Below are 55772 nucleotides of genomic sequence, written 5' to 3' on the forward strand. Positions count from 1 at the left end.
ACCACGCCGAAGCGAGAAAGCTTTGGCGTGGAGTCGCTTCAATGGCTGCAAAGAGGCGCGGATCATCAATACCGCGCGCGCGCATGCGCAAGACGAAGGATGCAAATCCTTCCCGGTCCGAAAGCCTTGGCCGCTCAGACGTTGCCTGCCTCATGCTTCCCCCCGATTCAAGCTTCAAGACCAAGCGCAGTGCTCAGTTCTGCACGAACCTTATGCGCGGTCAGATCAAGGTGCAACGGCGTGACCGATATGCAATCGGAACGGACTGCCGCCAGATCGCTGTCGTCGGCGACAGGTGCCTTGCCGCGACCGAAACGCAGCCAGAAATAGGGAAAACCGCGACCGTCGCGGCGCTCGTCCAGACGCGCGTCGTGGCTAAGTCTTCCTTGCGCCGTCACGCGGGTGCCCTGCACTTCATCCGCACCGCAATTGGGGAAATTGAGGTTCAGCAAGACGCCTTCCGGCCAACCGGCTGCAACCAGCTTGCGGATCAGGTCCGGCGCATGGGCTTCAGCCGTTTCCCACGGAACGATCCGGCGGTCGCCTTCATAGTCATATTCCTGCGACAGAGCGATGGAGCGGATGCCGAGCAGCGTGCCCTCCATCGCACCGGCCACAGTGCCGGAATAGGTCACATCGTCGGCGATATTCGCACCGGAATTGACGCCGGAAAGGATGAGATCAGGCGCGCCCGGCAGAACGTGACGGACACCCATAATGACACAATCGGTCGGCGTGCCGCGCAACGCGAAATGCGTTTCGTCGATCTGGCGCAGACGCAGCGGCTCCGACAGGGTCAGCGAATGCGCCAGACCGCTCTGGTCGGTTTCTGGTGCAACAACCCAGACATCATCCGAGAGCTGTCGTGCGATTCGCTCCAGAACTGCGAGGCCTTCAGCGTGGATACCATCATCGTTCGTCAGCAAAATTCGCACGTCTTCACTCCTGCTCTAATTATTGAGATCCTGAATCACGCAGCCTTTTCAATGCGCGTGAGGCCGCCCATGTATGGCTGCAATGCTTCAGGAATATGAATGCTGCCATCTTCCTGCTGGTAATTTTCCATGACGGCGATGAGCGCACGACCGACAGCAACGCCAGACCCGTTGAGGGTGTGAACGAAACGCGTGGACTTCTCGCCTTCCGGGCGATAGCGGGAGTTCATGCGGCGGCCCTGAAAATCACCGCAGACCGAGCAGCTGGAAATTTCACGGTAGGTGTTCTGACCCGGCAGCCAGACCTCGATATCGTAGGTCTTCTGCGCGCCGAAGCCCATATCGCCGGTGCAGAGCACGACAGTGCGAAATGGCAGTTCCAGACGCTTCAGCACTTCTTCGGCGCAAGCCGTCATGCGCTCATGTTCGGCAATCGAGCTTTCTGCATCGGTGATCGACACCATTTCCACTTTCAGGAACTGGTGCTGGCGCAGCATGCCGCGCGTATCGCGCCCGGCGGAACCGGCTTCCGAACGGAAGCAGGGCGTCAGCGCGGTGTAACGCTGCGGCAGAGTCTTCACATCGACGATTTCGTCGGCGACCAGATTGGTCAGCGGCACTTCCGCCGTCGGGATCAGCCAGCGGCCATCCGTGGTGCGGAACAGGTCTTCCGAGAATTTCGGCAGTTGGCCAGTGCCATAAACAGCCTCGTCGCGCACCATCAGCGGCGGCATGGTTTCGGTATAGCCATGCTGGGTGGTGTGCAGGTCGAGCATGAACTGACCGAGCGCACGTTCCAGACGCGCCAGACCACCTTTCAGGATCGTGAAACGCGCACCGGCGATTTTCGCTGCGCGCTCGAAATCCATCATGCCGAGCGCTTCGCCCAGTTCATAATGTTCCTTCGGCTGGAAGGAGAAATTGCGCTGATTGCCGACGCGGCGAATCTCGACATTGTCGGCTTCGTCCTTGCCGAGCGGCACATCGCCAAGCGGAATATTCGGGATCGTCGAAAGCGCGTCGTTCAATTCCTTGACCAGACGGCGCTCTTCTTCCTCAGCCTCAGCAAGAAAATTCTTGAGTTCGCTGACTTCCGCTTTCAGCCTGTCGGCAGTGGCGGCATCTTTTTCAGCCATCGCCTTGCCGATTTCCTTGGAAGCGGCATTGCGGCGTTCCTGCGCGGCCTGAACCTTGCCGACATTTTCGCGGCGCTTTTCGTCGAGCGCGATCAGTTGGGACGAGAGCGGCCCTGCCCCGCGCTTTGCAAGCGCCTTGTCGAGGTCTTCTGGGTTTTCGCGAATCCATTTGATGTCGAGCATGGGAAAAGCCGTTTCGTGAAATTGAACAAGGGCGGGCCGCAAAAAGCTGCGGCCAGCGGAAATCGTAGTCTACGATCAAGAGGAAGAAGCGTCGTTTTCAGCTTCTTTTGCGTTCTCTGCTTCGTCGCGCTTCTTCTCGATCATACGAGCCACGATAATGGAAATCTCGTAGAGAAGGATCGTCGGCAAGGCAAGACCGATCTGGCTCGCCGGATCGGGCGGCGTCAGAACGGCGGCCACGATGAAGGCGATCACAATCGCATATTTACGCTTGTCCTTCAGGCCAGCCGAAGTCACGAGGCCAACACGCGCCATGAGGCTCGTGATGACCGGCAACTGGAAAACCAGACCGAAAGCGAAAATGAGCGTCATGATGAGGCTCAGATATTCCGAGACCTTTGGCAGAAGCGAAATCTGCACTTCTCCTGCGCCGCCCGTCTGCTGCATGGCGAGGAAGAACCACATAACCATCGGGGTGAAGAAGAAATAGACCAGCGCTCCGCCGAGCAGGAACAGAATCGGCGATGCGATGAGGAAGGGCAAGAAAGCCATGCGCTCATGCTTATAGAGCCCCGGCGCGACAAACTTGTAAATCTGCGCCGCGATAATCGGGAAAGCAAGCACGATACCGCCGAACATCGCCACCTTCACCTGCGTGAAGAAGAACTCCTGCGGCGCGGTATAGATCAGCTCCGCCTTGGAACGGTCCATGCCTGCCCAGTCAATGGCCCATTGATAAGGCACGACAAGCAGATTGAAGAGGTGCTTTGCAAATGCAAAGCAGACTGCGAATGCCACGAAAAATGCCAGGATTGCCCATATGAGGCGGCGGCGCAGTTCGATCAGGTGTTCAAGCAAAGGCGCGGCACTCTGCTCGATTTCATCCTCGTCACGGGTCACGCTTTGGTTCCTGTCTTCTTGGTGGTCTTTTTGGCAGGAGCAACCGCCTTGTCAGCGGCTGGTTTGGTTGCGTCCGCCGCCTTCTTCGGCGTGGATTTCGCCGCAGTCGCTTTGGCGGCAATGGGCTTCGCAGCCGCTGGCTTTGCCGTTGCGGCCTTGGCCTTTGCCACCTTCGGTGCCGCTGGCTCAGCTTTTGCCGCCGTTTTGCGTGGCGCTCGCGGTGCCTTTACAGGCTTTTCCGGGGCAGTTTCAGTCTGAACGGGCGCAGGTGCAGGAACAGGTGTCCCGCTCAAATCGACCGGCGTGGTCACTTCCGCAACCTTTTCAGGCGTTGCTGGCGACATGGAGGTCGAGGATTTGATGCTCGATTTCAGGTCTTCGCCTGCACTTCGAATCGGATCGAAAACCTGCGTCAGCTTGGAGCGAGGATCGAGCTTGCGCGTTTCGTCGATGATATTCTTGACGTCTTCCAGTTCCGCCTCTTTCAAGGCTTCATTGAACTGGTTGCGAAACTCGTTGGCTGTCGCGCGCATGCGCGCAGTCGCCTTACCGAAGGCTCTAAGCATCTTCGGCAAATCCTTGGGGCCAACGACAACGATCATGACGATCGCAATGACCAGCAATTCAGACCAACCGACATCGAGCATTTTATACCCCGCGCAGCGCGCGCGTGTCCCGTCTTTCGGCGGAAAACCGCACTATTACAGATGGCAAACATGCTGCGTAACCATCCTGATACGCAGCATTCTTGATCCGATAGATCAGGACTTGGTGGTTTTCTTGACGTCACTGACGGTTTCTTCCGCCTTGGCGTCGATGGTGCGACCATCGTCCCGGGCGTCCTTGGCGGCGTCTTCGTCGTTCATGCCCTGCTTGAAATTCTTGATGCCCTTGGCAACATCACCCATCAGCTCGGGAATCTTGCCGCGGCCAAAAAGAAGCAACACAACCGCCAGAACGATCAGCCAGTGCCAGATGGAAAAGCTACCCATTTCATTCCTCTCATCGCTGCTTAAACGCAGCCTGTTCCTGCAATGTCGATAGTGATTTAAGCGCTTTCAAGCAATCTTTCAAACGGAAGTATAGCTGTGAAGGCCAATGTAACGATTTTATTCGTCGCATGTGTCCTCTTTATGTGCAGCAAATTGTGGATCATAGAAAAGTCGCACACCGACTTAATCTTTTGGAGCCAGCAGGCCCAGGTCTTCGAGATCGATATCCTCGAGCGGCTCTTCTTCGTCGGTCAGTTCATCCGGGTCGATATTCGGCACCGGAACGGCAAAGCTTGAAGGCATGCGGGCGGACAGAAGCCCTGCCCCGCGCAGTTCTTCCAGCCCCGGAAGATCGCGGATTTCCGGCAGTCCGAAATGGTCGAGAAACGATTCCGTCGTGCCGTATGTCACCGGGCGGCCCGGCGTGCGGCGGCGTCCGCGCAGCTTGATCCAGCCCGTCTCCATCAGCACGTCCAGCGTGCCTTTGGACGTTTCGACGCCGCGAATATCTTCCAGTTCAGCGCGGGTGACCGGCTGGTGATAGGCAATGATCGCCAGCACTTCCATGGCAGCGCGGGACAGCTTGCGCTGCTGCACCGCCTCGCGGCTCATCAGGAAGGCCAGATCCGGCGCGGTGCGGAATGCCCAGGCCGAACCGACCTGTACAAGATGCACGCCGCGCGACTCATAGACCTTCTGGAGATGCTGCAAAATCGGCGCAAGCTCGGCCTTCGGTGGCAGGCGTTCCTGTAGCGCGCGCTCCGATACCGGCTCGGCAGAAGCAAAAATGATCGCTTCGACGATGCGGGCCAGATCGGCTAACCCACTTGCCGGAAGCTCAGCTTCCTCAAATTCATCATCCATTTCGAATTCCGCCAGCTGGCGTTCCGCCTCAGACATCCTCGTCCTCGTCAAATTCGCTTAAACCGGGCTTGGCCCGCATATAAATAGGCTCGAATGGCGCATTCTGGCGAACTTCGAGCTTGCCTTCACGCACCAGTTCCAGACTGGCGGCAAAGGAGCTTGCCAGCGCCGACGCCCTCTCCTGCGGCGACAGCGCATAGTCGATCAGAAAACGGTCGAGCGAAATCCAGTCTCCAATATCCCCACCCATCAGGCGTACCAGCGCCACCCGCGCCTCCTTCAGAGACCAGACAGCGCGTTTGGTGATCTGTACATTCGTTACAGCTTGCCGCTGGCGCTGAGAGGCATAGGCCGTCAGAAGATCGTAGAGCGTTGCGGAAAACTGGCTGGCGCGGTCGACCATCACCACTTCCGGCATGCCGCGCGGAAAAACATCACGTCCCAGACGGTTGCGATTGACCAGAGCGGCTGCGGCATCGCGCATTGCCTCCAGCCTTTTCAGGCGGAATTGCAAAAATGCAGCAAGCTCCTCGCCGGTCTCGCCATCGTCACCCTGCTGCTTGGGAATAAGCAGCTTGGATTTCAGATAAGCGAGCCACGCCGCCATCACGAGATAGTCGGCGGCGAGCTCCAGTCGGAACGCCCGGGCCTGCTCCACGAATTCGAGATATTGCTCAGCCAGCGCCAAAACGGAAATACGCGCCAGATCGACACGCTGGTTGCGCGCCAGATGCAGCAAAAGATCAAGCGGACCTTCAAAGCCCTGCACGTCGATCAGCAAGGACGGTTCACTTTCCGCTCGTTCGGCATCGCTTTGCCACAGCGAATCCATCGGCACGAGCATGCCGTCTTTTCCGTCCGTGTTGGTTCCCGATGCCGCCAAGCCGCTCGCCTCTCAATGCGCAGTCGCCACTCATGCTGCCCGGACAAGCCGGGCAATGCATTTGCGCAGTTTACCAAGTTTTAACGATTACGCTATCGCTTCGAACATGCCGTTGAATTCGGCGCGCAGTTCGTCCTCATCCGAAAGGTCTGGATCGCCCGCATAGACTTCGGCCAGGTCCGCGCGACGCTTCGATTTTCCTTCGAGCACCGGCACGCGGGCGGCAACCTGCACCAGTTCTTCCATCACGCCTGCGCAATAAAGCACGATATCGCAGCCCGCACCGATGATGCCGTCGGCAATGTCGCCCAGTCCACCCGAAAGCGCCTTCATCGAAATATCGTCGCTCATGATCAGACCGTCGAACTGAATCACTTCACGAATGATCGTGTTGATCACAGTCGGCGACAAAGTGGAAGGACGCTTTGGGTCCAGCGTATCGAACACGACATGCGCGGTCATGGCCATCGGCAGATCATTGAGCGCCTTGAACGGCACGAAATCATGCGCCAGCAATTCGCTCAGCGGCGCGGTCACACGAGCCAGTTCCTTATGCGTATCCGCGAAGGCGCGGCCATGGCCCGGCATGTGTTTCATGACCGGCAACACACCGCCCGCCAGCAAGCCCTCGGCAGCGGCGCGGCCCATCTCGGCCACCGCATGCGGGTTCTTGGAATAAGCGCGCGCGCCAATCACATCATGCGCGCCTTCGACGGGCACATCGAGAACCGGAAGGCAGTCGGAGGTGACACCAACCTTCAGAAGATCGAAGGCATGCAAACGTGCATGCAGCCATGCGGCGCGCAGGCCTGCTTCGCGGTCGCGCGCAAAGATCGCGCCAATCTCTCCGGCGGACGGATAATTCGGCACAAGCGGCGGACGCAGACGCTGCACGCGCCCGCCTTCCTGATCGATGAAAATCGGCGTCTGATCACGCCCCGTCACATCGCGCATATGCGCGGTGAGTTCAGCAACCTGTTCGAGACTTTCGACATTGCGGGCAAACAGGATAAAGCCCCAGGGCCTTTCGTCGCGGAAAAAGGCAACCTCATCCGGCGTAAGCTTTGTCCCCGAAACACCGGCAATCCATGCCTTGCACTGTTTCATGCGAATATCCCTCGTCTTTTCCGCTGATTGGCAATTCGTTCTAACTAAAATTCCGTGCGCTTGAAAGTGCACATGAAAAGGGCGGCTCATGCCGCCCTGTTCCTGTCTGTTGTTATGGCTCAGCGGGTTACGAGACAGCTGCCACCAGCCGATTTCAAGCGACCGCACAACGCGTTGGCATCATCACGCGAACCGGCCTGAACGCGGACACGGTAGTAGGTCCCCTTGCCCGGAATGTCGGCGCGCTTGATATCCACGCCGCGCCCGCCGATCACATTGGCGTATTTCTGCGCCATGTTGGCATAGGATTTCTGCGCCAGTTCAGCGGAAGGCTGCGATGCGATCTGGATGAAATACCCGCCTGCCCCAGCAGCGCCACCGGCAGCCGATGCAACCTGCTGATTGGCAGCGGGAGCAGCAGCGGCAGGCGCTGCGGCCTGCGTGCGCTGCGGAACGTTGCCGACTATGTTGACAGGCTGTTCAGCCGGACGCGACGGGACAACCGGCGCACGTGCCGGGAGGCGCGGCGTTTCCGCAGCTGGCGCCTGAGCAACCGGGGCCGGCGCAGCAGGCTGCTGGGCTTGCGGCGCAGGCGCCGAAGGTTCCGGCACGGAATTGCCCGAAGCGATTGCCGCGATTTCATCGCCACCAGCCGGAGCGGATGGCTGTGCCGGAGGCTGCGGGGCGTTGTTGGCCGTCTGCGGTGCCGCCGGTTCCGGCTGCACGATGCTGCCATCCGGGCGAACGATCATGGTTTCAACTTCGCGCGGCTGGATCAAAGGCGCGTTTTCCGGGGTGTTCTGCCCATTTGGTGCGCCAGCATTGGCCTGACCGTTTTCAGCCGACGAATCCGGCGTATCGGTCATGGCTTCATTGTCGTCCGTGCCCGAAATATCGACGGGCTCTTCACCCGAAGTGATCAGCGACTTTTGTTCCGGATTATTCGGCAAGGTGCCTGCAACGCGATCATAGACCGCTTTGTCCTGATTCGGGACCGTCGCACCGCCGGGGTTTTCCGGCTGCATCTTGATTGGCTGGTTGTCGGCATGGATGACGACCGGTTCCTGCGAACCGCCGCCCATGAAGTGATATCCAATACCACCGAGCAATACGACAGCACCGGCGACGCTTGCCAGAATCAAGCCGCGACGACCGCGTACCGGACGATTGCGATAGGCTTCCGACGCCTTGCCAAGATCGTCTTCGGGCTGCATGGCGGCACGCGCGCCATAGTCGCCGCCTTCAACGGTCTGCGCGCCCTGGGCTGCCCAATGATTGTAGAAGTCATCCTCGCTGCCAGCCTGCTCGCCTGCGTTATATTGGCCAGTCTGGCGCGGCTGCGAACGGCCATAGGAGGTTGCAGCAGCGGCAACGGCTGCACCAAGGCCCGCTGTGGCAACACCGGCATTCGGCAGATAGCTGGATGCGCTTTCGCGGAAGATATCTTCGAAGGCCTTGTCGGCTTCGCTCTGCGCGTCGGTAGGCGTGTTCAACTCATCGACGCCAACCGTATTGAAGACCTCGGCAAATTCAGCTTCGAGATCACCAAGACCGGCAGCGCTTTCCTCCTCACCGTAATTGACTTCCGGCAGATCGAGAGAATGGGTCTGTTCAACCTTATTCTCGGCAACGCTCAGCGTTTCCACGTCCGGTGCGGGTGCACTGGCAGCCTGCTGTGCAGTTGCGAAATGCGGCATCGATGTCGTCGGGCGATAATCCTCATCCGAAAGCACCGCATGGGCATAGGCAGGCGCAGCTGCACTGTTGTCATCGTGCAGATCGAGATCGTCTTCGTTGAAGAAATCGTCGCCGCCAAGCAATTCCTCGTCGGTCGCCTTGAGGACTTCCGATTCGGAGTAATCACCCGAAGGCTCAAAACCAAAGTCGTCTTCGCTCAGGCTCAGCTCATCGAGATCCGACAGATCATCATCGGTGCCTTCCGCAGCGGTCGTTGCGGATAATGCTGCGGCATCGAAGGAGAAATCATCGTCGAAGGAAAAATCGTCGTCCCGCGCCGCGACTTCGTTCGAAGCCTGCTCCGCACCAGCGAAGGCGCTTGAAGTGGCGTAAGACGATTCCTGCTGAACGGGTTGCGTCGATGCCGTCGGCATCTGCGCGACAACGCCCGAAGCAAAATTGCCACGGGTGTAATAGGGATAGCCGGATGGTTCCGTGCGGGCGACCGCGTCTTGAACTGGCGCAACGGCTGCTACCGGCTGATGCGGTTCGTCGGATGACTGTTCGTCCAGATGCAGTTCATCCAGCACCAGATCGTCGAATTCAGGCTCCGCCTCTTCCTCCGCCGCAAGGTCATGGCCCGACGCGGGCGTGTATGACACGGCTTGTTCCGGTTCGTAGGCAGCGGCCTGCGGAGCATAGGATACCGGCTCAGGGTGATAACCATAGGCGCTGTCATTTGCGGATGCTGGCTGCGGCTCGTCACCGAACAGCAGATTTTCCAGCTCGTCCTCGAGCGACATGGACTGATGCGCAGGCTCAGCGCCATAAGACGGCGCAGCAGGCTCCACGGTCTGCCAGTCACGGCTTTGCGCGGCCTGGGTCAGATAGGATTCCTCGTGCGGCTCGATAGCTGGCTGATAGATCGTCGGATCATATGCGCCGTGATCGGCGGCAGGGCTATCCGGCGATTCGCGGTGATCATAGGCCGAGCTTTGCGCTGAATAACGGTCGTCATACGAATCACGCGCGCTCGAATAATCGGCATAATCGAACTGCTGAACGGGTTCGGTGCGTTCGGCGTCTTCGAAGTCGTCAAGCTCAGGCGCAGGAACGGACGCTCCACTCTCCAGATGCAGGTCGAGTTCTTCTTCCAGGGCAGAAGCAAGGTCTTCTTCGTGCACCAGCGGTTCAGCGCCGCGATAATACTGCGCGCTGTAGCGCTGATCCTGAGCAACTTCCGGCTCAGGCTCAACAGGCTGGTTGTGACTTGCCGGCTGCGCGTAATCGTCAAAATCACCGAGAAGCTCGCGTTCGAGATCAAGCGCCGGATCAAAGTCCGGCTCGGGCCGATCATGAGATTGACGCTCATTCCAAGCGGAATGGTCACCTTGAGGCGCGCCAAAGTCCACGATTCGCGACAGTTCCATCAGCGGATCGTCTTCGTGCAGCGGACGCTCGCCGTAACTACGGGGATTTGCACTGCTGTCCGTCATGGTGTGTTCCTAACTCAAACCCTGGACGCCGCAAGACGTCACCTTACATTGCTTATTAGCGAGGCAATGTGGGCAAAAGTTGACGGTAGTTTCCTGCACCGAAAGACCAGAACGGGATAAACCAACACCTTCGGTTCATCCCGGTCTTTTCTTGTTAGACTTGATCTACCGCATTCGAGAGCTTCGTTTGACTTAACGAGCTCCCGTCAATCGATCAATTCTAGCGCATTTCCGTCGGAGCATCAGCTCCGATGATCGTCAATCCAGACGTCAGAACATCGGAAACAACCTGTACCAGCCCTAGCCTGGCTAGTGACAAGTCTGGATCGTTAACCTTAATAAAACGTAAGTCCGGGTTCTCTGTGCCCTTATTCCATTGCGAATGGAACGCGCTGGCAAGGTCAAACAGGTAAAAAGCAAGACGATGCGGCTCCTGATGGATCGCCGCTGCTTCGATCAAGCGCGGATATTCTGCAAGCTTGCGGATGAGTGCAATTTCGCTCTCGTCAGTCAGCTTGTCGAAATGTGCGGACATGGCCACGCGGTCCAGATCGGCAAGACCGAGCTGGTCGGCAGCCTGCCGGAAAACCGAGTGCGAACGCGCCGATGCGTACTGCACATAGAACACCGGATTGTCCTTGGACTGTTCCGTGACCTTGGCGAAATCGAAATCGAGCGGCGCATCGTTCTTCCGGTAAAGCATCATGAAACGCACCGGATCGCGGCCCACTTCGTCCACGACATCGCGCAAGGTGATGAATTCGCCCGAACGCTTGGACATGCGCACCGGCTCACCATTGCGATAGAGTTTCACCAGCTGGCAGAGCAGCACGGTGAGCTTGGCCTTACCGTCGGACACGGCACGCGCAACGGCTTCAAGACGCTTCACATAGCCGCCATGATCGGCGCCCAGCACGTAAATCATCTCGTTGAAGCCGCGGTCGTACTTGTCTTTGAAATAAGCAACGTCAGCGGCAAAATAGGTGAATGTGCCGTCAGACTTCATCAGCGGACGATCGATATCATCACCCACTTCGGTCGAGCGGAACAAAGTCTGTTCGCGATCTTCCCAATCTTCCGGCAGCTGGCCCTTCGGGGGCGGAATCTTGCCTTTGTAGACATGGCCCTTCAGCGTCAGATCGTTGATCGCATTGCGAATCGCACGGGCATGATCGGCATGCAGCTGGCGTTCGGAATAGAACACATCGTGATGGACGTTCAACGCTTCGAGATCGGCGCGGATCATCGCCATCATGGCATTGATGGTGGTTTCCTTGACGATAGCCATCGCATCCGCTTCCGGCATTTCCAGAAGCTTCGTGCCATATTCCCGGGCCAAAGACTGTCCCACAGGCACGAGATAATCGCCTGGATAGAGGCCAGCCGGTATTTCACCGATGATTTCGCCCAGCGCTTCGCGATAACGCAGCATGACGGAGCTTGCGAGCACGTCGATCTGCGAGCCCGCATCGTTGATGTAATATTCCTTGACGACGTCGTAGCCCGCAAATTTCAGCAGATTGGCCAGCACGTCGCCCACAACGGCGCCGCGGCAGTGGCCGACATGCATCGGGCCGGTCGGATTGGCCGAAACATATTCGACATTGACCTTGTTGCCCGCGCCAAGCTTGGAACGACCGAAATCCGTGCCTTCATTGAGCATCGCGGCAAGCTCGCGCTGCCAGTAGCTGGCCTTCAGTCGCAGATTGATAAAGCCCGGACCGGCAACATCGACCGTTTCGACGTCCTCATCGCTCTTCAAGGCTTCGGCGATACGCACCGCAAGTTCGCGCGGATTCTGACCGACAGCCTTGGAAAGAACCATGGCCGCATTGGTCGCGATATCGCCATGGGTCGCATCGCGCGGGGGCTCTACGCCAACGCGCGAAAGATCGAGATCACCACCATCTTTCGGTTTCAGATCAATATCTTGCAACGTCTTTTTGATACGTGCGTCGAAATCTGCGAAGATATTCATGGTCTGTCCTGTCAGCCCGTCGTCTGGCTTTGCAACTTGCGTATTCCAGAGTGGGCTCGTTCCATTAGGTCGTTGTGTTGCAGGGGGCTTCTCAGCCTTGCCAACACTTCGTTTGGCCCCGATTAAGCTAAATCGGGGGTATGGTCAAACAATCGTCGGTGTTCGCGCACTGCAAAATTGTCAGTCATCCCCGCCAGATAGTCGGCAACCCTGCGCGCACGCGACGGAATATCCAGCGTTTCACAGCCCGATTGCCACTCGGGCGGCATGATCGACGGATCAGCAAAACAGGCATCGAACAGGTCCTGCACGATTTTGTCCGCTGCCTGCCGGCGCACCACTACGCTGTTATGGAAATAGAGGTTCTTGAACAGAAACCGCTTCAGCACCTTTTCCTCGTCGCGCATCGTGGGCGAAAATGCCACCAGCGACTGCGACTGGTCATGGATATCGGCAATGCTTTGCGGCCGAGCCTCGGCCAGACGGCGCTGGGCTTCGGCGATAACATCCTCGACCATGATGGTGATCTGCCTGCGGACGAGTTCATGGCCGGTGCGCACCGCATCGAGATTGGGATAGCGTCCGCGCACCACATCGAGCAGCCGCTTTGTCAGGGGTACTTCATCCAGCGCGTCTAGCGTCAACAGGCCCGCGCGCAGGCCGTCATCGATATCATGGGCGTTATAGGCAATGTCATCGGCAATCGCCGCGCATTGCGCCTCCAGACTGGCAAAGCGCCCCAGTTCAAGATCGTAGCGTTCGTTGAAGTCCAGAATAGGCTGCGGCACCGGATCGTCCGAATGGACCGCATACGGCCCGACCAGCGGACCATTGTGCTTCACCAGACCTTCCAGCGTCTCCCAGGACAGATTGAGACCGTCGAAATCCGCATAACGATGCTCAAGCTTGGTGACGATCCGCAGAGACTGGGCATTGTGATCGAAGCCGCCATAATCCTTCATGCGCTCGTTGAGCGCGTCCTCGCCGGTATGACCAAAAGGCGTGTGACCGAAATCATGTACGAGTGCTACGGCTTCGGCGAGGTCTTCATCCAGCCGCAGTGCACGGGCCAGCGCGCGCGCAATCTGCGCCACTTCAATCGTATGCGTCAGCCGCGTGCGGTAATGGTCGCCTTCATGCGCGATGAAAACCTGCGTCTTGTGCTTCAGGCGACGGAAGGCAGTGGAATGAATGATACGATCGCGATCACGCTGAAACGGGGTGCGCGTCGGGCTTTCCGGTTCCGGCACCAGCCGTCCACGGCTTAAGGCCGGATCGCAGGCATAGGGCGCTCGCTCACGATAACCGAAGCCTATTCCTTCCAGCGACATTGCGATGCATCCTTCACTGTAATATGATTACACCAAACATTGACTTCTATCGGTAGCGTTCATAGCTATCAGAAGAATATGAAGGCAAGTCTGCGATAACGGGCAGCAGGGAAAATCCCGCTCTGGCCCAGCAACTGCAAACGGATGAAACCGATGACAGGCATTACCGTTTCCGATTCCGCCGCAAAGCGGATCGCTAAAATTCTCAATTCCGAACCGGACAAGACCGCGCTGCGCGTTTCGGTCGAAGGTGGCGGCTGCTCTGGTTTTTCCTACAAATACGATCTGGTCGATGAACAGACCGAAGACGACATCGTCATCGAAAAGCTCGGGGCGAAAGTTCTGATCGATTCGATCTCGGTTCCCTACATGGACGGCTCGGAAATCGATTTCGTTGACGATCTGATGGGACAATCGTTCCAGATCCGCAATCCGAATGCGACCGCTTCTTGCGGCTGCGGCACTAGCTTCGCGATTTAAGCGAAACGAAACGCACGGCATTGAAATAGACCGGCTGCCTCATGGCAGCCGGTTTTGTTTTGTCAGACTTTCACCGAAGCGACCGTCGCATCGATATGGTCCACCAGCGCGTCCGGCAAGCCAAGACGCCCGGCCAGCATATCGAGATAACCGCGCTCCGCCCGGCTATCCGGATCGACGGCCAGACGTGAGGCGGTGTAAAGCTCGACCTTCTGCTCTTCCGTCTGCGCGGCGGCGACTAGCGCGTCGAGATCGACCGGATCCGCCAGTTCTTTCTGGAAGAAAGCTTCCGCCTCGTCATCGAGACCAGAAATCTGAAGTTTCTCCATGATGCGCGCACGTTCCGCATCGTCTATATGGCCGTCCGCCTTGGCTGCGGCGATCATCGCCTGGATCAGCGTCAGGGCAAAACTGTTGCTCATGGCCGGTGACTGCGGGTGAAACGGCGAATCGGCAGGCGGAGGCGGAAGAAGCTCCTGCTCCCTTGCAACGGGTTGCTCCGCCGTTTGCGGCGACTGGCCGGACTTGTAATTCTTATAAGCCAGATAGCCGAGACCGGCGATGGCCGCGATCCCGCCAACGGTGGCGACATTACCGGCCAGCTTGCGGCCTGTCTTGGTGCCAAGAATTGCGGCAGCGATAGCGCCGGTGGCAAGCGGGTTTTTCTTCGCGAGATCACCGACCTGCCCGGCTCTGTCCTTCACGCTCCCCGACATGCCTGGTATCTGCGATCCCAAAAACTGATCGAGAAGTTTCTTGGCGTCGAACATTGTCATCTCCTGTCTGGCTCCAATGAGTCCGAGATAGGAACGCAAGGACGGCAATACAAATGCACAGATCGTTGAAATATACGCCAAGCTGCAATTTCTGTGATGAGGCCAGCGCCCTGCTTGCCCTCACCCGCCCAAGCGCCTAATCATTGAGCCATGAAGATCGCTACGTGGAACATCAACGGCGTCAAGGCCCGCATCGAGAACCTTCAGCACTGGTTGAAGGAGTCTTCGCCGGATATCGCCTGCTTGCAGGAAATCAAGTCGGTGGACGAGCAGTTCCCCCGTCTGGAGATCGAAGCGCTTGGTTACCACGTCGAGACCCATGGCCAGAAAGGCTTCAATGGCGTCGCACTTCTCTCCAAGAAGTCACCCGATGAGGTCAATCGCGGCCTGCCGGGCGATGACAGCGACGAACAGGCGCGCTTCATCGAGGGCGTCTATTCGACCGGTAAGGGCGTCATCCGCGTCGTCTCGCTTTATCTGCCGAACGGCAACCCGATCGATACCGAGAAATTTCCCTATAAGCTTTCCTGGATGCAGCGTCTGGAAGCCTGGGCGAAAGATCGTCTGGCGCTTGAAGAACCGCTTGTGCTGGCTGGCGACTATAACGTCATTCCCGAACCACAGGACGCGAGGAATCCGCAGGCATGGCTTGGCGATGCACTGTTTCAGCCGCAATCGCGGCAGGCGTTCCGCAAGCTTGAAAACCTCGGTTTCACCGACGCTATTCGCGCGGCGACCGACGATGACGGTATCTATTCATTCTGGGATTATCAGGCAGGCGCCTGGCAGAAAAACAACGGCATTCGCATCGATCATCTGATGCTGTCGCCGGAAGCGGCCAATCGTTTCGTATCGACCGATATTGAAAAGCACGTACGTGCCTGGGAAAAGCCGTCTGACCACGTACCGGTAACGGTCACGCTGTCGGTTTAAGACGAAAGAAGCTTAGAACGAACCCTTGGTCGTCATATCGCTAGCAAGAGCGACTGCGTTCCGGCGATCTGCTTCACCGACAATCGAGAAAGCCTGTTCCTGCATTTCGCGGATCCAGGTGCAATCCTCGGCAGCGCAACGCTCTGAGGCAGCCGTCATGAAAGCCAGCCCGCGCACGGTCTTGCCAGCCTGAAACAGCATGTTTCCGAGCATGGCCTGCGCGCTGGCATTGCCCTTGTTCGCAGCCAGCTGGAACCAGCGCGCGGCCTGAACCGAATTGCGCTCTCCGCCCTCACCGGACAGGAGCATCTTGCCAAGCTCAAACTGTGCAGCGGAATCACCGAAGTTCGACGCGGCCTGCACATAAAGATCGCGGGCGACACTCAGATCGGCGCGCACCGGCGTACCCGGGATGCCGCGCTTCACATATCCAGCGAGCGCGACAAGCGCATCAGCCACATAGGAATCATTCTCGGAACCGGGTTCGGAACCTTCACGCACGATCTTCTCAAAAATCTTGTAGGCTTCGTAGTCATTTTCGGCCACGCCGTCGCCATCGGCATACATGCGGGCCAGTTTCCACTTCGCGCCCTGATGCCCGCGCTCGGCGGCATAACGCAGTGCCTTGATGGCTTCGTCCTTGTGACCGTTCTTATAGGCGGAGAAGCCGAACTTGAAGAGTTCAAACGGGCTGCGCGACTTTTCGGAATCGTCGTTCAGATCAAAAGCAAAGGCACTGTTGCAGGCAATGGCCAAACCGAAAGCCATGGCAATAACAGGATATGAAAAACTGCGACTACGCATCACAACGCCGGTCTTTCACAATAGTTGGCACAAATCGTGGAGAAAGAATTCATTGAGGGCAGAATAGCCAAGCTTTTCGTCAAGACTGCGACCCGATCTTGGCCGAAAAAAGCCTTGCCATCATTGGAAGGAATCGGAGCGGCATCGGCACGGTTTCCCCTGCCTGCAATCGGTGTGCTCTGCAACAACGCGCTCTTGCTCATTCCTGCCTAATCCTACGGGAGCCTTCGCTCCTATTTGTTTGACGGCTTCTGCCTTTCCTTGACGGATGATGTCCCTTTGTGGCGGGAAATAGGCAAAAATGACCGTAGTTCTTTGTAGCCTAAAGTAACGGTAAAGACTGTTGCCGTTTGACAACAAGCTCACTGTTGTTGCTCATCGAAACGCACTCCCCATCGAACAAAGCGGTGGCGATTGTTTCCGTCTGGCGGACGCATAGAATAGAACAGCTATGACACAACCGATTGGAACCAGCCGGATCACATGCGCAATTACCGACGCCCCTATAGGCGCCCGCAGAGGCGATTTACCTCCGGCACTCGCCGAAGCGGAATAGGAGGATTTCGCAGCATCATACTGACTTTATTGTTCTTTTCCGCGATTATCGTTGGTATTTCATACCTGCCGGATGAAAAGCGTCCGACCGAAACGCGCGACGGCCCCGTCTATGTGATAGATGGGGATACGGTGATCATAAACAAGGTGCATATTCGCCTGAAGGGTATTGATGCGCCGGAGATGGCGCAGACCTGCGAGCGAAACGGTATTCATTACGATTGCGGCACGGAGGCTCGCAATTTCTTGCGGGCAAGAATCGGAAGGACGCCGATTCGGTGCGAGACCGAAGGCTTCGACCGCTATGGCCGCGATCTGGCGCGTTGTTACCTCGGCGAAACCGATCTGAATAGCTGGATGGTCCAACAGGGTTGGGCGATTGCCTATGGCGATTATGAGCGCGAGGAAGCGGACGCCCGCCGCAACAGCCGTGGCATGTGGGCAGGGCGTTTCGAAAAACCCTCTTCATGGCGGAAGGAAAATCCGCGCGAGGATGAGGATGCGCAGACGGGGAGTGAGACCTCATCGCTTGACCGTAATAGTATCGGCGCTTTTGTTCACTATATTAAGGAGCGTATCGCCACCTTCATCGACCGTTTCCAATGACGACATCCCGAAATCCGGAGCGAAGCTTCGTGGAAGACCTGAACGCGCTCGGCCAATCGATCAAAGCCTGCCGCATCTGCCGCGATGAGCCGCTGTTTCAGCCACCGCTGCCGCATGAGCCCAATCCTGTCTGCATTGTCTCCAATACTGCGCGTGTTGCCATATGCGGACAGGCGCCGGGTATCCGCGTGCATAATACGTCCCTGCCCTTTAACGATCCTTCCGGCGACCGCCTGCGACAATGGCTTGGAACGACCCGCGAGGAGTTTTACGATCCTGCCCGGTTTGCCATCGTTCCCATGGGCTTCTGCTTTCCCGGCTATGACAAGCATGGCGGCGACCTGCCCCCGCGCCGCGAATGTCGTATGACATGGCATGACCGGGTCTTTGCTTCCATGCCGCAATTGGAGTTCGTTCTCGTGGTGGGGCAATATGCGCTGACCTACCACCTGCCCGACTATCGCGGACGCAATCTGACCGAAACGGTGAAGAACTGGCGGCACTTCATTGAAACGCCCAACAAGGCAGGACGGATCGTGCTTCCGCTGCCTCATCCTTCCTGGCGAAACAGCGGCTGGCTGAAACGCAATCCATGGTTCGATCAAGAGGTTGTGCCTATTGTTCAGGCAAAAATCCGAAGCCTCATCAACGACGATAAATAAATTTTACTGGATCGGTTCTCATAAGAATATTTTTCCTGTAACTTCTGCCGATAGCACATCATAAGGTATGACGTTTCGCACACTCGTAAAGTTCGGGAAACGATTTCTAAAACCGGGAACGGAAACGCATGGACAGGCTCGACAGAAAAATACTGCGCTTATTGCAGGAAGACGCAACATTGGCAGTGGCAGACGTTGCCAAGAAGGTTGGCCTTTCCACAACGCCTTGCTGGCGTCGTATCCAGAAGCTTGAAGAAGACGGTGTCATCAAGCGCCGTGTGGCGATCCTCGACCCGATCCGCGTCAATGCGCGTGTGACGGTCTTCGTATCGGTGCGCACCAGCTCGCACAGTCATGAATGGTTGAAGCGCTTCTCGGAAGTGGTGCAGGAATTCCCAGAGGTTATCGAATTCTACCGCATGAGCGGTGATGTCGATTATCTTCTGCGCGTCGCAGTGCCGGATATTGCGGCCTATGACGCCTTCTACAAGCGACTGATCAGCAAGATCGAAATTCGCGACGTGTCGTCATCCTTTGCGAGGGAGCAGATCAAGTACACGACTGAACTGCCACTCGACTACATGGTGCTGGACAAGGAAAATAATTGACCTCCCAGACTTTGAAATGAAAAAGCCCGCCAATCGGCGGGCTTTTTTTGTGCGGGCGGCTAGTCAGTGCTTTACGGAAGCCACACCCGCCTGCTCGAAAGTGGCCATACCGCTGTGGCATTGTGCAGCCGCCTTGACGATGCTGGCTGCAAGAGCAGCGCCCGTTCCTTCACCCAAACGCATGCCGAGGTCGAGAAGTGGCTCCTTGCCAAGCTTTGCCAACAGCAGGCGATGGCCCGGTTCAGCCGACACGTGGCCGAACAGGCAATGATCGATCGCTTCCGGGTTTGCCGCATAAAGTATCGCAGCAGCCGACGACGCCACGAAACCGTCGATGATCACCGGGATTTTTTCCATGCGGGCGGCGAGAATGGCGCCTGCCATGGCTGCAATTTCCCGTCCGCCGAGGCGGCGCAGCACTTCGAGCGGGTCTTTCAGATGCGCCTGATGCAAGGCAACCGCCTGACGAACGGCTGCAAGCTTGCGCTGCAACAGATCGCCCGTAGAACCTGTGCCCGGACCCACCCAGTCTTCCGCTGTGCCACCGAACAGAGCGAGCGCGATAGCCGCAGCAATAGTCGTGTTGCCGATGCCCATTTCACCGATGCAGAGAAGATCGGTGCCGCCGGCAATCGCTTCCATGCCAAAAGCCATGGTCGCCGCACAGGTGCGCTCATCCATGGCCGGTTCTTCGGTAATGTCTGCCGTCGGATGCTCCAGCGCCAGATCGAAAACCTTCAGTCCAAGATCATTGGCGATGCAGATCTGGTTGATCGCAGCACCGCCCGCCGCAAAGTTCTCAACCATCTGCGCCGTGACGCTGGACGGAAACGGCGTGATGTTCTTGGCCGTGACGCCGTGATTGCCTGCAAAGACCGCGACCAGCGGGCGGTTGATTTGCGGCGTGCGCTTGCCGGTCCAGGCGGCAAGCCAAGCCGCGATGTCTTCAAGACGCCCCAGCGAACCGGCAGGCTTGGTCAGAGTTACCTCACGCTCACGCACTGCCCGTTCAGCACCTAGATCGGGACCGGGCAGATTGCGGATCAGTTCGCGAAAATCGTCAAAGGGAAGGCCGCTGGCGCTCATATCGTTCAGTCCAATCGATCATGGGAGATGCAAATCTGTTTGGCACGTCCTATAAGCACTCACAGAATTTTTCAAATCACCTCTTCGAGCCGATGGGCCTTGAGGCGAAATATCGCGAGCCCTAGAATAATCCTATGGGCGATAAAGTGTTGCGGAGCAGTCATTTGCGGCGAAATGATTTCATAGGCGATACAATCCGGTCGCTCGGCTTTCTGAGCCGCCTTCCGCTTCCGCAAAGCTGGTTCGAAAACACGGACGATTCGCTATTGCGCAATGCGCGTGCATTCCCGATTGCCGGTGCTTTGCTGGGCCTGCTTGCAGGCATCGCGCTGATGGTCGCCAATTCGCTCCATCTGCCCGCCCTCGCCTGCGGATTTATTGCCGTTGGTGCGCTGGCAGCCATGACCGGCGCGCTGCATGAAGACGGGCTTGGTGATACCGCCGATGGCTTCTTCGGTGGAGCAACGCCGGACCGTCGCCTCGATATCATGAAAGATTCCCGTATCGGAACCTTCGCCGCACTCACGCTTGTCGCCTGGGTCGGCATCAAGGCTTCGCTTCTGGCCGCAATTATGGAGCGCGCGGGCCCCGGCTATGCACTGCTCGCGCTAGCCGCCAGTGAAGCGGCAAGCCGTTCTGCCATGCTCGCCTTCTGGCATAGCCTGCCATCGGCCCGGCCCGGCGGACTTGCCGACAGCGTTGGTGCGCCGAGCTGGGAAACAGTGGTTTGCGGCGCGGCACTCGGTTTCGTTATCATGGCACTGGGGCTGCTACCGTCGGGCGGCGTCCTCTCTGTGATTAACGCGCTTGTTCTGGTGACGCTGCTGCTTGTCGGCTTCGCCCGGCTTTGCATGTCGAAAATCGGCGGCCAGACCGGCGACACTTTGGGCGCGGCGCAACAAATCGCTTCCCTTGCCGTGTTGATCGGGCTTGTCATGGCCCTGTAATGCAACCACATTTCACTCATGAACACGGCGACGATCAAATCCCCCTGCATATTGATATGCACGATGGACGCTGAAACCGGCTTTTGTCTCGGTTGTGCGCGCACGCTGGATGAAATCACGCGCTGGTCACGCATGACCGCCGAAGAGCAGATTACGGTATTGTCGCTCCTGCCCGACCGGCATGAAATTCTGATTGAAAAGAAAGTAGGCTGATGGGGCGCTTTTTCTGGCTTGTTATTGCCGCCGTCGCAATCGTCGCTTTGTTGCTGATGTCCAACAATGACAGCGGCACCACGATGGGGCTCGACAATGATGTCTTCGCCCGTGCAGCCTATCTGGGCATATGGGGCGTGGTGCTCGCCGCCGGTCTGCTCGGCTCCGGCATCAAGCTTTCGGATTTCGCGCGTAATATGGCCGTCTGGGCGGTAGTCATTCTCGGTCTCGTTGCGGGCTATCAGTATCGCTACGACCTTCAGGATGCTGCAAGCCGCATTACCGCTGGCCTTATTCCCGGCAGCCCAATTTCTGGGAGAAACGCTGAAGGCGCTGTGACCGTCACACTCGCCAAAGCCGCCAACGGCCATTTCGAAGTGAATGGCCGCGTCAACGGCGCGCGCGTACATTTTCTGGTCGATACAGGCGCTTCTTCGGTCGTTCTGTCACAGGAAGACGCCGAACGCGCTGGTCTCGATACAGCGTCGCTGAATTATAATGTGCCCGTGAGGACAGCCAATGGCACCGCTTCCGCCGCCAGTATTACCATCGCCAACCTGCAGATCGGTGACATCGAGCGCCAGAATATTCGCGCCATGGTCACCAAGGAAGGCCTGATGACCGGCAGTCTGCTTGGCATGAATTTTCTGCAAACACTGGGGGGCTTTACGGTACGCGGCGACCAGCTGATCCTGATTGATTAAGCCGCTTCGGCGCTGGCTTCTGTTACAGTGGCATAGGCTTCACGCAGCACGTCGCTGGTAGCACCCGGCTTGGTTGCGTCGGTGGATAGCATCTGACGCCAGCGGCGCGCGCCCGGCAGACCGCTGAACAGACCAACCATATGGCGGCTCACATGTGAAAGCCTGCCGCCCGATGCAATATGCCGGTCGGTATATTCGCACATCGCCTCGATAATATCCGCCATATCAATCGCGACGGGTTCATCGCCAAACAGGCGAGCATCCACTTCCGCCAGCAAAGCCGGATTGTGATAGGCGGCGCGCCCGAGCATCACCCCATCCATCTGTTCCAGATGGCTTTTCGCTTCATCCAGCGCGGTAATACCGCCATTGATCCCGATGAAAACATCGCCAAGACGCTGCTTCAGCCGATAGACACGGTCGTAATCGAGCGGCGGGATTTCGCGGTTTTCCTTCGGCGACAATCCTTTCAGCCATGCCTTGCGTGCATGCACCCACAGGGCGTCTGCTCCGGCGGCAAGCGCCAGATCAGCGAGCGCATCCAGCGCCACTTCCGGGTCCTGATCGTCGACGCCGATACGGCACTTGACCGTGACTGGCACAGAAACAGCTGCCTTCATCGCCTCGACACAGCGCGCCACGATTTCGGGCGTCTGCATCAGGCAGGCACCAAATGTACCCGACTGGACGCGATCCGATGGGCAGCCGACATTGAGGTCGATCTCATCATAACCAAAGCCAATCCCGATTTTCGCCGCTTCCGCAAGCTTGGCTGGATCGGAACCGCCAAGCTGCAAGGCAATCGGATGTTCCGCAGCATGAAATCCGAGCAAACGGTCGCGCGGTCCATGGATCGCAGCATCCGCCACAACCATTTCCGTGTAAAGCAAAGCACGCTTTGAAAAGAGCCTGTGAAGATACCGGCAATGTCTATCTGACCAATCGATCATCGGCGCAACGGCGAAGCGATAGTCCGGATAGTTGCGATTTTTCGATGTTACATCAGTCATTTAGACATAAATCCTGAGAAAGAGATTCAACGGGTATTTTCAGATCATGAGATCCGAGTGTTGGCAATCTGGCATTAGAATGGCGCAAAAAGCCACACTTGCGCGAAATGTTCAAGTTTTGCGGTCTGGGCTTCTCTAAGCTTCAATATAGGAGTTCGTCTCTATATTTCATTGGTTTCAGCACCGAGCAGCGCCTTTACAGGCGAACAGACTGTGACTTTGGTCGCATTTGCGCATTATGATTACATCCCGAACCATCCCCTCCGATTCTTTTCTCATTCATTCAAGGAAATCCGGCGTGACCTCCCTTTCCCCCTTCGGCAAATCCTTCGATGCCTTCCTGTTCGACATGGACGGCACGATCCTCAGCTCCATTGCGGCGACCGAGCGTGTCTGGGGAGAATGGGCCAAGCGTCACGGGATCGATCCGGTTACATTTTTGCCGACAATTCACGGCGTGCGCGCGGTCGATACGGTTCGTCGCCTCGATATTGGCCTCGACCCTGATCAGGAAGCGGCCATCCTGCTGGAAGCTGAGATGGCCGATCTGGACGGTATCGTTCCAATCGATGGCGTCTGCGATTTTCTGAAGGCCCTACCGGAAGATCGCTGGGCGATTGTAACATCCGCACCGCTCGAACTGGCCCGCCGCCGCATCAAGGCGGCTGGATTGCCCCTGCCGAAGACCATTGTTTCGGCGGAAGATGTTGAACGCGGCAAGCCGAGCCCGGAATGCTTCCAGCTTGGCGCGAAGAAACTCGGCTTTGATGCGCATCGCTGTCTGGTATTCGAAGATGCGCCGGCGGGCATCGTCGCCGGAGAATCGGCTGGTGCTTGCGTGGTTGTCGTCACGGCAACGCACCCACATTCGCCGGAAACCTCGCATCGAAGCATCAACAGCTATCGCGAGCTGGCGCTGAGCGTGACCGACGACGGCAAACTAAGCCTTACCGTCGGTGAGACTATTTCGGTCGGGTAAGCGCGACGAAATTCTGGTTCTGACGAGCCGAAAATGGTGGAGTTCGAGAACCGGAGCGGAGTGTACTTAAAGTACATGAGCACCGGAAGCGCAGAACAACGCCATTTTCGGCTCGTCAGAGCCGGATTTAAATGACCCGCCGCCCCTCGCGCCAAACGGTCCTGATAATCGGTACATGGTCGGCCACCTGTACGCGCACCAGATCGGCGCGCTTGCCTGCGGCAATTTCGCCGCGATCGTCAAAGCCCACAGCCTGCGCGGGGTTCTTCGAAACCAGAAGAACAGCTTGCGGCAGGGATATGCCGTCCAGCACATCGGCCAGAAAGAATGCCGACTGCATCATGCTCGCCGGGATATAGTCCGACGAAATGATGTCGAGGTGCCCGGCTTCGACCAGCTCACGCGCCGAAACATTGCCCGAATGCGAGCCGCCGCGGACCACATTCGGCGCGCCCATCAGCACCGACATGCCAGATTCTTTTGAAGCTTTCGCCGCCGCGTGGGTGGTCGGGAACTCGGCAACGCGAATGCCCTGTTCGCGCGCTTCGGCAACGTGATCGAGCGTCGCGTCATCATGGCTTGCGAGGATCACGCCGCGTTCGTGGCACAAATCGGCAATCGCCTTGCGCGTCTTGGCGGAATATTGCTGCGACTGGCCGATGCGGCGCTCACAATAAATCCGGAATTCCTCTTCCGACAGCTTGTTCTTGCCCAGGAAGTAAGCCTTGTAGGCGTCCAGATTGGTGAACTGCCGCTGTCCCGGCGCATGATCCATCAGTGAAACCAGCTTCACCAGCGGATGGCTGCCGAAACGTTCAAAGGCCGGAAGACAATCGGGTGCGGAAACTTCGCAGCGCATATGCAGGAAATGGTCGGCACGCAGCCGGCCCGCCCTACGCCCTTCCGCTATTGCCGTGGAAAGCTTCAGCATATCATCAATGCCGGTCTGCGCATCATCGTCCAGACCGATGCGCAAGGCATCGAAAACAGTGGTGATACCAGAAGCGGCGATTTGCGCATCATGCGCCTGCACGGCGGCAATCGGGTTCCAGCGCACTTTGGGACGCGGCGCATAATGCCCTTCCAGATGGTCGGTATGCAGCTCGATCAGACCGGGCGTCAGGAAGTCGCCCTCCATATCATCGCCAATCGAGGACGAACCGCTGGCAATATCGGCAATTTGACCGTCAACGAGCTTGATCGAGCCTTCGATGACATCGTCCGCAAGAACGATACGCGCGTTGCGCAGGATAGTTTCACCGGTCATCGCTCAAGGCCTCCCAACTGCCCGCTGGGGCTGCGTCTTCGTGTTGCCGCCCGTCAGCGGGTGCAGCGAATGGATCTCGAAGGGCGCGCCCTTCTCAGGTTCCACGAACAAAGCGAGATTCACAACCTCAACCGGATCGTTCAGAAGCGGCGCAAAGAATTCTTCCAGCTGGCGTTCGATTCGTGCGCGGTCAGCCTCCGGAACCGGTCCCGTGAGCGTCATGTGGAAACGGAACTCTTCAAAAACATAAGGATAGCCCCAGCGCTCGAGATTGTGACGCTGCGCTTCGCTCAGGCGTTCCGGGCGGCGCCTGGCAAGTTCCGCTTCATTGAGCGGTGCGCGGAAACGATCCAGCGCAACGACAACATCATTGGCGAGCTGGTTCAAGGCCGTGACCGGTTCGTCCGGGACCAGTGCAAAGAACGGCCCGAGGGCTTGAAGCCTCAAACGCGGAATGATGACGGGCTCCACCGACGATGCGAAATGCATCAAGGCCGACAGGAGGTCGCTTTCCGTCTGATTGTCATTCAGCCGAAACGGCGCTTTCATCGTGGCATGGAAACCATAACGACGCGGCTCTTCGGTCAGCGACGCGATCTCTTCCGTGCCAAGCGAGCGAATCGCCGGCAACTTGACCGGCTCGCCGCTAAAGGCGTTACGCCCCAGCCAGTTGGCCGCAACCTTCAAAAGCGCATCGCTGGAAGGCGGCGTGAAATAGATCGCATAACGCATTTCAATTCCTTGGTCTGTAACGGTGTCTCGTGGTCTGATTCAAACAGTTGCATCCCTTGGTTCAAGCGCTGTGCAAATGTTGGAATCAAAAGACCACTAGCAAGAATATGTATCGAGTGGATTTTTCGAATTTGACGTTTGAAACAGCCCATATGTCAGCCGAGATTCAAACGTCAAATTCAATCCACTCACCCCAGCACGGCGCGGGATCGTTACACAACGAATGTGGCAAGTCGATAAAGCCTGTATGACAATGATGGAAGACAACTCACAAAGCGATTTTACATCACAGAAAATTGGTATAGGCGTCTGTAATCGATTTGAGGAGAAAAAGATGAGCGGTTTCGCGTCTATCGGCGAGTGCATGATTGAGCTTTCGGGCGGCGACGGCGACCAGTGGCGCATGGGTTTTGCTGGCGATACGCTGAACACCGCCTGGTATGTTCGCGCATTGACCGACAGATCGTTTCCGGTCGACTATGTAAGCGCCTTCGGCGAAGATAATTTCTCGCAGAAACAGCGCGTTTTCTTCTCGTCCAACGGCATCGGCATTGCGCATAGCCCGGTGATCGCCGGTGTGCATCCGGGCCTTTATGCGATCACGCTGAGCGGCGCGGAACGGTCCTTCACCTATTGGCGCAGCGATGCCGCCGCGCGCCGTCTTGCCAGCGACCGGGCCGCGCTGGAGCAAAGCCTTTCCGGGCGCGACATCATCTATTTTTCCGGTATTTCGATCGCGATCGTCTTGGCCGAGCATCGCGAAACCTTCTTCGACGTACTGCGGCAATGCCGCGCTGCCGGATCGCGGATCGCTTTCGATCCGAATTTCCGCCACCAGCTCTGGCCGGATCGCAAGGCAGCGCAGGACATCATCAGTGAAGCGATGCGCCTTGCCGATATCGCTCTGCCGACTTTCCCGGATGAACAGGCGCTTTTCGGCGACGCCAATGCCGAGGCCTGCGCCGAGCGCCTCATCGGCCTCGGCGTGAAGGAAGTTGTCGTCAAGGACGGCACGGAACCCGCCCTGGTCGCAGCGAATGGCGAACAGACCCTGGTTCCTGCCGTTTTCGCCAATGCCGTGGATACGACAGGTGCTGGTGATAGTTTCAACGGCGCCTATCTCGTTGCGCGCATGGAAGGGCTTTCGCCGGTGGAAGCCGCGCAAAAAGCCCATGCCGTTGCAGCCCGTGTCGTCGAAACACGCGGCGCGCTCACCCCAATGGAGACAGCGCGCGCCGCTTATACCGGGTGATACAAACTATTCCCGGGTGAAGGCGAAACGGCTCTCCTGAGCGTAGATTTCGCCCGGGCGCAGGATAGCCTGTGGGAAATAGGGATATTCGAGCGAGCCCGGCCAGATTTGCGGCTCCAGACAGAAGCCCGCATGTTTTCCGTAGGGCTTGCCCGTGAGGCCGATGCAATCATTGGCCATCGTGTTGCCAGCATAGAACTGGACGCCCGACTCGGTCGTCAGCACGTCCATGCGCACGCCCGATTTCGCGCCCTTGACCGAAGCGCAGAGCCGCAACGGCACACGCGCCGCGGAAAGACAGAAATTGCTGTCATATTCGACCTGCATGCCATTCTCGTTATGACGGATCGGGCGATAATCGCGGAAATCGAATGCGGTGCCCTTGACCGGCAACACCCGCCCGTCCGGAATAAGCGCCTCATCTACCGGCATATAGGCATCGGCGAGAATCTTGAGCTGATGGTCGAGGATGTCGTTTTCGCCGCCATCGTCGAGATTGAAATAGCTGTGGTGCAGCAGATTGCACACCGTCGGCTTGTCGGTCACGGCTTCCAGCCGCACGATCAAAGCGCCATCGCCATTGAGCATATAGGTGCAGCTGATTTTGAGATTGCCGGGAAAACCCATCTCGCCATCTTCGGCAAAGGTCGCGAGCGTCACATAATCCGCGCCGCTGCCCGTGACTTTCCAGACGCGATTGCCGAGTCCCTTGCTGCCGCCATGGAGATTATGGCGTCCGAGATAGTTAGGCTCTACCTCATAGGTCTTGCCATCCAGCACAAAGCGAGCATCACGGATACGATTGGCCGAGCGGCCAGCAATCGCACCCAGATGCGGCGAATGGGTAGGATAATCGTCAAAATTTTGATAGCCGATCACCAGCGGTGCGTCATGACCCGCAAGGCGCAGATCCTGAATGGCGGCGCCCCAGGTGATGATCTTGGCCGTCAGCGGTCCGTTGGAGATGGTCAGGCGATGAACCGCCTGCCCGTCTGGAGCATGTCCGAAAATTTCCGATGTCACGTCTGCCGCCTGTAAAAGTATGATTTATGGGAACCGCATCAAGCCGCATCGCGCGCTCTTAAGCAAGAGGGTTGCAGCTTGATCGCAATCGATTCCTCCGATATTTTTTACATGTCCATATGTGAGAGCCGTCAGTATACAGACACCGTATTTAATATATTTTTTAAATATAAATTACAAAAGGTCTAGATATGTGATCAAATATTGCGACGATTATGCCTTATATATTTCAGTAAGAAGGTGGCTACGTCGACAATCCGGCTGATCCCGGCTGCGCGACCAATATGGGCATTACCCTCGGTACTCTTGCAGGGTGGACTGGTCATTCCGAATCCGCACAAGACGTTAAAAATCTTACTAAAGACACGGCAACGGAAATCTACAGAAAGCAGTATTGGGACAAGATTGACGGCGACAGTCTTCCCTCGGGCGTCGATTATGCAATGCTGGACTTCGCAGTCAATTCAGGCCCAAGTCACGCGATAAAGATGCTGCAACAAATACTTGGAGTTCTGCAGGATGGATTTCTCGGACCGGCGACTTTCGCAGCGCTCTCGGCGCGTTCGCCGCAGGATATCATCGACCGGCTTTGCGATGAGCGGTCCGCCTGGCTTAGAGGACTGGCCGCCGCCGCAACCTTCGGCAAAGGCTGGCAAGCACGCGTCGAGCGCGTGCGCTCCCGTGCGCTGACGCTTGTGGAAAAGCCCGCCAACGACATAGACGCAGCTCATTCCGCCGGCATTTCGTTCCCCCACTCCTACGAACCCGCATACAGCACCCGGCCAGAGGTCGCTCAACCCGACAATCCCGTCGTGAATACATTGCAACAGCCTGGAGTTGTTGGCACGCTGGCGAGCATCGTGTCAGGGCTGGTCGCCATCATTGTACAGGATGGCCCGCTGGAAACGGGGCTGGCCTGTGCGATGATTGCGCTGTCGCTCATTGGCGTCATCTACTTCGCCAAGCGCTAAAAAAGAAGCCAAAACCGGCCGTATGAAGCGATTTCAAAAATTTGAGATTGCCTTTATGTTGCGCTTCACTCGCCTCGCATCTTATATGCGCATCGAACGCCCGGTGATCTTGAAAGTAATATGACTTTCCTCGTGGCCGGAAAAACGCTAGACACGCGCATATAGAGCATTTCCAGCAAATGTGTCCGTCACTTTTGCTGGCTGCGAAATGCGACGAAAAAATCAGATGCCTGTAATTCGCGGCATCATCAGGAATAAAGGAATCGAAACTTGTCCTCTACTTTTGACAAAGTCGCCGACATCATCGCCGAAACCAGTGAAATCGATCGTGACACCATCACGCCGGAAAGCCACACCATCGACGATCTGGGCATCGACAGCCTCGACTTCCTCGACATCGTCTTTGCTATCGACAAGGCTTTCGGCATCAAGATTCCGCTTGAGCAGTGGACGCAGGAAGTAAACGAAGGCAAGGTTCCGACCGAAGAATACTTCGTTTTGAAGAACCTCTGCGCCAAGATCGACGAGCTGGTTGCGGCCAAGAAGGCCTGAGCTCGCTGAAAAATTGACGGTATTGAAGGGTGGACAGCAATGTTCGCCCTGATTCCGTTTCTGGAGCACAGGATAGTTCTCGGATAGACCTTGGCCTCATCACGGCAGAACCGGACCCATGCAGAACAATAAAGTCGTCATCACCGGCATTGGCATTATTTCCTCACTCGGCGAAGGCGCCGAAGTGCATTGGAACGCTTTTTCGACAGCAGGCAGCGAACCGCGTCTCGAAAAGGAAGCTTTTGCTCCCTACACCGTTCACCCACTCGGCGAAGTCGATTGGAGCCTGCAGATTCCAAAGCGCGGCGACCAGCGCCAGATGGAAACCTGGCAGCGGCTCGGCACCTATGCTGCGGGCCTCGCGCTGCAGGATGCTGGCATGAAGGACGATGAAGCGCTCTGCGCGACCATGGATATGGTTGTGGGCGCGGGTGGCGGCGAACGCGACATTACCGTCGACATGCAGATTCTCGAGGAAGGCCGCACCAGCAATAATCGCGGTGTGATGCTCAACGAGAAGCTCTCGACAGAACTGCGCCCGACCCTGTTTCTGGCGCAGCTTTCCAACCTGCTCGCTGGCAATATCTCCATCGTGCACAAGGTGACGGGTTCTTCGCGCACTTTCATGGGTGAAGAAGGTTCAGGCATTTCGGCCATCGAAACGGCGGCTGCCCGCATCCGCACCGGACAAAGCACCCATGCTCTGGTGGGCGGCTCCTACAATGCCGAACATTTCGACATGATTCTCGGTCACGAGTTGGGCGGATTGCTCAAGCATGACGGCTGGGCGCCGCTCTGGGAGCGTGACGGCTCGGCTGGCGGCGGCATGATCTCCGGCTCCGGCGGTGTGTTTCTCGTTCTCGAAAACGCCGAACATGCGGCAAAGCGCGGCGCACGCGCTTATGCGGAAGTGGCAGGAATCGCGGCCACGCAGATCCGCCGCGAAAGCGACGATCTTGCAAAGACCCTTCGTGACCTTGTTCTCGAAGCCAATGGCGGCAAGGAGCCTCTCTATGTCGTTTCCGGCGCATCCGGCGCTCATGAAGCGACCAAGGCCGAAAAATCCGTACTGGACGGCTTTTCCGCAGCCTATCGCGGCATATCCGGCCTGACCGGCCATCTGCGCGAAGCACAATTTCCGCTAGCGCTTGCGCTGGCCGCCATTTCCGTCTGGAAGGGCGAGGCTTTTGCGCCATTGAACGCATCGGAAAAGGCAGCTGATGGCAAAATCAGCGAAGCCGTCGTCACCACTGTCGGAGCAACGCGCGCCGAAGGTGCCGCAAAGCTGGTGAGAGCATAAGATGACCAAATATACAGACCATCTGGGCCGCCCCATCGTCGCCATCACGGGCGCTGGCGTTGTTTCCTCGCTCGGACAGGGCAAGGAAGACAACTGGGCCGCGCTGACAGGCGGTGTTTCGGGCATTCACAGCATTACCCGTTTTCCGTTGGAAAATCTGAACACACGCTTTGCCGGCACTGTGGACTTCCTTCCTGAAAGCGAAGTCGGTGCTTCGGCCCTGTCGGAAAAGCTGGCACGTCTTGCGGGTGAAGAGGCGCTTGCCCAGTCCGGCCTTTCGACGACCAATTTCGGCGGCCCGCTGTTTCTGGCCGCCCCGCCGGTCGAACTCGACTGGAAAAGCCGCTTTGCGCTTGATGCCAGCGTGAAGAACGAAGGCCCGGCCAGCTATCCGCTTCTGCTCGAAGCCTGCCGTCGCGTGCGCCATGAAGCGCTCTTCAACACGACGCAGTTCGGCTATATCGCCGAGCGTCTTTCGGAAGCCTTTGGAACACGTGGTCTGCCGATCACGCTTTCCACCGCCTGCGCTTCCGGCGCAACGGCGATCCAGCTTGGCGTCGAAGCCATCCGCCGCGGCGAAAGCGACCATGTTCTGGCAATTGGCACCGACGGTTCCGTCTCTGCGGAAGCGCTCATTCGCTTCTCGCTGCTATCGGCACTCTCCACCCAGAATGAAAAGCCGGAAAAGGCCTCGAAGCCTTTCTCCAAGGATCGCGACGGCTTTGCCATGGCCGAAGGTTCCGGCGCACTGGTGATGGAATCGCTCGAAAGCGCTGTAGCCCGTGGTGCGAAGGTGCTCGGTATTCTGGCCGGTTGCGGCGAAAAGGCCGATGACTTCCACCGCACCCGTTCGAAGCCGGACGCCTCGCCTGCCATTGGCACGGTGCGCGCTGCCCTTGCCGATGCAGGCCTGACCGAAGACCAGATCTCCTATGTCAACGCCCACGGCACTTCGACGCCGGAAAACGACAAGATGGAATATCTGGCGCTTTCGTCCGTATTCGGCGAACGCATCGAATCTATCCCGGTTTCGTCCAACAAGTCGATGATTGGCCATACGCTAACCGCAGCCGGTGCGATTGAAGCTGTGTTCTCGCTACTGACGATCCAGACCGGAACGCTGCCGCCGACCATCAATTACGACAATCCGGACCCGGCTATTCCGCTGGACGTTGTGCCGAACGTGAAGCGCCAAGCAGCGGTTTCTGCCGTGCTTTCGAACTCATTCGGCTTCGGCGGACAGAATACGAGCCTTGTTTTGGCGGCAAATCCGAATTAATCGGTCCGACAAAAGAATTTAGAGCGCATTTTGATCTGAATAGATCAGATCGGCGCTCTAAACCCCCTTTACGTAAAGCATAATCTTATCGATCCTCGTTTCACTCTGGTCGGATTATGCTCTTAATTTCCTGATGATCCCGGAAGGCGGAAGCTCTCCGGGATCATGCCATGAAAGGAATAGCCCATGCGCGCTTTGCAGCTTCTCGACGACCGTCGCCTTGAAATTACCGATATTGCACCGCCGCCGCCGCCCGGCCTTGGCGAAGTAACGGTTAAGATCAAGGCGGTCGCGCTGAACCATATCGACGTATGGGGCTGGCGCGGCATGGCCTTCGCCAAGCGAAAGATGCCGCTGGTCATCGGCGCGGAAGCATCCGGCGTTGTCGATGCCGTTGGCCCTGGCGTTTCCAATCTGCTGCCCGGCCAGCTTGTTTCGATCTACGGTGCGCGCACCTGCGGTCTTTGCCGCGCCTGCCGCGAAGGCCGTGACAATCTGTGCGAACATGTCGGCGGCGTGCATGGTTTCCACCTCGACGGCTTTGCCTGCGAGGCTGTGAACCTTCCGGCCCGCCTGCTCGTGGCAGCACCTCCCGGCGTTGACGCCATCGGCGCTGCCGTCGCGCCTGTGACCTTCGGCACGGTCGAACACATGCTGTTCGACAATGCCAAGCTGGAACCGGGCGAAACCGTTCTCGTACAGGCTGGCGGCTCGGGCATCGGCTCGGCAGCGATCCAGCTTGCCAAGAAGATGGGCTGCACGGTTATCACGACTGTCGGTTCTGACGACAAAATCGAAAAGGCCAAGGCTCTTGGCGCCGATCACGTCATCAACTATCGCGAAGACCGTTTCGAAGGTGTTGTGCGCAAGCTGACCAAGAAGAAGGGCGTCGATGTCGTCTTCGAACATGTCGGCGCAGACACCTGGGCAGGCTCCATGCTCTGCATGAAGCGCGGCGCGCGTCTTGTCACCTGCGGCTCGACCTCGGGCGTTTCGACCAATATGAACCTGATGCAGCTGTTCCAGCAGCAGCTCAAGATTCTGGGTTCGTTTGGCTGCCGTATGGAAAACATGGCCGATGCCATGCAGAAAATGGCGCGCGGTATCGTGCATCCGGTCATCGACACGGTGGTTGGCTTCAATGATATCGACACCGCCCTGAAGCGCATGGAAGGCCGCGACGTCTTCGGCAAGATCATTCTCCAGATCGACTGAAGCCTGTCCCCGTCATGATGTTCAAACTGAAGCTCCTGCTCTTTCGCTGGTCGCGCAAGCTGAAGCAGTTCAATTACTGGCTCTGGGCTCAGGGCGTTTTTGTGCTCCTTGGCCTGTTGCGCCTGTTTCCGGCGAAGGCTGCCATCAGCTTTTCGGCCAAAGTGGCCCGTCTCGTCGGGCCGCTGACGCCGCGCCACAAGATTGCAACCAACAATCTGCGCCAAGCCTATCCCGAAAAGAGCGATGCGGAGATCGAGGTGATTGCGCGCGACATGTGGGATTCCATGGCGCGCCTTTTGGCGGAATATATTTTCCTCGACGCGATTTTCGATTTCGATCCCCATGCGGCCAAGCCGGGGCTGATCGAAGTCGACGGCATCCCGATTTTCGAACGCCTGCGCGATGAAAAGAAGCCGCATATTTTCTTCACGGCCCATACCGGCAATTTCGAGCTGCTGCCGATCTGCGCCGCAACATTCGGCCTGAATGTTACCGCGCTGTTTCGCCCGCCGAACAATCCCTATATCGCCAACAAGGTGCTGAAAGCGCGCCATACCAATATGGGGCATCTTGTGCCTTCCAAGGCGGGTGCTGCCTGGGCGCTTGCCGGGATTCTCGGCGATGGCGGCAATGTCGGCATGCTCGTCGACCAGAAATTCTCGCGCGGCGTGCCTTCCACATTCTTCAACCGCCCGGTGAAGACCAATCCGCTGCTGGCCAAGCTTGCGCGGCAATATGATTGCGATGTCTATCCGGCGCGCTGTATCCGCCTGCCCGGTGGACGCTACCGGCTGGAACTTTATGAGCGCATGGAACTGCCGCGCGACGAGAAGGGCCAGATCGATATAGACGCCACGGCGCAGTTGCTCAATGACACCGTCGAGCAATGGGTCCGCGAATATCCGGGCCAGTGGATGTGGTTCCACAAGCGCTGGGGATAGGATTTTTGCTGTTCATATGATACGGGCAAGCCACGCTGCCAAGGAGACCATCGCCATGCGCCCCATCGCCATTGCCCCGTCCATTCTGTCCGCCGACTTTGCCCGTCTTGGCGAAGAAGTCGATGCCGTGCTGGAAGCAGGCGCCGACTGGATCCACATCGATGTCATGGACGGACATTTCGTGCCGAACATCACATTCGGCCCGCAGGTGGTGAAGGCGATCCGCCCGCGCACCAAGGCATTCTTCGACGCGCATCTGATGATCGCGCCGTGCGATCCCTATCTGGAACCCTTTGCCGATGCAGGCTGCGACCTGATCACCGTGCACGCCGAAGCCGGACCGCACACGCATCGTTCGCTGCAATCGATCCGTGCGCTCGGCAAAAAGGCCGGTATCGCGCTCAACCCGGCAACGCCGGTTGAAGCCATCACCAATATTCTGGACGACGTCGATCTGATCCTGGTCATGACCGTCAATCCGGGCTTCGGCGGCCAAAAATTCATCGCGCCGATGCTCGACAAGATCAAGCGCGTGCGTGACATGGTCGGCGACCGCCCGATCGACATCGAGGTCGATGGCGGCGTGACGCCGGAAACCGCTGGTTTGGTCGTGGCGGCAGGTGCCAATATTCTCGTCGCAGGATCGGCTGTCTACAAAGGCAATTCGGTCGAGACCTACCGCGCCAATATCGACGCTATTCGTGCTGCGGCGGAAGCCGCGCGTAATCGTTAAACCCTCACTTTCTACAGGATGCACCCATGATCCCGCGCTATTCCCGGCCAGAAATGGTCGCTATCTGGTCTCCAGAAACGAAATTCCGTATCTGGTTCGAGATCGAAGCCTATGCTTGCGAAGCGCTGGCCGAACTGGGCGTCATCCCAAAGGAAGCTGCCAAGACCATTTGGGAAAAGGGTAGCGTGGCGAAATTCGACGTCGCCCGCATTGATGAAATCGAAGCCGTCACCAAGCATGACGTCATCGCTTTCCTGACCCATCTTGCTGAATTCATCGGTCCCGATAGCCGCTTCGTGCATCAGGGCATGACCTCGTCGGATGTGCTCGACACCACGCTGAATGTCCAGCTGGTCCGCGCTGCCGACCTCCTGCTCACCGACATGGACCGCGTTCTGGCTGCGCTCAAAACCCGCGCCTTCGAGCATAAGGATACGGTGCGCATCGGCCGCAGCCATGGCATTCACGCCGAACCGACCACGATGGGCCTCACCTTCGCGCGTTTCTATGCGGAAATGCAGCGCAACCGCGCCCGTCTCGTCGCGGCGCGTGCAGAAATCGCAACAGGCGCGATTTCCGGTGCGGTCGGCACCTTTGCCAATATCGACCCGCGCGTTGAGGAATATGTCTGCGCGAAGCTTGGCCTCGAAGCCGAGCCGGTTTCCACGCAGGTCATCCCGCGCGACCGTCATGCGATGTTCTTCGCGACACTCGGCGTCATTGCCTCGTCCATCGAAAATGTCGCCATCGAAATCCGCCACATGCAACGCACCGAAGTTCTGGAAGCCGAAGAGTTCTTCTCTCCGGGGCAGAAAGGGTCGTCGGCCATGCCGCACAAGCGCAACCCGGTTTTGACCGAAAACCTGACCGGCCTCGCCCGTCTGGTGCGCATGTCGGTGACGCCTGCCATGGAAAACGTTGCTCTCTGGCACGAACGCGATATTTCGCATTCGAGCGTCGAGCGCGCCATTGGCCCGGACACCACCATCACGCTCGACTTCGCACTCAACCGTCTGGCTGGCGTTGTCGAAAAGCTGGTGATCTACCCGGACAACATGCTGAAAAACATGAACAAGTTCCGCGGTCTGGTGCATTCGCAGCGCGTTCTGCTGGCGCTCACCCAGGCTGGCGTGTCACGCGAAGACGCTTATCGTCTCGTGCAGCGCAACGCCATGAAGGTCTGGGAACAGGGTGCAGACTTCCTTGAAGAACTGCTGGCAGACGCGGAAGTGCGCGCAACCCTCTCCGAAGAGCAGATCCGCGAAAAGTTCGATCTCGGCTACCACACCAAGCATGTGGACACGATTTTCAAACGCGTCTTCGGTTAAGGAGATTTCGGCTCTGGCGGGCTGCAAATGGTGTCTTGTGATTTGCATTCGCATAATCTGATCCGAAAAGTCTGCAACTTTTAGGGATTATGCGAGGCTTCCGGTGCTCTCGTACCTTAAGTACGGCTCAAGCTCCGGTTCTCGAAACCCACCATTTTCGCCACGCCATAACCAAAATCTGGGCCGCGCCCTTCGAGGGCCTCATAAATTGAAGCCGAAAAAAGCCCCATGTTTTTGAAATCATGGGGCTTTTCATTTCTTGATCGGCGGCATCAGGCCTTGGTCTTGATCGTATTGATCACATTGCCCCAAGGATCGACAAACGAGCTGTTGTCGCCGCCGCGCGTATCCTCCAGCTCGACCCAGGCCAGGCCCGTGCGATCCGCATCGCGCTTGCCAGCACCGGCGCTCTGCCAGGCATTGGCCGCGATATGGTGGTGGTAACGCCCCGTGGACATGAACACGGCCCGGTCGCCATAGGTCTGCACCGTTTCCAGCCCAAGTTCATTGTGCCAGAAGGTTTCGGCCTCATGCGCATTGCCAACACGCAAATGCACGTGGCCGACAACGGTGTTCTGCGGCGCACCAGTCCATTCGCCGCCTTCGGTTTTGATCACGTCGAGCAAGCCGCGCACGTCGAGCGCTTCCGTGCCCATTTTCACGCGGTCACCATTCCACTGCCACTTCTCATGCGGGCGGTCGGAATAGATCTCGATGCCATTGCCTTCCGGGTCGGTCAGGTAGATGGCTTCGCTGACATCATGGTCCGACGCACCGGAAACCGGCAATTGCTTGTCGATAGCCCGGCGCGACCAGCGCGCCAGGTCGCCACGCGTCGGCAGCAAGAACGCGGTATGGTAAAGACCGGCGCTGCGCGGATCATCCGGGCGAGCCGCCGAAAACTGTTCGATTTCCATCAGTTCGCGGTCACCGGCGCCAAGCACGATGGAAGCGCCACGTCGGCTCATTTCGCGCAGGCCCACGACGTCGCGATAATATTCGGCCAATGTTTCCGCATCGCGCGCCTTGAGACCAATACGCGCGACGCGCATCGGCGTGGTCATGGCAAATGGAAGCGGTGCAACCGGACGGGTCGTCTCGGCAACCGGCGTCTTCAATTGCTGTGTCATATTATTCTCCTTCGACGGCATGTCTGCACGCGCGGGCAATATACCGGCCATCACAGCAGCTCCCGTAGCGCCAAGCAGCGAACGTCTGCTGATTGTCATAGCCTATGCTCTCCTTCGCGTTCTGTTGCCCTAAACATCGCTGTTTGCGGCATTGTTCACAAGATCGCGATCAGCGAACAGGCTGTTCATCATTCGCATTCGTTTCGCGGAAGGTCGAGGTGCTTGAAGAACGGACCAAGGCGATCTAAATGGGGGCTATGAAAGTCAAAGACGCAGATATCCTCATTATTCCCGGCTATACCAATTCCGGTCCCGACCACTGGCAGACCCGCTGGGAGAGCAAGCTCTCGACGGCGCGCCGTGTGCAGCAGGCCGAATGGTCGAAGCCGGTGCGCGACGATTGGGTGGGCGAAGTCGTCAAGGCCGCGAATGCCGCAACAAAGCCCATCGTGCTGGTTGCACATTCTCTGGGTGTGGCCACCGCCGTGCATGCCGTACCGCTTATCCAGCACAAGATCGCGGGCGCATTCTTCGTTGCGCCTCCCGATGTCTCGAATGAGAGCATCCGTCCAAAACATCTGATGACCTTCGGTCCCTATCCGCGCGAGCGATTGCCCTTCCCGACCATCACGGTTGTGAGCCGTAACGACCCGTTCTCAAGCTTTGAAGCTGCAGAAGATGTCGTGAAGGATTGGGGGGCGATGCTGATCGATGCGGGCGAGTCCGGTCATATCAACTCGGATTCCGGTCACGGCCCATGGCCGGAAGGCTCCATGGTGTTTGCGGAGTTCATGATGCAACTCCAGGCACCAAAACAGCATTGAAACAAAAGGCGGGTTTGAACCCGCCTTTTGTTTGTATTCAACAATGCAAGCTGAAATCAGGCGCGAACGGCGTTCACCAGTTGTTGTGCAGCAAGGCGTAAATAGCCGCCCTCGTTGCTGACTGTCACAAAACGGAAACCCAGCGGAATATAGCGCCGCGCAAACTCCGGTGATGGCGAATAGATGCCTGCAAGCTTGCCAGCGGCGGCAGCCTTGCGCGCAATATTGCTGATCGGTTCGACAATGGCGTCGGAATTCGGGTTGGCCTCGCGTCCGTTGCTCCATGCGATGGAGAAATCCGCAGGGCCGACGAAGACACCGTCAATGCCGCGCACATCGAGGATGGCGTCCAGCGCATCATAGGCGTCACGCGTTTCGATCATCGCGAAAGCCAACGTGTCCTGATTTGCCGTAGTCAGATAATCGTTGGAACCGGGCGTGCCGTAATCGGCATTGGCACGGAAAACACCCCATGAACGCTCGCCCACCGGCGGATACTTCATGGAGGCTGCGAACTTGCGCGCATCTTCTGCGGAATTGATCATAGGGGCAATCACCGCCTGAGCACCGAAATCCAGTGCGCGGCTTGCCATATCGAAGCGTCCCACCGGAATACGCACCACCGGCGGCTTTCCGGCATTCAGCACGAGACCGACGCTGCGCAGCACGCTCGCCTCATCATGACCGCCATGCTGCATGTCCAGCGTCACGGCATCAAAGGCGGTGTGGGCAAGGATTTCGACCGTCAGCGGCTCAGGGAGAGACGACCACGCCGAGACGACAGTCTCACCGGCACGCAGACGCGAAGACAGGGACATAGGGATTTCCTTCATTTCAAAACTGGCATTTCATAAGAATGGCATTTCAGACTAGCAGGAAAATAAAACGAGGTGGAAGCGCTACCTGCACTTCCACCCCTTGGTTTCAATCCTGCTGTATCTGACGGACCGCTTCCTCTAGGAATAGTTGCATCTTCTGACGGATTGTTTCGTCGCTATCGGCAAGACCTGCCTCGTCGAAATCGGTGCGGATCTTGCGGAATACGTCGCCGTCACCAGCTTCGATAAAATCAGCTGCCACGACATCGCGGGCATAGGTTTCAGCCTCGCCATCCTTCTTGCCAAGACGCTCGGCAGCCCACAATCCGAGAAGCTTGTTGCGGCGTGCTTCTGCTTTGAAGCGTAAATCAGCATCGTGCGCGAACTTCTTTTCAAAAGCATCACGGCGATCATCCATACCTGTGGTCATTCACAAAACTCCCAAAAACTCCCAGTAGAAGAGATCGTTACCCATCTCTTGCCTAAAGCTGGCAAGGGGCGCAAGATTATACAAGAGCGGCAAATCAATTTCTTGTCGTTCGTCCATCATCTTGCACTAAAACGCATCCCGAAAAGAAAGAAACGGTTTTCGGAAAAGATGCGCGCCAAAACAGAGGATTGGAGCACCGAGCGGATCGAAACGCGCTCCAGAACACCGAAAACGGGGGAACGGGCACGAAGCAGGATTGTTAAAAGCCCTTATTTGCTATAGGTAGCCCGCGAGAATAGCGGCTTAGAGCCGATCACCATAGATATGGAAATCCGAGAAAAGCCATGAACCGTCGCCGCCGTATTTACGAGGGCAAGGCCAAGATTCTTTACGAAGGCCCCGAGCCAGGAACGCTTGTCCAGTTCTTCAAGGATGATGCAACCGCGTTCAACAAGAAAAAGCACGAAGTCGTGGACGGAAAGGGCGTCATCAACAACCGCATTTCCGAATATATTTTTACCCAGCTGAACCGTATCGGAATTCCAACCCACTTCATCCGCCGTCTCAACATGCGTGAGCAGCTGATCAAGGAAGTGGAAATCATTCCGCTGGAAGTCGTGATCCGCAATGTCGCGGCCGGCTCGCTGTCCAAGCGCCTCGGGATTGAAGAAGGCACGGTTTTGCCGCGCTCGATCATCGAGTTTTACTACAAGGCCGATGCGCTCGAAGACCCGTTGGTCACGGAAGAACACATCACTGCATTCGGCTGGGCCAGCCCGCAGGAAATCGATGACATCATGGCGCTTGCCATTCGCGTCAACGACTTCCTCTCCGGCCTGTTCCTGGGCGTCGGCATCCAGCTTGTCGACTTCAAGATCGAATGCGGCCGTCTGTGGGAAGGCGACATGATGCGTATCGTCGTCGCCGACGAAATTTCCCCGGACTCGGCTCGTCTTTGGGATATCAATACCAATGACAAGCTGGATAAGGACCGTTTCCGCCGCGATATGGGCGGACTGGTCGAGGCCTATCAGGAAGTGGCGCGCCGTCTCGGCATCATGAACGAGAACGACACGCCCCGTCCTTCCGGCCCAGTGCTCGTGAAGTAATCCGATCGGCCCGGAAGCCGCCAAGACAGGCACCTTCCGGGCTGTTTCGTTCGTGATAGGCAATTTCAGATATTCATCTGAAGTTGTAAGAACCAAATCTAGAGCTACAGGAACTTAAGAGTGATCAAGGCACGCGTCACCGTTACACTGAAAAACGGCGTTCTGGACCCGCAGGGCAAAGCTATCGTCGGCGCACTTGGCAGCCTCGGCTTTGCTGGCGTCAACTCGGCCCGTCAAGGCAAGGTGTTCGACCTCGAACTCGAAGGCACCGACAAGGCCAAGGCCGAAGCAGACCTGAAGGCCATGTGCGACAAGCTCCTCGCCAATACGGTGATCGAAGATTATTCCATCGCCATCGGCTGAGCCAAACAAAGGAAGCAGACGCTCATGAAATCCGCTGTCATTCTCCTTCCCGGCCTCAATCGTGACCGCGACATGATCGCAGCCCTCACCAAGATCACCGGTCAGGCTCCTGTCACTGTCTGGCAAACCGATACCAGTATTCCAGACGATGTCGATCTGATCCTCATCCCCGGCGGCTTCTCTTATGGGGACTATCTGCGCTGCGGCGCAATTGCGGCCCGTATGCCCGTTCTTCAGGCTGTACGTGAGAAGGCCGACAAGGGCGTCATGGTCATGGGCGTGTGCAACGGTTTCCAGATTCTCGTTGAAGCCGGACTGCTGCCGGGCGCGCTGATGCGCAACGCCTCGCTGAAGTTCGTCTGCCGCGAAGTGAAGCTCGAAGTCAGCAATGCGAACACCGCCTTCACCCGCGGCTACCGGCAGAACCAGATCATCCGCTGCCCGGTCGCGCATCATGACGGCAACTATTTTGCCGATGCCGAGACGCTGAAGCGGATCGAAGGCGAAGGTCAGGTCGTGTTCCGTTATGCGGAAGGCACCAACCCCAACGGTTCGGTCAATGATATTGCCGGTATCGTAAATGCGCGCGGCAATGTGCTTGGCATGATGCCGCATCCGGAAAACCTCATCGAAGCGGCCCATGGCGGTGACGACGGGCGGGCGCTTTTTGCGGGCGCGCTGGGCCTGGCTGCCTGATAGTCTCGGAAAAAGGGCGCGCTTTCAATGAGCCGCCCTTTTTGATTTTCTTCACTAAATTGCATGGCCGGTAAGATAACGTTCCCGCGCCCCGCTTTCCTGCCAAAGAAAACCAGTCTAGCTTGTATGCTGTTTTCATGGCAGTTTTGCCTTGGGAGAATTCCTTGACAACCGAATCGGGGGGACCGCGCAGTGCAACTCTATTCAAGACCGCTTTCCCCTTATTCCGCTTTCGTGCGCAGCGTCCTTTATCTAAAAGACCTGCCCTTCAAGCCAGTCACGCTGCCCTATCCCTTCCCTGCTGATTTCGGTGAGATCACGCCTCTGCGCCGTGTTCCCGTGCTGATTACCAGTTCCGGCGAAACGCTTTTTGAAGCCGCAGTGATCGCGGAATATCTTGAAGATCATTTTCCTGAAAAGCCGCTCCTGCCCGGAACGCCGCGCCAGCGTGCGCTGATCCGGCTTTTGGCCCGCGTGATCGAGCTGGAAGTGCTTGGACCGGCGATGAAGCTGTTCATCCTGCTGAGCAAACCGGAGCGTGATAGCGCAACCATCGACCGCCTGTTTGAAAAGCTGAATACCGGCCTGTCAGTGATCGAACAGCGCCTTCCAGATACGTTTTATGCGGTCAGCGAAGAGCCGACGCTGGCCGATGCCTGGCTGCTGCCGGTGCGGTTTCTCATGGAACCGTTGAAGAAGCTTTCGGACAGGCCGGATTTGCTGGACGCCTTTCCGAAATTCGATACATATGCCGCGAAGGCGAAGCAGCATCCGGCCTTTGAACGCATCTGGAACGAGATGAGCGACGGGCTGAAAGCCTTCATGCCGCAACTGGCTTGACGGCCAGCGACATTCTCATTTCCTATCGTCATTCCCGCAAGCCACTCAGTCCTCCCGGTGGCGCGCCCTTTTGGAGTTCGTTTCTTGACGAAAAAGACCATCGCTTTCATCGCTTTGCCTGCGATTGCGCTTCTTGCGGCCTGTACGCCGCGCCCGGCCAGTGGACCCGTAACGCAGAATGTCAGCAAAGCTGCGCTGCCGACGATGGAACGCATCGCTCTGGCTGCCAATAGCTGCTGGTTCAAATCCAAGGACAAGGATTTCCGCAGCTATTCGCTGGCACCGGAACTCAATTCTTTCAGCGGCCGTCCGCGTATCTTGGTTGTACCGGGGCATAATCCTGCGGCGCGCCCGCTGCTGGTCGTTCAGGCGGAAGGCAACCCTGCGCGGGTGGAAACCTTCGGCCCGATGCTTCAGGAAAGCCATGGCAGTCGCATCCTCAGTGACGTCAATCGCTGGGCATCTGGCCAGAAAGGCTGCTGAAATTGATAACCCCTCCCGCGATGTCACGGGAGGGTTTTTTCAAGCGCATGGCTATCATCGTGACGGGCAACACACATAAGTCTCCTGAAATGTCAGCTCTGTATCCATAAAGTCGGAATTTATGCATTCAACTTGCGCTTGTCTTCCGCAAGAACGGCTCTCACTTCAGACGACGGGCATCAAATCTCGTCCCGCCTGATGCCTATGTCCTGAAGCTGTCTATCATCCAGCTCCATAAGCATCCGCCTTGTCCGCCGTCTGGCTAACGAGAACCTAACTCTATCGGTAATCCATGCCCAGACCTTGCGCATGCGGTGCGGCACATCCGACGGTGGCCGGGAGCGCAATTTCTTGCTTAAATCACTCGGAATATCGACTTCCGGCAAAATAGCAATGGCATCAATCACATCATTTGTGGGCCTGATGTAGTTCATTACAGCAGCCTCCTTATTATAACATTAGCGTTATGCGAATGTTTCAATAATTAGGATACTAACAAACTCACAGAATATAAAGATTACAACTACTTGAGCCAGAATTCTGCCTCACTATTTTGTTGTATTCATTGTCACGATATTGCTTAAGCAGGCGGCATTTATTGCAGGCGCAGAGTTGCCGACCGATGCCCGACGTGCCATCGAGCCGGTCGATATTTCTAACGCAGATGAAACCGCACTTTACGGGCTTCGCGTTCTGCCTCGCTTCTTTTCAGGCCTATATCGCGCAATTGTTCATCGGTCATTTCGAACAGCGCAAGGCGACTGCGACGCATCATGCTTCTGTGTAAAAGCCAGTTGAAAAATCGACGCAGCAAGCTTGCGTCCGTTCTCTCTCCTGTCGCCGCATTCAGCTGGGCGTGCAGGCCTTGAGGCAAGTCACTTATGCGATCAACATCGGGCATTGGAAGAATTGTATCTATTGTCTCTGTCAGCGGTCTGAAGTAAAACATTGCTCGGCCCATCCTTGTGCTCTTCAGAGGTCCAGAACACCAGATTTGAAGTTCATTCGCGACAAATTTGGATTGGCTGGTATGCTCTAGCGTTGGAATGACTCTATAATTGACTTTACAATCGATACAATTTATAAGTTGTCACCATGACAAATTGGATTCCCGACCTATCGAACAAGACTGGTCCTCTTTACCTGCAATTGGCGGATGCCATTGAGGAAGCGATCAGCAATGGCGGACTGCCCGCAGGTGTAAAACTGCCGCCGCAACGCAATCTTGCCTTCGATCTAAAGGTAACAATCGGTACAATCGGACGCGCCTATGCACTTGCCCATGAACGTGGCCTTGTCACCGGCGAAGTGGGACGCGGTACCTATGTGCTCGGGGACGAGCCGTCCGAATCCGGGCTTGTCCCACCCGGACTGATCGGCACAAAACCCGCCGACGTGCCTACTGGCAAAATCCGGCTCGATTCCACATCGGCGCCAGAGGTCGGTCAGCACGAAGTGCTTGCCAGGATCAGCGCTGACATTCATCGCGATTTCCCGCAAGAGATTGCCAACTACTCGCGTCAGTTTCCGCAGCATTGGCTGGAAGCAGGCCAGAAATGGCTCGGCAGGGCTGGCTGGCAGCCGGATCTCGACAATATCGTCATCACCAACGGTGCGCAGGCCGCAAGCATTGCCATCATCACGGCTTTCACCAATCCAGGCGACCGCATCCTGTTCGAAAACCTGACCTATGCACAGATTGCCCGTTCGGTGCGGCTTCTCGGACGCCGCACGATCCAGGCTGCGCATGACGAATATGGGCTCATTCCGGAAGAATTCGAACGTGCCTGCCGTCAGCAGCACCCGACTTTGGCATTTCTCATGCCGACGCTGCACAATCCAACGCTTGCGACCATGACGGAAGAGCGGCGGCGCGCCATCGCTGATATTGCGCAGCGCTATAATGTCTGGCTCATCGAGGACGATATCTACGGCAGCATGTGCGAAAGCGACATACCGTTGCTGGCGAGCTTTGCGCCGGAACGCACATTCGTCGTTTCAAGCCTATCCAAGGCAGTTGCCGCAGGCATACGCAGCGGATGGGTTTCCTGCCCGCCGCATTGCGCCCAGCGCGTCAAGGTCACACACAAGATGATGACGGGCGGCGTGGCCTTTCTTCTGGCTGAAACCGGCGCGCAGCTTGTGCTTTCCGGTGCAGCCGACGCTATCCGCGAGAAAAGCCGCGTAGAAACCAAAGCGCGGGAGGAAATCGCGTGTCGCGTGTTCTCCGGTTTCGATTTCGTGTCCCGCCCCAATATCCCGTTTCTCTGGATGGGACTCCCCGAGCCATGGCTCTCCGGTACGTTCAAGGCTGCGGCCTATGAAAGCGGAATTCTGATCGACGATGAAGACGAGTTCAAAGCCGGGCGCGTCGATCAGATATTCCACCGCGTGCGCATCGCCTTCTCCTCCCCGACTGACCGGAGCATTGTTGAAAGCAGCTTCCTGACATTGCGGCAATTGCTCGAAAACGAACAGGCAGGCTATGAGGGCAGCGTGTAAACGCTGTCCTTCACCGGACTGTTGGCGTACGTATCCGCCCGGATGCTGAATCAGGCCGGGAAAGCGGCATTTTCCTATCGCGCTTCCAACAGAGTTAGGTTAAAGAGGCCCCTTGAAACCTTAGATGCCCAGCCTTCGGCAGAAGGTTTTTGGGTGCCACAGCCTGCGACGGGGTTGCCCATTTCCATGACTATTTCCAATAAGCGCGACATCACGCCGGAACTCATCGAATCCCATGGCCTCAAGCCGGACGAGTATCAGCGTATTCTCGAATTGATCGGACGCGAGCCGAGCTTTACCGAACTCGGCATTTTCTCGGCCATGTGGAACGAGCATTGCTCCTACAAGTCCTCGAAGAAGTGGTTGCGCACACTGCCAACCACCGGTCCGCGCGTCATTCAGGGCCCTGGTGAAAATGCAGGCGTTGTCGACATTGGTGACGGCGACTGCGTCGTCTTCAAGATGGAAAGCCACAACCACCCGTCCTATATCGAGCCCTATCAGGGCGCGGCGACGGGCGTCGGCGGTATTCTGCGCGACGTTTTCACCATGGGCGCACGTCCCGTTGCGGCAATGAACGCGCTGCGCTTTGGCGAGCCTGACCATCCGAAGACCCGCCATCTTGTATCCGGCGTCGTGTCGGGCGTCGGCGGCTATGGCAACGCCTTCGGCGTGCCGACCGTTGGCGGCGAAGTGAACTTCGACAAGCGCTACAACGGCAATATCCTCGTCAACGCATTTGCTGCCGGTCTTGCCAAGCATGACGGCATCTTCCTGTCGGAAGCCAAGGGCGTCGGCCTGCCGGTCGTTTATCTCGGTGCGAAGACGGGCCGCGACGGCGTCGGCGGCGCGACCATGGCGTCGGCTGAATTCGACGAGTCGATTGAAGAAAAGCGCCCCACCGTTCAGGTTGGCGATCCTTTCACCGAAAAATGCCTGCTCGAGGCCTGCCTTGAGCTGATGGCTTCCGGCGCGGTTATCGCCATTCAGGACATGGGTGCGGCTGGTCTCACCTGTTCGGCGGTCGAAATGGGCGCCAAGGGCGACCTCGGCATCGAGCTCATTCTGGACCATGTTCCGGTTCGCGAAGAGAATATGACCGCCTATGAAATGATGCTTTCGGAAAGCCAGGAGCGTATGCTCATGGTTCTGAAGCCGGAAAAGGAAGCAGAAGCGCAGGCGATCTTCCGCAAATGGGGTCTCGACTTCGCCATTGTCGGTAAGACCACCGACGATCTGCGTTTCCGTGTCATTCATCAAGGCGAAGAAGTCGCCAATCTGCCGATCAAGGATCTGGGCGATCAGGCGCCGGAATATGACCGTCCGTGGATGGAACCGGGCAAGCATGCGCCACTCCCGGCCAGCAATGTGCCGCAGGCGGAAGACTATTCGGCAGCGCTTCTCAAGCTCATCGGTTCGCCGGATCTTTCGTCGCGCCGCTGGGTCTATGAGCAATACGACACGCTCATTCAGGGTAACTCCCTGCAGGTTCCCGGCGGAGATGCCGGTGTGATCCGCGTTGAAGGCCATGACACCAAGGCGCTCGCCTTCTCGTCGGATGTGACGCCACGCTATTGCGAAGCAGACCCGTTCGAAGGCGGCAAGCAGGCTGTGGCCGAATGCTGGCGCAACATCACGGCGACCGGCGCAGAACCGCTGGCTTCGACCGACAATCTGAACTTCGGCAACCCTGAAAAGCCGGAAATCATGGGCCAGCTCGTCAAGGCCATCGAAGGCATTGGCGAAGCCTGCCGCGCCCTCGATTTCCCGATCGTTTCGGGCAATGTCTCGCTTTATAACGAAACCAACGGTCAGGCCATTCTGCCAACCCCGACCATTGCTGGCGTCGGCCTTATTCCAGATTGGTCGCAGACGGCCAAGATCGGCGGCATGCAGGATGGCGACACGCTGGTTCTGCTTGGCGGCGACGGCTCGCATCTGGGTCAGTCGATCTATCTGCGCGATCTGTTCGACCGTGCAGACGGCCCTGCCCCGACCGTCGATCTTTCGATGGAAAAGCGCAACGGCGAGTTCGTCCGTTCGGCAATCCGTAATGGTCAGGTCACGGCCTGCCACGATCTTTCCGACGGCGGTCTGGCGATTGCTGTCGCCGAAATGGCGATCAAATCCGGCAAGGGCGCGGCTCTGAATGCTGGCGATGGCCTGCCACATGCCGTTCTGTTCGGCGAAGATCAGGCGCGCTATGTGATCGCTGCAACGCCGGAAATGGCCAAGCTCATCGCGCTTAACGCTGAAGGCGCAGGCGTTCCGTTCCGCATTCTGGGTCAGGTTGGCGGCGACCGTCTGACCATCGGCGATGCCGTCGATGTCAGCGTCGCAGAACTGACGCAGGCTTTTGAAGGCTGGTTCCCGGGCTTCATGAACGGCGAGCTGGTCAGCGATAACTGATCACAGCAAAGCGGACACGACTTCGACGCCCGGATGACTATCGTCCGGGCGTTTTGCTTATATGGATCGCCTGTGTGGCATTTAAACATTAGACAGATACGCATTGACGTACCACGATGGTGCGGTACGATTCGATGACAAACAACGATAAGAAGCTGGAAACGGCGGGAGTATTTGCATGGCTATGGACGCCCATGAGATCGAAAAACTGATACGCGAAGGGATTCCCGGCGCAAAGGTGACGATCCGCGACCTTGCCGGTGACGGGGATCATTATGCAGCAGAAGTGGTCGCGGAGAGTTTCCGCGGCAAGTCGCGCGTGCAGCAGCACCAGATGGTCTATGACGCGCTGAAGGGCAATATGGGCGGCGTGCTTCACGCGCTCGCCCTGCAGACCAGCGTGCCGGAATAAGGCAGCGCTTTATTGAGCGGGCGACATCTGCTGCGGCAAGATGTTGCTCCCTTAAATCCGGCACTTCGCGCGTATTTGACTTGCTTTCACCCGAACGGGGTGGTTACGAGCATGGAAATGATTATATTGGGAGAGACCTCCCAATTGTGCCGGCATTCGACCCGGCGAGTTTGTTTGAAGCGTGATGACGCCCCATATGGTGTGACGATATTGGGCACGCGCTCTGAAAGGAAACAAGATGACCGGCATTAACGATTTCATCGACAATGAAGTGAAGACCAACGACGTCGTGCTTTTCATGAAGGGCACGCCCGGCTTTCCGCAGTGCGGCTTTTCCGGTCAGGTCGTTCAGATCCTCGACTATCTTGGCGTCGACTATAAGGGCGTGAACGTGCTCGCCTCGGACGAGATTCGTCAGGGCATCAAGGAATATTCCAGCTGGCCGACTATTCCGCAGCTTTATGTGAAGGGCGAATTCATCGGCGGCTGCGATATCGTGCGCGAAATGTTCCAGTCCAACGAACTACAAGCACTTTTTACCGATAAAGGTATTGCCACCAAGGCTGCTTGAGGATTAATAGCCGGTCATACGGCTTTAGTCTTAGCTTTTTACAAAAGGCGCCGTTTATCGGCGCCTTTTCGTTTTTATCCGCCGGCAGTTTCTGCCGGATGCCCCATTTTCGAGATTTCGACGTTCGTACCGCCCTTTTCAGAGGCGGCGCGTCATTATGCCAAGGACTGTCAGTCATGCCGATCGACATAAAGAGCGCCTCGCCGGATCAAAAGACCTCCATACACGGGCGTGGCGAATTCATTGCTCTGATCGCAGCCATCATGGCCATCAATGCGCTGGCGGTTGATATCATGCTGCCCGGCCTGCCGCAGATTGGCGCAAGCCTCGGCGTGCAGTCGGAAAACCACGTGCAATTCGTAATCACCGCCTATCTGCTCGGCTTCGGTGTATCGCAGCTGTTCTATGGACCGCTCAGCGACCGCTTTGGCCGTCGCGCGCCACTCTTTGGCGGATTGGCGATCTATGTTCTGGCAGCGCTCGGCGCCGCGATGGTCACGGATTTCACCACGCTCATTATTCTGCGTGTGCTTCAGGGACTGGGTGCAGCAGGAACGCGCGTCATTGCCGTTTCAGTGGTTCGCGACCGTTTTGCCGGTCGTCAGATGGCGGAAGTCATGTCGCTGGTTATGATGATCTTTATGATCCTGCCGGTCGTCGCCCCCGCTACCGGACAGCTGATCATGCTGTTTGGCGAATGGCACCTGATCTTCCTGTCCATGGCCGTGATGGCGCTGATAGTCGCCGTCTGGGCCTTCATCCGCCTGCCCGAGACGCTGCCGACAGACCAGCGCCGCCCGCTGACCGTCAAGAGCGTGGTCGGCGGCTTTGGCATCGTGCTGTCGAACCGTGTTGCGCTGTTTTACATGCTCGGCACGTCGTTCATCCTCGGCGCGCTGTTCGGCTATATCAATTCCGCCCAGCAGATCTTCGTGGATATCTACAAGCTCGGCTCTTACTTTCCGCTGGCCTTCGCAGCGGTCGCCATGACGCTGGCGCTGGCATCCTTCCTCAACTCGCGCCTCGTCGGGCGTTACGGTATGCGCCGTATCTCCCAGACCATGCTGCTGGTCTTCACCGGCTTCAGCCTGCTCTGGATGGTGCTGTCGATTGTATTGGTCGAACCGGTGCCGTTCCCGCTGCTGATGGCGATCTACATGACCATCATGTTCTCGTTCAGCCTCGTGACGGCCAATTTCAACGCACTCGCCATGGAGCCGCTGGGTGAAGTGGCAGGCACGGCATCGTCTGTGCTGGGCTTTGCCCAGACGGTTATCGGGGCCGCGTTGGGCGCGATCATCGGTCAGGCCTTTGACGGCACCACGACGCCCGTCGCTATGGGCTATGGCGTGCTCGGCTTCGTCGCCCTGATCTGTGTGCTGATCGCCGAACGCGGCAAACTGTTCCGGGTGCAGAATCCGCCTGCGGAACATGTGGTCGGTTGATTTTCAACGATAATAAAAACCCGCCATTCCGGCGGGTTTCGTTTTTACTCTTCCCAAAGCACGGCCTGAATGGCCTGCCAGCTTTCCTTGCTCGGCGCGGCCAATATGCCGCCGCCGATATGCGACGGGTGATAATCACTGCTGTCCCAGCGAGCGAGATGGCCGCCTGCTTCCTGATGAATCAGTGCGCCGGGCAGATGGTCCCACGGCATCAGCTTGTTATAGACCGCGAAATGCGCGCCGCCGGTCGCGAGAATGCGATAGTCATGGGCAGCACAACGATAACCGATCTGCGACAGGAATTTCGTGTGATTGCGCGCCAGACGTGACCGCAGCGGTTCCGCCGTATATTGCCACGAGATCGTGCCTGTCATCTGGTTGATAGCAGCGGGTTCCGCAACGCGCACCTTGCGCGTGCTGCCATTGGCATGGCGAATATAGCTGCCGCTTCCCTTTGCGGCCATGATCCAGTCATTGCCAACCGGATCGTGGATGATGCCAGCAATGGTCTCACCCTTCGACACCACGGCCAACATCACACCGAAGAGCGGCACGCCGGATGCGAAATTGAACGTGCCGTCCACCGGATCGATAGTGAACGCAAAATCTGCATCACCGAGCCCGTCGAGTAAGGCCGGATTATCGGAACAAGCTTCCTCGCCCACGATCATCGCATCGGGATAGCGTTCTTTCAGCTTTGCAGTGATAAAGCGCTCTGCGTTGACATCGGCTTCCGTTACCAGATCAGCTGGCGACGTTTTCTGCCGGATATCGTCCGCGTCGAGCTTGCGGAAACGCGGCATGATTTCATGTTGGGCAGCCTCTGCCAAAAGATCGGCAAGCCAGTCGATCTGGTCTTCATCAAAGCGCACTATCATTCCCCTCGTTCTTCTCGCCCTGCGGACCTGCCATCAGGCCCGCGAAATCGAACAGTTTGCGGTCCAGAAGGTGGCTCGGACGCACATTGGTCATGGCGCGGATCATCGTGTCTTTCCGGCCCGGCATGCGCTTTTCAATATCCGTCAGCATAGCCTTCATGGCGTTGCGCTGAAGCCCTTCCTGGCTTCCACAAAGGTCGCAGGGAATGATCGGAAACTGCATGGCCGTTGCAAATTTTTCCAGATCGTCTTCCGCCGCATAAGCCAGCGGGCGGAACACCATGAGGTCGCCTTCATCGTTCAGAAGCTTCGGCGGCATGGCGGCGAGACGTCCGCCGTGGAACAGGTTCATGAAGAAGGTTTCGAGGATATCCTCGCGATGATGGCCGAGAACGATGGCCGAGCACCCCTCCTCGCGCGCGATGCGATACAGGTTGCCGCGGCGCAGACGCGAACAGAGCGAGCAATAGGTGCTGGTCTCCGGCAGCTTGTCCGTCACGATCGAATAGGTATCCTGATATTCGATGCGATGCTCGACGCCATAACGGTTCAGGAAATCCGGCAGAATGTGCTTTGGAAAATTCGGCTGCCCCTGATCCAGATTGACCGCGAGCAGTTCGACCGGCAGCAGGCCGCGCCATTTGAGATCGAGCAGCAGAGCCAGCAGGCCATAGGAATCCTTGCCGCCGGACAGACAGACCATCCAGCGCTCACCAGGCTTCACCATCGCGAAATCTTCGATAGCCTGACGCGTCAGACGCAGAAGACGCTTGCGCAGCTTGTTGAATTCGACCGTAGCAGGCACTTCGCGAAACAGCGCATGGCAGCCGTCTCCGCCGGTCTCTTCCGAGATACCGGGCGAATTATCGGGCGCAATATTCGGATCGAAAGCGTTCATGGTTCTTCTCGTATGCTGTCTGGTATTGAGCATTACATACAGAAAAGCCGCCCATGGGGAAACCATGGACGGCCATTTCTTTGCGATAAGTGGCGCCCGAAGGCGACCAGATTAACGCGAGTAGAATTCGACCACGAGGTTCGGTTCCATCTGGACGGCGTAAGGCACATCCGTCAGGGTCGGAACGCGAGCGTAGGTCGCAACCATCTTGTTGTGATCAACTTCGATGTAGTCCGGCACATCGCGTTCTGCGAGCTGAACAGCTTCGAGAACAATAACCAGCTGCTTCGACTTTTCACGAACTTCAACAACGTCACCGGCCTTCAGGCGGTAGGACTGGATGTTGACGCGGCGACCGTTCACGTTCACGTGACCGTGGTTGATGAACTGACGTGCAGCGAAGATCGTCGGAACGAACTTTGCGCGGTACACAACAGCGTCCAGACGCGATTCGAGAAGGCCGATCAGGTTTTCACCCGTGTCGCCCTTGCGGCGGGCGGCTTCATCATAGGTCTTGCGGAACTGCTTTTCCGAGATATCGCCGTAGAAACCCTTGAGCTTCTGCTTGGCGCGCAGCTGCACACCGAAGTCCGAGAGCTTGCCCTTGCGGCGCTGGCCGTGCTGGCCCGGGCCATATTCACGACGGTTAACCGGGGACTTCGGACGGCCCCAGATGTTTTCGCCAAGACGGCGGTCAATCTTATACTTTGCGGATTCGCGCTTGCTCATCGCATTTCCTTCAAAAAGTTAGTGCGCCATACGGCGCAGACAGGAAACGCGCCCTCCTCTGCCCTCCGTTTTCGAGGACTGACAGGATGAAGCGCGCGAGCGCAATCTTCATCCACGGGACACGTCAAATGAAACGCCAGCGCGTTAAAGCGCCAGCGATGGCGGGCTTTTAGTCATGTGCGTGTCATCTTGTCAAGTTCGAACGCTTGCCAAAGCCCTGATGACCGGGCGTTTAAAGCGTTTTTCGCCGCCTTTTGCAACAGATTGCCATCAAGCGTGAAGGAACGCGGCTGTTCCTTGCGGCATTATGGGATCGGGGCTGTAGAAAATGAGGTGTTCATTGGTTTTGCTGGTCCTGCCCCGTTTCCTATCCCGCAAAGATTCGATAGCTGCAGTTCTCACCCTCAGTTTGCTCGCTCCAGCTGGAGAAGCTGCTCTTTATCCTCAGCCCGCTCAGGCGCAGACATTCATCGAAAAAATCCTGAAGCGCGACGCGCAAAAGGCGAAGCACCAGCGCAAGCGCCCGTCGGCGAAACCGCAAAAGAAACGACAAAGCAAACAGCCTGCCGTTCAACAGAAACAGAAAGCGCCGGAAAAACCAGCATCACAGCCAGCATTGTCTGTAGTCGTTCCCGTTCCGACGCCTGCCCCCAGACCAGAGCAGACGCTAGCGCCCACGCCAACACCCGCCCCGGAAACGAAACCGGATGAGAAACCCAAACCGAAAAACGAGGCCCAGCCGGCCGTCATCGTTCCACTTGAAAAGCCTGTCTCGCCGGAACATGCCGCGCCAGAACAGCCGGAAGCTCCAAAATCTGCGCCGGACGAGCGTGTCTATCAGGTGGCTTGCCCCGCGCTCATTTCCGGCGAAGTGGAAGGCAAGCTTCTGTCACCCATCGAAGATGGTGCACAATGTGGAGTACATTCGCCGCTATCCCTGACGGCAATCGGCAAGGACGAGCCGCTCAAGCTCGCCAATCCCGTCACCACGAACTGCGCCATGGCCATGACGCTGGCTCAATGGAGCAACGATGTCAAAACCGCCGCCCACGATATTTACGGCAAGGACATCAGCATTACGCAGATGGGCACCGGGTCAGATTGTCAATGCCGGAAGGTAAATGGAGCTTCGACGGGCCGTGTCTCCGAACATGCCTTTGGCAATGCACTGGACATCATGTCCTTCACATTTTCGGATGGCAGCAAGACTGAGCTTGAGAGCGGCTGGAATGGCACAGAAAAGGAAAAAGCGTTCTGGCGTGCCGTACATGGCGCAAGCTGCAAGCTATTCATGACCGTCATCGGACCGGATGGCGATGCGGCGCACCGCACCAACATGCATCTCGATCAAGGGTGTCACGGCAAAAGCTGCACGGCCCGGATATGCCAGTGAGAAAAGTGCATAACCGCCCGGAATTCATAAAAAAATCCAAATCCGGTTTCTACTTTGATGCGGTATTATCGATTCCAGAACGGTTCCACCTGAGATAGAATCGCTGGAACCGGTCTTGTTGCTTATTTTGCACGGTTTCCGAAAAGGACATGGGGCATGCAATTGACCAAAATTATACTTTCCACCATTTGCGCAATCGGCTTTGTGACCGCCGCTCATGCGGACGCTGTTCCGAAGCGCTCGAAAGATTTCACCGGCAATTACCAGACATTGGTCAAGGACCAGCAGGCCTCCCCCCAGGTGGCCGATTGCGTGGCCAGCGGCTATGATCTGGTGAAGAAAGATAAGAAATACGACCGTCTGGGCTTCACCAAGGATGATATTTCATCGGCGACGACCAATGATACCTCGTCGAAGTTCAGCACCAAGGATCCGCGCAAGGTTTCAGCCATCATCTCCGTGCCCGGTGAAGCGCGCATCAAGAGTACGGGCTATAAATGGGATGGTGTCAATCTGCGTTGCGGCATCATCAATGGCAAGCTGACTGCCATTGAGCTGGTTCAAACTAAAGCCGCGCAGTAATTCTGCCGTCCGGACGCCACACCAAACCGAGCATCTGATCCCAAATCAGGTGCTCTTTTTGTCGTCGACATGCTGAGGCAGACCTTTGCGCTTGGTCTCGGCGAATTCTTCCAGTTCTTTTTCGGTCATCGATTCGTACATTTCTTTCGATGCGCCAATCAACTCGCTGACCTTGATCTCGCCGCGCTTCGCCGCCAGTGCGGCACCGGCGGCTTTCTGTTGGGCTTGAGATTTTGCAGGCATGAAATCTTCTCCTTTGCGCCCCCCAAGGCCAACGTGCCGGCCGAGAATCGGTTCCAGCTATCCTTGTTCGCTGTCAAAACGGGAACGCGCGCTGCGCAAAGCCGCGCGGTTCGCGACCGCCCATTGTCCCAGACTGTCGATAGGCCCCGCCAGCGAATGACCGAGCTCCGTCAGCGAATATTCCACTTCCGGCGGTGACGTTGGGCGTACATGTCGCGAAACCAGCCCGTCGCGCTCAAGCGAACGCAACGTGACCGTCAGCATACGCTGCGAGATTCCTTCAATTTCCCGCCGTAAGGCGTTGAAACGCATGGGACCACCTTGCAGGCTGAAGATAACCAGAATGCTCCACGTGTCGCCTACCCGGTCGAGCACATCCCGGATCGGGCAAGACCCCTTGCCGTCCGTCTCAAAGGCCGGTGTTGACGACAATAGCGGTGTCTTGGCGTCTGGTCGTGTCGGTATCGTCATAGTCATGCTCGCTTCATCGGATCATATCGGATGTTTCAGCCTGCTCAGTCGCAACATCCAGCTTGCGCCCAAGCGCACCAACTCCGCGCGTGACGCGGATCGCCCCGC

General features: G+C 57.4%; 60 protein-coding genes and 1 pseudogene (1 of these 61 cut by a window edge). 31 read left to right on the plus strand and 30 right to left on the minus strand.

The genetic code is table 11. The features are described from left to right. From JAU75_RS02720 to JAU75_RS02775, 12 genes are all read right to left on the minus strand, one after another. Positions 1-154, minus strand: partial view of a protein-L-isoaspartate(D-aspartate) O-methyltransferase gene (locus tag JAU75_RS02720; protein WP_199054371.1) — the 5' portion only. 515 nt of this gene lie to the left of the window's left edge; 154 of the gene's 669 nt are visible here — the first part of the coding sequence; its start codon is at positions 152-154; the stop codon falls past the left edge of the window. A gap of 13 nt (positions 155-167) precedes the next feature. After that, on the minus strand, positions 168-935 hold the full coding sequence (gene surE / locus JAU75_RS02725; protein WP_199054373.1) for a 5'/3'-nucleotidase SurE: 768 nt from the start codon (positions 933-935) through the stop codon (positions 168-170). Positions 936-970: 35 nt separating this feature from the next. Continuing rightward, positions 971-2254 (minus strand): serine--tRNA ligase, encoded by a 1284-nt coding sequence (serS, locus tag JAU75_RS02730; protein WP_199054375.1) that lies wholly within the window; start codon positions 2252-2254, stop codon positions 971-973. Positions 2255-2329: 75 nt separating this feature from the next. Further along, positions 2330-3154 (minus strand): twin-arginine translocase subunit TatC, encoded by an 825-nt coding sequence (tatC, locus tag JAU75_RS02735; RefSeq protein WP_199054381.1) that lies wholly within the window; start codon positions 3152-3154, stop codon positions 2330-2332. Beyond that, positions 3151-3801: a Sec-independent protein translocase protein TatB gene (tatB, locus tag JAU75_RS02740; protein ID WP_199054383.1), complete on the minus strand. Its 651-nt coding sequence runs from the start codon at positions 3799-3801 to the stop codon at positions 3151-3153. The genes tatC and tatB overlap by 4 nt, the downstream gene beginning before the upstream one ends. A gap of 114 nt (positions 3802-3915) precedes the next feature. Next, complete coding sequence (locus JAU75_RS02745) at positions 3916-4146, minus strand: twin-arginine translocase TatA/TatE family subunit (RefSeq protein ID WP_199054385.1); 231 nt, start codon at positions 4144-4146, stop codon at positions 3916-3918. A 183-nt stretch (positions 4147-4329) separates the two neighbouring features. Further along, on the minus strand, positions 4330-5046 hold the full coding sequence (gene scpB / locus JAU75_RS02750; RefSeq protein ID WP_199054387.1) for an SMC-Scp complex subunit ScpB: 717 nt from the start codon (positions 5044-5046) through the stop codon (positions 4330-4332). Continuing rightward, entirely contained in the window at positions 5039-5893 is an 855-nt protein-coding gene (locus JAU75_RS02755; RefSeq protein ID WP_199054391.1) for a ScpA family protein, read from the minus strand. The genes scpB and JAU75_RS02755 overlap by 8 nt, the downstream gene beginning before the upstream one ends. Positions 5894-5980: 87 nt before the next feature. Beyond that, positions 5981-7000, minus strand: a complete 1020-nt coding sequence (nagZ, locus tag JAU75_RS02760; RefSeq protein ID WP_199054392.1) for a beta-N-acetylhexosaminidase — start codon at positions 6998-7000, stop codon at positions 5981-5983. A 119-nt stretch (positions 7001-7119) separates the two neighbouring features. Continuing rightward, entirely contained in the window at positions 7120-10173 is a 3054-nt protein-coding gene (locus JAU75_RS02765; protein ID WP_199054393.1) for an SPOR domain-containing protein, read from the minus strand. A 220-nt stretch (positions 10174-10393) separates the two neighbouring features. After that, a complete protein-coding gene (gene argS / locus JAU75_RS02770) occupies positions 10394-12151 on the minus strand; it encodes an arginine--tRNA ligase (protein ID WP_199054394.1) in 1758 nt (585 codons plus the stop codon). Between the two features lie 122 nt (positions 12152-12273). After that, complete coding sequence (locus JAU75_RS02775; protein ID WP_199054395.1) at positions 12274-13482, minus strand: deoxyguanosinetriphosphate triphosphohydrolase; 1209 nt, start codon at positions 13480-13482, stop codon at positions 12274-12276. Positions 13483-13635: 153 nt separating this feature from the next. On the opposite strand from JAU75_RS02775, the gene erpA reads away from it, so the two are divergent. Further along, the gene (gene erpA, locus JAU75_RS02780) at positions 13636-13962 is read left to right on the plus strand and encodes an iron-sulfur cluster insertion protein ErpA (protein ID WP_182520321.1); all 327 of its coding nucleotides are present in this window, start codon (positions 13636-13638) and stop codon (positions 13960-13962) included. A gap of 62 nt (positions 13963-14024) precedes the next feature. Here the strand turns inward: erpA and JAU75_RS02785 are convergent, their stop codons facing one another. Continuing rightward, entirely contained in the window at positions 14025-14732 is a 708-nt protein-coding gene (locus JAU75_RS02785) for a tellurite resistance TerB family protein (protein WP_199054396.1), read from the minus strand. A gap of 156 nt (positions 14733-14888) precedes the next feature. Between JAU75_RS02785 and xth the strand changes: the two genes are divergently transcribed. Further along, on the plus strand, positions 14889-15671 hold the full coding sequence (xth, locus tag JAU75_RS02790; protein WP_199054397.1) for an exodeoxyribonuclease III: 783 nt from the start codon (positions 14889-14891) through the stop codon (positions 15669-15671). Positions 15672-15683: 12 nt separating this feature from the next. On the opposite strand, the gene JAU75_RS02795 is transcribed toward xth, so the two are convergent. Beyond that, the gene (locus JAU75_RS02795; RefSeq protein WP_371836099.1) at positions 15684-16475 is read right to left on the minus strand and encodes a tetratricopeptide repeat protein; all 792 of its coding nucleotides are present in this window, start codon (positions 16473-16475) and stop codon (positions 15684-15686) included. Continuing rightward, complete coding sequence (locus JAU75_RS02800) at positions 16475-16678, minus strand: hypothetical protein (RefSeq protein ID WP_199054401.1); 204 nt, start codon at positions 16676-16678, stop codon at positions 16475-16477. The genes JAU75_RS02795 and JAU75_RS02800 overlap by 1 nt, the downstream gene beginning before the upstream one ends. Before the next feature lie 280 nt (positions 16679-16958). Here JAU75_RS02800 and JAU75_RS24200 point away from each other — a divergent pair, with 280 nt between their 5' ends. The 3 genes from JAU75_RS24200 (at position 16959) to JAU75_RS02815 (ending at position 18906) form a co-directional block, all read left to right on the plus strand. Continuing rightward, positions 16959-17636, plus strand: coding sequence for a thermonuclease family protein (locus JAU75_RS24200; protein ID WP_199054403.1), 678 nt, complete (start codon positions 16959-16961; stop codon positions 17634-17636). Further along, positions 17633-18298 (plus strand): uracil-DNA glycosylase family protein, encoded by a 666-nt coding sequence (locus JAU75_RS02810; RefSeq protein ID WP_199054405.1) that lies wholly within the window; start codon positions 17633-17635, stop codon positions 18296-18298. Before JAU75_RS24200 ends, JAU75_RS02810 begins: the two co-directional genes overlap by 4 nt. 128 nt (positions 18299-18426) lie before the next feature. Then, entirely contained in the window at positions 18427-18906 is a 480-nt protein-coding gene (locus JAU75_RS02815; protein ID WP_199054407.1) for an Lrp/AsnC family transcriptional regulator, read from the plus strand. A gap of 63 nt (positions 18907-18969) precedes the next feature. Here the strand turns inward: JAU75_RS02815 and cobT are convergent, their stop codons facing one another. After that, positions 18970-19992 (minus strand): nicotinate-nucleotide--dimethylbenzimidazole phosphoribosyltransferase, encoded by a 1023-nt coding sequence (gene cobT, locus JAU75_RS02820; protein WP_199054409.1) that lies wholly within the window; start codon positions 19990-19992, stop codon positions 18970-18972. Between the two features lie 164 nt (positions 19993-20156). On the opposite strand from cobT, the gene JAU75_RS02825 reads away from it, so the two are divergent. The 3 genes from JAU75_RS02825 to JAU75_RS02835 are packed head-to-tail and all read left to right on the plus strand — an operon-like array spanning position 20157 to position 21856. Beyond that, entirely contained in the window at positions 20157-20939 is a 783-nt protein-coding gene (locus JAU75_RS02825; protein ID WP_199054411.1) for an adenosylcobinamide-GDP ribazoletransferase, read from the plus strand. Positions 20940-20957: 18 nt separating this feature from the next. After that, positions 20958-21152 carry a DUF1289 domain-containing protein gene (locus JAU75_RS02830; RefSeq protein WP_151589552.1) on the plus strand — a complete coding sequence of 65 codons (195 nt, stop codon included), beginning with the start codon at positions 20958-20960 and terminating at the stop codon, positions 21150-21152. Beyond that, entirely contained in the window at positions 21152-21856 is a 705-nt protein-coding gene (locus JAU75_RS02835) for a TIGR02281 family clan AA aspartic protease (RefSeq protein ID WP_199054413.1), read from the plus strand. The genes JAU75_RS02830 and JAU75_RS02835 overlap by 1 nt, the downstream gene beginning before the upstream one ends. Here the strand turns inward: JAU75_RS02835 and dusA are convergent. Beyond that, the gene (gene dusA, locus JAU75_RS02840; RefSeq protein ID WP_199054414.1) at positions 21853-22866 is read right to left on the minus strand and encodes a tRNA dihydrouridine(20/20a) synthase DusA; all 1014 of its coding nucleotides are present in this window, start codon (positions 22864-22866) and stop codon (positions 21853-21855) included. The two genes, JAU75_RS02835 and dusA, sit on opposite strands and share 4 nt — an antisense overlap. A 298-nt stretch (positions 22867-23164) precedes the next feature. Between dusA and JAU75_RS02845 the strand changes: the two genes are divergently transcribed. Further along, positions 23165-23845: an HAD family hydrolase gene (locus JAU75_RS02845; RefSeq protein WP_199054415.1), complete on the plus strand. Its 681-nt coding sequence runs from the start codon at positions 23165-23167 to the stop codon at positions 23843-23845. A 127-nt stretch (positions 23846-23972) separates the two neighbouring features. Here JAU75_RS02845 and JAU75_RS02850 read toward each other — a convergent pair whose 3' ends face one another. Continuing rightward, the gene (locus tag JAU75_RS02850) at positions 23973-25112 is read right to left on the minus strand and encodes an alpha-D-ribose 1-methylphosphonate 5-triphosphate diphosphatase (RefSeq protein WP_199054416.1); all 1140 of its coding nucleotides are present in this window, start codon (positions 25110-25112) and stop codon (positions 23973-23975) included. A gap of 3 nt (positions 25113-25115) precedes the next feature. Beyond that, complete coding sequence (locus tag JAU75_RS02855) at positions 25116-25844, minus strand: DUF1045 domain-containing protein (protein ID WP_199054417.1); 729 nt, start codon at positions 25842-25844, stop codon at positions 25116-25118. Positions 25845-26178: 334 nt separating this feature from the next. Between JAU75_RS02855 and JAU75_RS02860 the strand changes: the two genes are divergently transcribed. Next, a complete protein-coding gene (locus tag JAU75_RS02860) occupies positions 26179-27096 on the plus strand; it encodes a sugar kinase (RefSeq protein ID WP_199054418.1) in 918 nt (305 codons plus the stop codon). A gap of 6 nt (positions 27097-27102) precedes the next feature. Here the strand turns inward: JAU75_RS02860 and JAU75_RS02865 are convergent, their stop codons facing one another. After that, a complete protein-coding gene (locus JAU75_RS02865) occupies positions 27103-28119 on the minus strand; it encodes an aldose epimerase family protein (RefSeq protein ID WP_199054419.1) in 1017 nt (338 codons plus the stop codon). Between the two features lie 215 nt (positions 28120-28334). Between JAU75_RS02865 and JAU75_RS24205 the strand changes: the two are divergent. From JAU75_RS24205 to purB, 8 genes and pseudogenes are all read left to right on the plus strand, one after another. Beyond that, positions 28335-29090: pseudogene (locus tag JAU75_RS24205) on the plus strand (glycoside hydrolase family 108 protein). Positions 29091-29360: 270 nt separating this feature from the next. Continuing rightward, on the plus strand, positions 29361-29642 hold the full coding sequence (locus JAU75_RS02875; protein WP_078338469.1) for an acyl carrier protein: 282 nt from the start codon (positions 29361-29363) through the stop codon (positions 29640-29642). 118 nt (positions 29643-29760) lie between these two features. Then, positions 29761-30942, plus strand: coding sequence for a beta-ketoacyl-ACP synthase (locus JAU75_RS02880; RefSeq protein WP_199054420.1), 1182 nt, complete (start codon positions 29761-29763; stop codon positions 30940-30942). 1 nt (position 30943) lies between these two features. Continuing rightward, positions 30944-32221 carry a beta-ketoacyl-ACP synthase gene (locus JAU75_RS02885; protein WP_199054422.1) on the plus strand — a complete coding sequence of 426 codons (1278 nt, stop codon included), beginning with the start codon at positions 30944-30946 and terminating at the stop codon, positions 32219-32221. A 186-nt stretch (positions 32222-32407) separates the two neighbouring features. After that, positions 32408-33436: a zinc-binding dehydrogenase gene (locus JAU75_RS02890; RefSeq protein WP_078338466.1), complete on the plus strand. Its 1029-nt coding sequence runs from the start codon at positions 32408-32410 to the stop codon at positions 33434-33436. 14 nt (positions 33437-33450) lie between these two features. Beyond that, the gene (locus tag JAU75_RS02895; protein WP_199054424.1) at positions 33451-34377 is read left to right on the plus strand and encodes a lipid A biosynthesis lauroyl acyltransferase; all 927 of its coding nucleotides are present in this window, start codon (positions 33451-33453) and stop codon (positions 34375-34377) included. 55 nt (positions 34378-34432) lie between these two features. Further along, positions 34433-35110, plus strand: a complete 678-nt coding sequence (gene rpe, locus JAU75_RS02900; protein WP_199054906.1) for a ribulose-phosphate 3-epimerase — start codon at positions 34433-34435, stop codon at positions 35108-35110. A 26-nt stretch (positions 35111-35136) separates the two neighbouring features. Further along, entirely contained in the window at positions 35137-36438 is a 1302-nt protein-coding gene (gene purB, locus JAU75_RS02905; RefSeq protein ID WP_199054426.1) for an adenylosuccinate lyase, read from the plus strand. Between the two features lie 272 nt (positions 36439-36710). On the opposite strand, the gene JAU75_RS02910 is transcribed toward purB, so the two are convergent. Next, positions 36711-37667: a VOC family protein gene (locus JAU75_RS02910; protein WP_371836100.1), complete on the minus strand. Its 957-nt coding sequence runs from the start codon at positions 37665-37667 to the stop codon at positions 36711-36713. Between the two features lie 158 nt (positions 37668-37825). Here JAU75_RS02910 and JAU75_RS02915 point away from each other — a divergent pair, with 158 nt between their 5' ends. Further along, on the plus strand, positions 37826-38392 hold the full coding sequence (locus JAU75_RS02915; RefSeq protein WP_199054909.1) for an alpha/beta hydrolase: 567 nt from the start codon (positions 37826-37828) through the stop codon (positions 38390-38392). Between the two features lie 56 nt (positions 38393-38448). Here the strand turns inward: JAU75_RS02915 and JAU75_RS02920 are convergent, their stop codons facing one another. After that, entirely contained in the window at positions 38449-39216 is a 768-nt protein-coding gene (locus tag JAU75_RS02920; RefSeq protein WP_199054910.1) for an HpcH/HpaI aldolase/citrate lyase family protein, read from the minus strand. Positions 39217-39316: 100 nt separating this feature from the next. Beyond that, positions 39317-39640, minus strand: a complete 324-nt coding sequence (locus tag JAU75_RS02925; RefSeq protein ID WP_199054428.1) for a DUF1476 domain-containing protein — start codon at positions 39638-39640, stop codon at positions 39317-39319. Positions 39641-39984: 344 nt separating this feature from the next. Here JAU75_RS02925 and purC point away from each other — a divergent pair, with 344 nt between their 5' ends. From purC to JAU75_RS02950, 5 genes are all read left to right on the plus strand, one after another. Beyond that, positions 39985-40749, plus strand: coding sequence for a phosphoribosylaminoimidazolesuccinocarboxamide synthase (purC, locus tag JAU75_RS02930; protein WP_199054430.1), 765 nt, complete (start codon positions 39985-39987; stop codon positions 40747-40749). Positions 40750-40869: 120 nt separating this feature from the next. Next, a complete protein-coding gene (gene purS / locus JAU75_RS02935; protein WP_138785030.1) occupies positions 40870-41112 on the plus strand; it encodes a phosphoribosylformylglycinamidine synthase subunit PurS in 243 nt (80 codons plus the stop codon). 24 nt (positions 41113-41136) lie between these two features. Next, the gene (gene purQ / locus JAU75_RS02940; protein ID WP_199054432.1) at positions 41137-41808 is read left to right on the plus strand and encodes a phosphoribosylformylglycinamidine synthase subunit PurQ; all 672 of its coding nucleotides are present in this window, start codon (positions 41137-41139) and stop codon (positions 41806-41808) included. Positions 41809-42000: 192 nt separating this feature from the next. Further along, complete coding sequence (locus JAU75_RS02945) at positions 42001-42648, plus strand: glutathione S-transferase family protein (RefSeq protein ID WP_199054434.1); 648 nt, start codon at positions 42001-42003, stop codon at positions 42646-42648. Positions 42649-42732: 84 nt separating this feature from the next. Then, on the plus strand, positions 42733-43131 hold the full coding sequence (locus tag JAU75_RS02950) for a hypothetical protein (RefSeq protein WP_199054436.1): 399 nt from the start codon (positions 42733-42735) through the stop codon (positions 43129-43131). 179 nt (positions 43132-43310) lie between these two features. Here JAU75_RS02950 and JAU75_RS02955 read toward each other — a convergent pair whose 3' ends face one another. Together JAU75_RS02955 and JAU75_RS02960 are read right to left on the minus strand one after the other, a co-directional pair. Then, a complete protein-coding gene (locus tag JAU75_RS02955) occupies positions 43311-43565 on the minus strand; it encodes a DUF1127 domain-containing protein (protein WP_199054438.1) in 255 nt (84 codons plus the stop codon). 221 nt (positions 43566-43786) lie between these two features. Beyond that, positions 43787-44080 (minus strand): DUF1127 domain-containing protein, encoded by a 294-nt coding sequence (locus JAU75_RS02960; RefSeq protein ID WP_199054439.1) that lies wholly within the window; start codon positions 44078-44080, stop codon positions 43787-43789. 146 nt (positions 44081-44226) lie between these two features. Between JAU75_RS02960 and JAU75_RS02965 the strand changes: the two genes are divergently transcribed. The 5 genes from JAU75_RS02965 to JAU75_RS02985 all read left to right on the plus strand — a co-directional run bounded on the left by JAU75_RS02965 (position 44227) and on the right by JAU75_RS02985 (position 50470). After that, on the plus strand, positions 44227-45633 hold the full coding sequence (locus tag JAU75_RS02965) for a PLP-dependent aminotransferase family protein (RefSeq protein ID WP_199054440.1): 1407 nt from the start codon (positions 44227-44229) through the stop codon (positions 45631-45633). Between the two features lie 186 nt (positions 45634-45819). Next, a complete protein-coding gene (gene purL, locus JAU75_RS02970) occupies positions 45820-48042 on the plus strand; it encodes a phosphoribosylformylglycinamidine synthase subunit PurL (RefSeq protein WP_199054441.1) in 2223 nt (740 codons plus the stop codon). Positions 48043-48220: 178 nt separating this feature from the next. Then, the gene (locus tag JAU75_RS02975) at positions 48221-48454 is read left to right on the plus strand and encodes a BolA/IbaG family iron-sulfur metabolism protein (protein WP_007874594.1); all 234 of its coding nucleotides are present in this window, start codon (positions 48221-48223) and stop codon (positions 48452-48454) included. A gap of 238 nt (positions 48455-48692) precedes the next feature. Beyond that, positions 48693-49025 (plus strand): Grx4 family monothiol glutaredoxin, encoded by a 333-nt coding sequence (gene grxD, locus JAU75_RS02980; protein ID WP_199054442.1) that lies wholly within the window; start codon positions 48693-48695, stop codon positions 49023-49025. A 176-nt stretch (positions 49026-49201) separates the two neighbouring features. Then, a complete protein-coding gene (locus tag JAU75_RS02985) occupies positions 49202-50470 on the plus strand; it encodes a multidrug effflux MFS transporter (RefSeq protein WP_199054443.1) in 1269 nt (422 codons plus the stop codon). A 44-nt stretch (positions 50471-50514) separates the two neighbouring features. On the opposite strand, the gene JAU75_RS02990 is transcribed toward JAU75_RS02985, so the two are convergent. The 3 genes from JAU75_RS02990 to rpsD all read right to left on the minus strand — a co-directional run bounded on the left by JAU75_RS02990 (position 50515) and on the right by rpsD (position 52975). Beyond that, the gene (locus JAU75_RS02990; RefSeq protein ID WP_199054445.1) at positions 50515-51342 is read right to left on the minus strand and encodes an inositol monophosphatase family protein; all 828 of its coding nucleotides are present in this window, start codon (positions 51340-51342) and stop codon (positions 50515-50517) included. Beyond that, entirely contained in the window at positions 51332-52246 is a 915-nt protein-coding gene (gene ttcA, locus JAU75_RS02995) for a tRNA 2-thiocytidine(32) synthetase TtcA (protein WP_247880360.1), read from the minus strand. Before ttcA ends, JAU75_RS02990 begins: the two co-directional genes overlap by 11 nt. A gap of 111 nt (positions 52247-52357) precedes the next feature. Then, positions 52358-52975 (minus strand): 30S ribosomal protein S4, encoded by a 618-nt coding sequence (gene rpsD, locus JAU75_RS03000; RefSeq protein WP_199054448.1) that lies wholly within the window; start codon positions 52973-52975, stop codon positions 52358-52360. 349 nt (positions 52976-53324) lie between these two features. On the opposite strand from rpsD, the gene JAU75_RS03005 reads away from it, so the two are divergent. Next, positions 53325-54368, plus strand: coding sequence for an extensin family protein (locus tag JAU75_RS03005; protein WP_371836111.1), 1044 nt, complete (start codon positions 53325-53327; stop codon positions 54366-54368). Positions 54369-54524: 156 nt separating this feature from the next. Next, positions 54525-54950, plus strand: a complete 426-nt coding sequence (gene bspC, locus JAU75_RS03010; protein WP_199054458.1) for a type IV secretion system effector BspC — start codon at positions 54525-54527, stop codon at positions 54948-54950. Between the two features lie 45 nt (positions 54951-54995). Here the strand turns inward: bspC and JAU75_RS03015 are convergent, their stop codons facing one another. Together JAU75_RS03015 and JAU75_RS03020 are read right to left on the minus strand one after the other, a co-directional pair. Continuing rightward, positions 54996-55193: a DUF3008 family protein gene (locus JAU75_RS03015; RefSeq protein ID WP_199054460.1), complete on the minus strand. Its 198-nt coding sequence runs from the start codon at positions 55191-55193 to the stop codon at positions 54996-54998. Positions 55194-55250: 57 nt separating this feature from the next. Further along, a complete protein-coding gene (locus JAU75_RS03020) occupies positions 55251-55664 on the minus strand; it encodes a helix-turn-helix domain-containing protein (protein WP_199054912.1) in 414 nt (137 codons plus the stop codon). Positions 55665-55772 lie beyond the last annotated feature (108 nt).

Source organism: Ochrobactrum sp. Q0168 (assembly GCF_016427605.1).
Lineage (GTDB): Bacteria > Pseudomonadota > Alphaproteobacteria > Rhizobiales > Rhizobiaceae > Brucella.

Bases quoted from the DNA above. Each gene is read 5' to 3' on its own strand.
- JAU75_RS02800 (WP_199054401.1), bottom strand. From the start codon at position 16,678: ATGAGCAAGAGCGCGTTGTTGCAGAGCACACCGATTGCAGGCAGGGGA.
- erpA (WP_182520321.1), top strand. From the start codon at position 13,636: ATGACAGGCATTACCGTTTCCGATTCCGCCGCAAAGCGGATCGCTAAA.
- JAU75_RS02765 (WP_199054393.1), bottom strand. From the start codon at position 10,173: ATGACGGACAGCAGTGCAAATCCCCGTAGTTACGGCGAGCGTCCGCTG.
- JAU75_RS02785 (WP_199054396.1), bottom strand. From the start codon at position 14,732: ATGTTCGACGCCAAGAAACTTCTCGATCAGTTTTTGGGATCGCAGATA.
- JAU75_RS02810 (WP_199054405.1), top strand. From the start codon at position 17,633: ATGACGACATCCCGAAATCCGGAGCGAAGCTTCGTGGAAGACCTGAAC.
- cobT (WP_199054409.1), bottom strand. From the start codon at position 19,992: ATGAGCGCCAGCGGCCTTCCCTTTGACGATTTTCGCGAACTGATCCGC.
- purL (WP_199054441.1), top strand. From the start codon at position 45,820: ATGACTATTTCCAATAAGCGCGACATCACGCCGGAACTCATCGAATCC.
- JAU75_RS03015 (WP_199054460.1), bottom strand. From the start codon at position 55,193: ATGCCTGCAAAATCTCAAGCCCAACAGAAAGCCGCCGGTGCCGCACTG.
- JAU75_RS03020 (WP_199054912.1), bottom strand. From the start codon at position 55,664: ATGACGATACCGACACGACCAGACGCCAAGACACCGCTATTGTCGTCA.
- JAU75_RS02830 (WP_151589552.1), top strand. From the start codon at position 20,958: ATGAACACGGCGACGATCAAATCCCCCTGCATATTGATATGCACGATG.
- xth (WP_199054397.1), top strand. From the start codon at position 14,889: ATGAAGATCGCTACGTGGAACATCAACGGCGTCAAGGCCCGCATCGAG.
- JAU75_RS02860 (WP_199054418.1), top strand. From the start codon at position 26,179: ATGAGCGGTTTCGCGTCTATCGGCGAGTGCATGATTGAGCTTTCGGGC.
- dusA (WP_199054414.1), bottom strand. From the start codon at position 22,866: ATGACTGATGTAACATCGAAAAATCGCAACTATCCGGACTATCGCTTC.
- ttcA (WP_247880360.1), bottom strand. From the start codon at position 52,246: ATGAACGCTTTCGATCCGAATATTGCGCCCGATAATTCGCCCGGTATC.
- purQ (WP_199054432.1), top strand. From the start codon at position 41,137: ATGAAATCCGCTGTCATTCTCCTTCCCGGCCTCAATCGTGACCGCGAC.
- bspC (WP_199054458.1), top strand. From the start codon at position 54,525: ATGCAATTGACCAAAATTATACTTTCCACCATTTGCGCAATCGGCTTT.
- JAU75_RS02955 (WP_199054438.1), bottom strand. From the start codon at position 43,565: ATGAACTACATCAGGCCCACAAATGATGTGATTGATGCCATTGCTATT.
- JAU75_RS02965 (WP_199054440.1), top strand. From the start codon at position 44,227: ATGACAAATTGGATTCCCGACCTATCGAACAAGACTGGTCCTCTTTAC.
- JAU75_RS02835 (WP_199054413.1), top strand. From the start codon at position 21,152: ATGGGGCGCTTTTTCTGGCTTGTTATTGCCGCCGTCGCAATCGTCGCT.
- JAU75_RS02850 (WP_199054416.1), bottom strand. From the start codon at position 25,112: ATGACCGGTGAAACTATCCTGCGCAACGCGCGTATCGTTCTTGCGGAC.
- JAU75_RS02855 (WP_199054417.1), bottom strand. From the start codon at position 25,844: ATGCGTTATGCGATCTATTTCACGCCGCCTTCCAGCGATGCGCTTTTG.
- scpB (WP_199054387.1), bottom strand. From the start codon at position 5,046: ATGTCTGAGGCGGAACGCCAGCTGGCGGAATTCGAAATGGATGATGAA.
- JAU75_RS02915 (WP_199054909.1), top strand. From the start codon at position 37,826: ATGAAAGTCAAAGACGCAGATATCCTCATTATTCCCGGCTATACCAAT.
- JAU75_RS02885 (WP_199054422.1), top strand. From the start codon at position 30,944: ATGACCAAATATACAGACCATCTGGGCCGCCCCATCGTCGCCATCACG.
- JAU75_RS02910 (WP_371836100.1), bottom strand. From the start codon at position 37,667: ATGACAATCAGCAGACGTTCGCTGCTTGGCGCTACGGGAGCTGCTGTG.
- argS (WP_199054394.1), bottom strand. From the start codon at position 12,151: ATGAATATCTTCGCAGATTTCGACGCACGTATCAAAAAGACGTTGCAA.
- purC (WP_199054430.1), top strand. From the start codon at position 39,985: ATGAACCGTCGCCGCCGTATTTACGAGGGCAAGGCCAAGATTCTTTAC.
- JAU75_RS02895 (WP_199054424.1), top strand. From the start codon at position 33,451: ATGATGTTCAAACTGAAGCTCCTGCTCTTTCGCTGGTCGCGCAAGCTG.
- JAU75_RS24200 (WP_199054403.1), top strand. From the start codon at position 16,959: ATGCGCAATTACCGACGCCCCTATAGGCGCCCGCAGAGGCGATTTACC.
- JAU75_RS02985 (WP_199054443.1), top strand. From the start codon at position 49,202: ATGCCGATCGACATAAAGAGCGCCTCGCCGGATCAAAAGACCTCCATA.
- nagZ (WP_199054392.1), bottom strand. From the start codon at position 7,000: ATGAAACAGTGCAAGGCATGGATTGCCGGTGTTTCGGGGACAAAGCTT.
- JAU75_RS02745 (WP_199054385.1), bottom strand. From the start codon at position 4,146: ATGGGTAGCTTTTCCATCTGGCACTGGCTGATCGTTCTGGCGGTTGTG.
- rpsD (WP_199054448.1), bottom strand. From the start codon at position 52,975: ATGAGCAAGCGCGAATCCGCAAAGTATAAGATTGACCGCCGTCTTGGC.
- tatB (WP_199054383.1), bottom strand. From the start codon at position 3,801: ATGCTCGATGTCGGTTGGTCTGAATTGCTGGTCATTGCGATCGTCATG.
- purB (WP_199054426.1), top strand. From the start codon at position 35,137: ATGATCCCGCGCTATTCCCGGCCAGAAATGGTCGCTATCTGGTCTCCA.
- serS (WP_199054375.1), bottom strand. From the start codon at position 2,254: ATGCTCGACATCAAATGGATTCGCGAAAACCCAGAAGACCTCGACAAG.
- JAU75_RS02880 (WP_199054420.1), top strand. From the start codon at position 29,761: ATGCAGAACAATAAAGTCGTCATCACCGGCATTGGCATTATTTCCTCA.
- JAU75_RS02815 (WP_199054407.1), top strand. From the start codon at position 18,427: ATGGACAGGCTCGACAGAAAAATACTGCGCTTATTGCAGGAAGACGCA.
- grxD (WP_199054442.1), top strand. From the start codon at position 48,693: ATGACCGGCATTAACGATTTCATCGACAATGAAGTGAAGACCAACGAC.
- JAU75_RS02975 (WP_007874594.1), top strand. From the start codon at position 48,221: ATGGCTATGGACGCCCATGAGATCGAAAAACTGATACGCGAAGGGATT.
- JAU75_RS02775 (WP_199054395.1), bottom strand. From the start codon at position 13,482: ATGTCGCTGGAAGGAATAGGCTTCGGTTATCGTGAGCGAGCGCCCTAT.
- JAU75_RS02960 (WP_199054439.1), bottom strand. From the start codon at position 44,080: ATGTTTTACTTCAGACCGCTGACAGAGACAATAGATACAATTCTTCCA.
- JAU75_RS02925 (WP_199054428.1), bottom strand. From the start codon at position 39,640: ATGACCACAGGTATGGATGATCGCCGTGATGCTTTTGAAAAGAAGTTC.
- JAU75_RS02795 (WP_371836099.1), bottom strand. From the start codon at position 16,475: ATGCGTAGTCGCAGTTTTTCATATCCTGTTATTGCCATGGCTTTCGGT.
- JAU75_RS02890 (WP_078338466.1), top strand. From the start codon at position 32,408: ATGCGCGCTTTGCAGCTTCTCGACGACCGTCGCCTTGAAATTACCGAT.
- rpe (WP_199054906.1), top strand. From the start codon at position 34,433: ATGCGCCCCATCGCCATTGCCCCGTCCATTCTGTCCGCCGACTTTGCC.